The sequence below is a fragment of the Mesorhizobium sp. B1-1-5 genome (assembly GCF_006443065.1).
In the GTDB taxonomy this organism is placed as follows: domain Bacteria; phylum Pseudomonadota; class Alphaproteobacteria; order Rhizobiales; family Rhizobiaceae; genus Mesorhizobium.
On record NZ_VFWS01000037.1, the window covers coordinates 1 to 43,772 of the forward strand.

Consider the following 43,772-nt stretch of genomic DNA (forward strand, 5'->3'; position numbering starts at 1 on the left):
GCGCGTCCGCTACGCTCCCGCTCCGCCCGTGGATGACGAAGTCCTTCGCCACCTGGAGCGCGGCGATAACAGAGCTACGCCTTCTCTCCCGCCTTCGGCCAGTAAGTACCGAAGGACCAGACATTGCCTTCCGGGTCGAGGCAGATGAACTCGCGGCTGCCATAGTCGCGGTCGACCAGTTCCTGGATGATTTTCGCGCCGGCCTTCTTGGCACGCGCATAGGCGGCGTCGGCGTCATCGACGGCGATGTAGATCGACTTGCCGCCGCCACCGCCGGGCGCGCCGACCATCTTGCCGTAATCGTCGTCGCGTGCCGTACCCAGCATGATCATCGAGGACCCGAAAGTGAGCTCGGCATGGTGGACGATGTCGCCCTCGCCATAGCGGGCGCGAAGTTCGAAGCCGAAGGCCTCGCTGAGCCAGTCGATCATCTTGGCGGCGTTCCTGTAGCGCAGGGCCGGATAGAGACGGGGTGCTTCGTTTGCTGTCGGCATGACAATATCCCTCGGTCGGTTGATGAATGCCAGTCTGCGCAAAGGCGGTCTCGGCGTCTTGAAGAAATGTTACCTCGCTCAGGCCTACATCGACGTTGCGAGACCGGTCGGCGTTTCGCCGGCCAACTGACGGAACTCGCGCACCAGATGCGCCTGGTCGGCGTAGCCGCAATCGGCGGCGATGTCGGCCCAGTCATGGTCCTGCCGTTTCGACTGGGACAGCGCGCGGTTGAAGCGCACGATGCGTGACAATGTCTTCGGGCCGATGCCGATCGCGTCGGTGAATCTCGCCGCCAGATGCTTGCGGCTCCAGCCGATCTCGCCGGCGAGCGTCGAAATGCGGGTGCGGCCGCCCGACGCAATGACCGCCCTGTAGGCCCAGGCGATTTCCGGTGAAAGCGCATTCGCCTCGACAAGGCGGCTGGTAATGAATCCCTCGGCAATGTCGAAGCGCGCGTTCCAATGCGATGCCTCGCCAAGCCGGTCGCGCAATGCGATGCCGTCAAAGCCCAGCGCATCGTCCAACCCGACCATGCGATCGCGCAACTCGCTCATCGGCAGGCCGAAGAACTGCCTGGCGCCAAGCGGGGTGAAATTGACCTGGACGCAGCAGGCGCCGCCAAAGGATTCGATCATGACCGGCCCGGCATAGAGGCCGGCGGCGAAGCTGGCGTAGCGGTCATTGTCGCCCGGGCTGTGGCCGAGCCCAATGGCAAAGGCTTCGGCGAAGCTGATCACCAGCGGCACGGTCAGCGAAGCATATTCGACGATGCGGAAATGGCCGGGACAGGTCTCGCGATAGCCGCAGATATCGGTGACGATGCCCGCAAGCGAGGCGGCGGGCTTGCGCCGCACCATCTCGAAATGGAGGGCGGGAGAGCGATTATCCTGGCGATGGCGCTCTGGCTCGTCGGACATGATCCGAACCTAGCAGAACACCCCCTCGAAAATCAAAAGCGCCCGGCAGGGCCGGGCGCTCCGAGTTGCCTGAGAATGCTGTGCTCAGGCGCCGCGCATCAAACAGCCGGCGGCGAGCACGATGTAGGCGATAAGCATGATCCAAACGGACGCAAGCGGAATAAATGCAAGAACGCCAAGCGCGGCAAGAAGGCCGATGACGGCGATAACCAACGAAATAATGAACACGATCTGGGTGGGCGCACTGAGATTCATGTCTGGTCCCTCCAACATGATTCGCAACACCAGAACTCTACCAGCAGGAGGCCTCACACACCAACCAGTTGGCGCAAAGGATTGGCGGGGTCGGCCAAGAGCTTGATCGCGAGCGCCACGCACACGACCACCAGCAGCGGCTTGATCAGTTTCGCGCCGGTGCGGATAGCTAGGCTTGCGCCGACACGGGCGCCGATGAACTGCGCCACGCCCATCATCAAGCCGATCTTCCAGTCGATGACGCCGACGGCGGCGAAAACGACGAAGCCGCCGATGTTGGAAGCGAAATTGAGCAGCTTGGTGTGCGCCGTCGCCTTGAGCACGCCGTAGCCGGCAAGCGTGACGAAGGCGAGCATGTAGAAGGAGCCGGCGCCGGGACCGAAGATCCCGTCGTAGAAGCCGATCAGCGGCGGGACGCTCAGTCCGAACAGGAAGGGCGACAGCCGCTCGGCGCGGTCGACGTCGCCCATGTTCGGCTTCAGCGCGAAATAGAGCGCGATGGCGATCAGCAGCACCGGCAGCAGGGCGCGCATGAAATCGCCGGGCACGACGGTCGCCAAAAGCGCCCCGACCGCGCCGCCGGCAAGCGCCAGCGCGGCGGACGGCAGCTGGCGGCGCAGGTCGACCTGACCCTTGGCGGCGTAATGGATAGTGGCCGAGCCGGACCCGAACATGCCCTGCAATTTGTTAGTGCCAAGTGCTGCCACCGGCGAAAAGCCGGCGAGCAGCAGCGCCGGGATGGTGATCAGCCCGCCGCCGCCGGCGATCGAATCGACAAAGCCTGCCGCGAAAGCGGCGGCGACGAGAATAAGGACAGTCTGCAGGGTAAGGTCGATCATCGGGGAGGGGCGCCTGGAAGGAAGCCGCAGCTTCCATCATGCTCGCCCCGTTTGCGCAAGAGCGATTCCACGCCACAGCGGTTCGCCGTCATGCGCCGAACCGCTCTGTTCTTGTTTTGACCTAAATTCCGGTCGGAAGGCTACGGCGAAGTCGCCGAGCCTAAACGCTCACACTTTTCCTGGAATTGCTCTAACAATCCAATCGGAACAGCAAGGGAGCTTGGTGGCGATGGCGCTGCTCGACCAGATACGTTCGATCTTCGACGGTGACCCGGGTGTGCGCAAGGTGGCGGACGACCCTGTGCTGTCGGCGGAATTGCTGATGCTGTTCCGCATGATCCTGGCCGACGGCTCGGTCTCGGAGAGCGAGATGGTCGTCTTCCGGCATATCTGCAAGGAAGCCTTCGGCATTCCGGAGGCCAGCATCGACAGCGTCATCGAATATCTCAACGATTACGGCTACGAGACCAACGGCTCGCAGGCGATCGCGCTGTTCCGCGACCTCGATGTCGAGCGCCGGAAGCTGCTTGCGCGCCACATGGCCGAGATCGCCAAGGCCGATGCCAGGCTGGCGGAGAGCGAGGTGAAGCTTCTGCGCCGCACGCTCGACCTGCTCGACATCAGCCCAGTCGATTTGGTGAAGCCGGAGGACTGAAGCAATTCCAGGACAAGCGTGAGCGTTTAGGCTCGGCGACTTCGCCATAGCCTTCCGTCGGGAATTGCCTCAAACAAGGAAGCTGGCTCACCCCTGTTCCTGCATGCGCCGCGCGATGGCGCGGTGGAGGTCAGGCGCCGCCGCGACCAGCGCCTGCGCCGCTTCCGAGCGCGGATGGTCGAGCACTTCGGCCGCCCGGCCGCGTTCGACAATCTTGCCTTCATGCATGACCAGCACCTCGTCCGCCATGGCGCGGGCGACCGTCAGGTCATGGGTGATGAAGAGATAGGCGATGCCGAGCTTCTGGTTGAGCTCGGCGAAAAGGTCGAGGATCTGGGCGCGGATCGAGACGTCCAGCGCCGATACCGGCTCGTCGGCCACCACCAGCTTCGGACGGGTGATGATGGCGCGGGCGATCGACAGGCGCTGGCGCTGGCCGCCGGAGAATTCATGAGGGTATTTGTCCATGTCGCGCTGGCCGAGGCCGACTTCCTGCAGTGCATGCGCGACCATCTCGCGGCGCTCGGCCTTCGCCGGCTGCTTTTCCAGAAGATGCAGCGGCTCGGCCACCAGCTTCTCGACCTTCTGGCGCGGGTCGAAGGAACCGTAAGGATCCTGGAACACGACCTGCATGTCGCGCCGGGCCGGCTTCAGCGACGACTCCGGCTTGCCCGTGATGGGCTCGCCGCGAAAGCGGATCGTGCCCGCCGTCGGCTTGTCCAGAGCGAGGATCATGCGGGCAAGCGTGGACTTGCCGCAGCCCGAACGGCCGACGAGCGCCACCGATTGCGCGGGCTCGATGGTGAGCGAGACATCGTCGACGGCGCGGATTGGTTGCGCCGGCCGGAACAGAGATTTGCGCCGTCCCGGATAGTTCCGGCCGACGCCCTCGACTTCGAGCAGGGGTTTTGCCGATCCGGCAAGGTGCGGTTTCGGGCGCGCCGGCACGTGCATGGAGGCCAATGCCAACTCGCGCGTATAGGGATGCTGTTGCTCAGACAGCGTGCGCGCGGTTTCGCCGGCTTCCATCACTTCGCCGTTGCGCAGGATGGTCAGGCGATCGGCCATCTCGGTCACCACGGCGAGGTCGTGCGAGATGAGCAGCAACCCCATGCGGTTCTCGCTGACCAGGTCGCGCAAAAGATCGAGGATCTGCGCCTGCAGCACCACATCGAGCGCCGTCGTCGGCTCGTCGGCGATCAGCAGCTTCGGCTTCAGCGCGCAGGCGATGGCGATGACGACGCGCTGGCGCTGGCCGCCCGATAGTTCGTGCGGATAGCGCGACAGCGGGAATTTGGCCTCGGGCAGGCCGACGCGGTCGAGGATTTTTCGTGCGCGCTCCTCGGCCTCGGCGCGGCCCGCCTTGGTGTGCCAGCGAATGCCCTCGGCGACCTGCTCGCCGATCGTCTTGACCGGGTTCAACGCCGTCATCGGCTCCTGGAAGACCATGCCGATATCGTCGCCGCGCAAGGCGCACATCTGGTCCTCGCTCGCGCCGAGGATGTCGATGCCGTCGAAGGCGACGCGGCCCTCGGCGCGGGCCAGATGCGGCAGCAGCCGCATGATTGTCAGCGCCGTCATCGACTTGCCGGAGCCGGATTCGCCGACCAGGCCGACGACCTCGCCCGGTGCTATCGTCAACTCGACGCCTTTCAGGATCGGCGTATCGCCGATCGTAAGCGACAGGTTTTCGATCTCGAGCAGGTTCATATGCGCCGCCGCGATTTCGGATCGAGGATGTCGGCAATGCCGTCGCCGAGCAGGTTCAGCCCAAGCACGGTGACGATGATCGCCATGCCGGGGAAGATCGCCATCCAGGGTGCGATCACCATGCGCGTCTGCGCGTCGAACAGCATGCGGCCCCAGCTCGGCATCGGCGGCTGGGCGCCGAGGCCGACATAGGAAAGCCCGGCTTCGGCGAGGATGCCCAGCGCGAACTGGATCGTGCCCTGGACCAGCAGCAGCGTCGCGACGTTGGGCAGGACGTGCTCGACGGTGATCTGTGTCATGCCCTTGCCGGCGGCGCGCGCGGCAAGGATGAATTCGCGCGGCCAGATGGCTAAAGCGCCCGCGCGGGCGACACGCGCGAAGACAGGTATGTTGAAGATGCCGATGGCAATAATGGCATTGACGGCGCCCGGACCGAAGATCGCGGTGATCATGATTGCCGAAAGCAGCGCCGGAAAGGCGAAGACCAGATCGTTGAGGCGCATCAGCGCCTCGTCGACTATCCCGCCGCGCGCCGCGGCGACGGCGCCGAGCGGCACACCGATGCCCATGCCGATGCCGACCGCGACCAACGCCACGGCGATCGAGTTGCGGGCGCCGACCATGATCATCGACAGGATGTCGCGGCCGAAATGGTCGGTGCCGAACCAGTGCGCCCAGGAGGGCGCCTGCGTCTTGTCGGCGATCACCAGCCTGGCGACGTCGTAAGGCGTCCAGGCAAAGGAGAGGAGCGCGACGGCCACAACCAGCAGCGTAATGATCAAGCCGATCAGGAAGGAGCGGTTGCCGAAGGCCTTGGCCAGCACGCCGGCAAGCGTTTCTTCGGGCAGGTCGACGCGCAGAGTCATTGCCGGCCTCTCGAGCGGTTCCGCGTTTCGCGGAATCGCTGAACCGCTCTCAGTATTTGTTTTGGCGCAATTCCGGACGGAAAACCGCTACGCATTTTTCCTGGAATTGCTCTAAGCCGCGGGTCGACGATGGCGTAGGAGAAATCGACGATGAGGTTGATCAGGATCACGGCGGCGACCAGCAGCATCACGATGCTCTCGACCACGATCAGGTCGCGCTGGGTGATCGCCTGAAAGATCAGCCGGCCGAGACCAGGCAGGTAAAAGACGTTCTCGATAATGATGGTGCCGGCAAGCAGGAAAGCGAATTGCAGGCCGAGGATGGTGAGCACCGGGATCATGGCGTTGCGCAGCGCGTGGCGCCAGAGCACGGCGCGATAGGGCAGGCCCTTGGCGCGCGCGGTGCGGATATAGTCCTCGTTGAGCACCTCGATCAGCGCCGAGCGGGCGACGCGTCCGAGGATCGCCGCCTGCGGCAGCGCGAGCGCGATGGCGGGCAGGAACAGGGATTTCAGCGCCGTCCAGATGCCGGCGCTCCAGCCGGGGAAACCGCCGGCGGGCACCAGCCGCAGCCATACGGCAAACAGATAGATCAGGATCAGCGCGAACCAGAAATTCGGCACGGCGACGCCGAGCTGGGCGGCGCCCATGGCGAGCGTGTCGCCGGCGCGGCCCTGACGGCTGGCGGAGAACACGCCGACCGGAATGGCGATGATGGTCGAGAGCGCCAGCGCGATCAGCGCCAGCGGCAGGGAGACGACGACGCGTTCGCGCACCAGATCGATGACGGGCACCGAATAGGTGTAGGAGCGGCCGAAATCGAGGCTGAGCAAGCCTCCCGCCCAGTGGAGATAGCGCAGCACCAATGGCGCGTTCAGCCCCATCTGGTTGCGCAGCACCTCGACCTGGTCGGCGCTGGCATTGAGGCCCAGCATCAGGCGCGCCGGGTCGCCGGGCAGGATCTCCATGACCGCGAACACCACGATCGAGGCCAGCACCAGGGTGAGGGTGGCGATGATGATGCGTTTCAGGAGATAGGCGGTCATGGGAGGCGATCGGGCGATCGCGCCGGCCTCAATCCGTCCACTTCACCTTGGTCAGATCGTCAGCCTCGATCGGCCAGTTCGTCCACATGCCCTGCAGCTTGGCATCCCAGACGCCAATCTTGGGCAGCTCGAACAGGTAGACGGCGGGCACATCGTGCGCGAGAATCTTCTGCGCCTCGCCCAGCAGCTCCAGCCTCTTGTCCTTGTCGACCGTGGTGCCGAGCTCCTTGATGACATCGTTGAACTTCGGGTTGTCATACTGGAAATAGTAGCCGGGCCGCGAATAGATATCGATGTCGTTTGGCTCGACATGGGAAACAATCGTGAGGTCATAGTCCTTGTTGGTGAAGACCTGGCTCAGCCACTCCGCCCATTCGACCGGAACGATCTGCAGATTGACCCCGATGTCCTTCAGTTGGGACTGAATCACCTGGCCGCCGTCGCGTGCGTAAGGTACGGGCGGCAGCTTGATCGTGGCCGAGAAGCCGTTCTCCAGCCCCGCTTCCTTCAGATACTCCTTGGCCCTGGCGATGTCGTGCGGATAGACGCCGGTGAGATCGACATAGCCCGTATCGGCTGGCGAGAAATGAGAGCCGATCGGCTTTCCTAGACCGTTCGAGGCCGCGGCGATGATGGCACTGCGATCGATCGCGGAGGCGAGCGCCTGCCGCACCGCGAGCTTGTCGAAGGGCGGCTTCTTGTTGTTGATCGACAGGATCGTCTCGCCCTCGGTCGAGCCGATCACGACGCTGAAGCGCGGATCGGACTGGACCTGCGCGAGCGCGTCTTGTGCGGGCATGTTGGCGAAAGCCTGGATATCGCCCGAGAGCAATGCGGGGACAGCCGCGGCCGCGTCCGGCACGATACGGAATGTCGCCTTGTCGAGCGCTGCGGGCGTACCCCAGTACTCCGGATTCTTGACCAGCGTGATCTCGGAACCCTTGGCCCAATGATCGAGCTTGAATGGACCGGTGCCGATCGGCTTGTCCTTGTTGCCGTCGGCCGACCCCTTCGCCACGATCACCGCTGCAACCTGGCCCATGTCGTTGAGGAAACTACCCTGCGGTCCGTCGAGACTGACCTTGACGGTCGCCGGATCGACCGCGGTGACATCGGTGATGTGCGCAAAGAGCTGCTTTTGCGGATTGAGCGAATCCCTGGCACGCGCTCGGTCCAGCGAGAATTTCACGTCGTCGGCGCTGAAGACCGAGCCATCGTGGAACTTCACGCCCGAATGCAGCTTGAACGTGTAGACCTGGCCGTCGTCGGAGACGGCCCAGCTCTCGGCGAGACCTGGCTGAACCTGGCCGTTGTCGTCAATGCGCGTCAGCCCTTCAAAGACATTGGCATAGGTGACTTCGCCGATGGCCGCGGCCGCGCCGGCGGTCGGATCGAGATGCGGCGGCTCAAGCACGATGCCGAGCGTGAGGTCGGTGCGCGCGGCAAAGGCCGACGTGGCGGCGGCAAGCGACAGCACAGCCGCGGCCAGGATGGTCTTCCACAATTTCATCGCTGAACTCCCATTGCTCAAACGTGCTCAGGCTGGCGGATAGAAGCGTGATTTGGCCTGCGAGTAAATTGCGTTTCGTGCTGCCGGGCGGCGCCAGGCGGAATGTTTTTGCGGATCAGCCGGTTGTACCGCGCAAGAGCACATTGAGGCCGATCGCCATCACCTTGGCCGATTCCACCATGTCGGCGATGCCGACCCATTCGTCCGGCCGGTGGGCGAGGTCGAGAATGCCCGGGCCATAAGCGATGCAGTCATAGAGGTGGCCGATGCGCGCGACATGCTTCTGGTCGTAGGTGCCCGGCGAGATCACATAATCCGGTTCGCGGTCGAACACCGCCATGATGCCCTTCGCGACAGCCTTCACCACCGGCGCGTCGCGCTCGGTCATCAGCGGCAGCACCTCCATCAGATCGCGGATCTCGTAGTCGAATTTCTTGCGCTCGCGTTTCAGCCGTTCGAGGATGCCGGTGACTTCGCCTTTGACGGAGGCGATGTCCTCTTCGAGCAGAAAACGCCGGTCGATGGTGAGCCGGCACCAATCGGGCACGTTGGGCGAGGGAAGCCCCGGCCGGAAATCCTCGGTCTGGCCGCCATGAATGGAATTGATGTTCATGGTCGAGCGCCTGGCGCCTTCCGGCACCACAGGCATGCGCGTCATCTTGCGGTCGAGGGCCGGGAACAGCTCGTCCTCGAAGGCCTGCAGCACGGCGCCCATATGGCGCACCGCATTGTCGCCGAGGAACGGCATCGAGCCATGCGCGATCTCGCCCTTGGTCTCGATCTCGGCCCACCACACGCCGCGATGGCCAAGGCAGATGCGATCCTTGTTCAGCGGCTCGGGGATGATGACGTGGTCGACTTTCGGCTTCGAGAAATAGCCGAGCCTCGCCAGATGGGCGACGCCGCCGAAGCCGCCCGATTCCTCGTCCGCCGTGCCCGATATCTCGATGGCGCCGGGGAAATCGGGATAGACTTCCACGAAGGCTTCGACGGCGATGACGGAGGCAGCCAGGCCGCCCTTCATGTCGCAGGCACCGCGCCCATAGACCTTGCCGTCCTTCACTACGCCGGCGAAGGGATCGACGGTCCAGCCGTCGCCGGCCTCGACCACGTCGATATGCGAGTTGAAATGCACACAGGGACCGGGCGAGCGGCCCTCGAAACGGGCAACGACGTTGACGCGCGGGTAGCGGTCGCTGTCGCCGGGCGTGCCCTCGGCACGAATAAACTCGGTTTCGAAGCCGAGCTTCCTGAGACGCGCACCGAGAAACTCGGCGCATGGCCGATAGGCTTCGCCCGGCGGGTTTACGGTCGGAAAGCGGATCAGGTCCGCGGTCAGTGCAACGAGGTCGTCGGTCCGGTCCTCGACCGCCTTGAGAAGTCGCTCATTCATCCGGCGGATTGAAGAAGGAACGCGGCGCTTTTGCAAGCGACCAGTCGCCCATTGCCACACAACGACCGAAGCATGGACCAACGCCTCGCCTAAACTTCAGAGGGTGCGTGGCGCGGCGGCAACTATACCGCGAAAATCGTTCAAATTCATTGGATTGGATAGGCGGTTTCGTCAACGAGTGTGTGGTACTTAACGCATCTGCCGGCAAAAAGATGGAAGAACCGCGCGAATGGCAGGGGGCAATCAAAGGGGTTTGATCGCATGAAAAAGTTCGTTCTCATGGCAACCGTGCTGGCAACCGCGTTGTTCGGCATGTCCATCGCAAGCCGGGCGGCGACGCTGGTCGCCAATATCGACGTCTCCTCGCAGACCATGACCGTCAGCAAATACGGCCAGGTGGTTTATCGCTGGAGCGTGTCGACCGCGCGCAAGGGCTATTTCACGCCGCGCGGCAGCTACCGGCCGCAATGGACCGCCCGGATGTGGTATTCGCGCAAGTATGACAACTCGCCGATGCCGTATTCGGTGTTCTTCCACGGCGGCTACGCCATTCACGGCACCGGGTCGGTAAGAAATCTCGGGCGCCCGGCGTCGCATGGCTGCGTGCGCCTGCATCCGTCCAACGCCGCGACCTTCTATTCGATGGTCAAGGAAGTCGGTTTCGGCAACACACGGATCGTCGTCACCAACTGACCTAAAGGCCGGCTGCCGCCTTTGCCTGTCCGCGCTTGCGGCGACGGCCGCTGATTTCCCAGCGCTTGTGGAACCACATCCACTGGCCGGGGTCCTCACGCACCCAGCGCTCGACCACATCGGTGAGAAGCTGGGTGGTGGCACTGACATCGACGCTGCCGCCTTCGGTGCGCGGCAAGCTCAGCCTGTCCTCGATTTCCAGGCGGAAGCGGTTGCCCGGCAGCCTGACGCAGCGGGCGGGGTAGACATCGCAGTCGTAGTGGCGGGCCAGCATGCCGAGCATCGGATTGCTCTGGCATGGGCGGCCGAAGAAAGTCGTCTCCACGCCGCCCGAGAATTTCTGATCGACCAGCACGCCAATATTGCCGCCCTTTTCGAGGATGGCGGCAAGGGCGAAGGACGCGCCGGCGGCGGAGGGCAGCAGGGCGCCCATCGAGGAGCGGCGCGTCGAGTGAATGTAGTCGGCGAGATAGGGGTTGTTCGGCGGGCGAAACAGCGCCGTGATGTTCATGCCGAAGGTGGCCGCTGCCACCGGCAGCAACTCGAAATTGCCGAGATGGCCGGTGAACAGGATATGCGGCTTCTTCTCGCCGGCGATCTCGTGGAAATGCTCGACGCCGCCGACCTCGACCCGGCCCGGCTTCGAAGCGTTTGGATCGAAGTCAAACAGCGCGTCGAGGAAGATGTATTCGGCGGCGAGGCGGGCCATGTTGCCCCACATGTCGCGCGCGATGGCTTCGATCTCGGTGTCGCTCTTTTGCGGATAGGCAAGGCGCAGATTGTTGACGGCAACGCGGTGGCGCCCGACCATCGGGCCGATGCGGCGGGCGACGCGGTCGGCGAAGTTGAGCGCCCTGTCCGGCGGCAGAAGGCGCAGCAGCGAGAGCAACACGATGGCGAGCTTGGCGACCAGCCAATGCTCCAGCTGGCGCAACCGCCGGCCGTAGCGGAACATGAAGTCCCGGCGGGCTTTCCTGAACACCTTGCCGACCATCGTGTCTTAGGAAACGCGCAGGATGATCTTGCCGAAGACGTCGCGGCCTTCCATGCGCTTCAGCGCGGCGTCGATGTCGTCGAAGCCGACTTCGGTATCGATGACCGGCGCAACGAGGCCGGCCGCCATCTTCTGCATGGCGTTGGCCATGTTCTCCATGCGGCAGCCGAAGGAGCCGAGCAGCTTCAGCTGCTGCTGGAAGAGCTGCATCAGGTTGACCTGCGTCGACACGCCCGAGGTCGAGCCGCAGGTGACGAGACGGCCGCCGCGCTTCAAGCACAGCATGGAACCGGCGAAGGTGTCGGCGCCGACATGCTCGAACACCACATCGACACCCTTCTTCCTGGTCAGCTTGCGCACGACGCCTTCGAAACGATCCTCGCGGTAGTTGATGACATGGTCGGCGCCAAGCGCCTTGGCCTTGTCGATCTTGTCGTTCGAGCCGACCGTGGTGATGACCGTGCAGCCCATCTTCTTGGCGAGCTGGATAGCAGCGGAGCCGATGCCGGAGCCGCCGGCATGAACGAGGACGGTTTCGCCCGGTTCCAGCCTGGCATTGTCGAACAGCATGTGCTCGACCGTGCCGAAAGTAACCGGAGCGACCGCCGCGCCGATCTCGGTGACGCCGGGAGGCGCGGGCACCAGAAGACGCGCCGGCAGGTTGATCTTTTCCTGGGCAAAGCCGTCGAGGTGGAAGCCATGCACGCCGGAAACATGCTCGCACAGATTATCGCGGCCTTCGCGGCAGGCGCGGCAGAGCCCGCAGGTACGCGCGCCGTAGATCGACACCAATTGTCCCGGCAAGAGGTTGGAGACGCCCGGTCCAACCGCCTCGACCTCGCCGGCGGCTTCGGCGCCGACGACCAGCGGCAGCTTGCGCTTGGCAAACGCCATGCCGCGCCAGCCCCAGACGTCGATATGGTTGAGCGCCACCGCCTTGATGCGGAGCGTCACTTCGCCCAGCGAAGGCGGCGGGGGAGGCGCCAGGTCCACCGTTTCAAGGCGGCGGTCCTCGATAAGTTGCAATGCGCGCATGTGGCCTGTCGGGTCTGTAAGAGCGGAAAAGTCCGCTTAGACCGGTTCCCGCGCCATGACAAGGCAGGTGTTCTGGCCGCCGAAGCCGAAGGAATTCGACAAAACCGTGCCCACTTCGGCGTTGCGCTTCTTGTTCGGCACGACGTCGAGCACGATGGCCGGATCGGGATTGTCGTAATTGATCGTCGGCGGGATGACGCTTTCGCGCATGGTCATCAGCGAGAAGGCAGCCTCCACCGCGCCGGCGGCCGACAGGGTGTGGCCGATCATCGACTTGTTCGACGAGATCGGCATCGAGCCGATGCGCTCGCCGAAGACGGTGGACAGCGACAGGTGCTCCATCTTGTCGTTCTCGGGCGTCGAGGTGCCGTGCGCGTTGACATAGTCGATCTCGTCTTCGCCGAGGCCCGCATCGGCAAGAGCGGCGCGCACCGCCGCGATCGCCGGCGAGCCGTCGGGCTTGGAGCGGGTGCGGTGAAAATCGTCGGCCTTCTCGCCGCAGCCGCGCATGATGCCGAGGATCGTCGCGCCGCGCGCAAGGGCGCCTTCCAGTGATTCCAGCACCAGCGCGCCGGAGCCTTCAGCCAGCACGAAGCCGTCGCGGTCCTTGGAGAAGGGCTTCGAGGCCTTTTCGGGGATATCATTGTGGGTGGAAAGGGCCGAGAGCAGCGAAAAGCGGATCAGCGCTTCGGCGGTGGCCGAGCCGTCGGCGCCGATCGACAGCGCCTTGTCGCACTCGCCGCGCCGGATCGCCTCGACCCCGAGCTGGATGGCGGTGGCGCCCGAGGCGCAGGCCGTCGACAGCGTGATCGGCAGGCCACGCGTGCCGAAGCGGTCGGCCAGGCGATCGGCGATCGAGCCGAACTGCGTGGTCTCGAAGACATCCAGCTCCTTCAATCCGCGCGCCACGCGCAGCAACCTTTCGGCACCGGCGTCCTGCTTGTCGGAATTATAGAGCGAGAAGCGGTCGATCCAGTCGAGCTCGACCGGCGGCGAGGCCAGGAACAGCGGGCCGCCGAAATCGCCGGACTCCAAACCAGCTTCCGAGACGGCCTCCTGGGCCGCCGTCTCGGCCAGTTCGTAGGTGAGGTGGCTGGCGCCCTTCGAGCTCGACGGCAGGAAGTCGACCATGCCGGAAATGCGGGTGTTGAGGTGGTCGACCGGAAAGCGGGTGATCGGATGGATGCCGGATCTGCCCGAGGTCAGCGCCGCCCAGTTGTCGGCCTTGCCGACGCCGAGCGAGGTCACCACGCCGATGCCGGTAACGGCGACGATCGGCCTGCCCATGTGGTCGCGAAGATTGGCCATGCTTTGTCTGCCTCGTTATCGAGCAATTCCAGGAAAAGTGTGTAGCGGTTTTCCGCCCGGGAATTGCGAAAAACCGATCTAAGCGGCTTTAACCAGCCCCAGGCCCTCGAATTGGTGATAGCCGACCGCGGTTGCAAGGACGGAATTGGGGGCGCCTTCGAATGGACGCTCCACCGTGGCATCGAAGGCAGGATAGCCGGCGCCGCGATCGACGGCCATTGCCGCGAGCGCAACCGCAAAGGGGAATTGAGCCTCCTTCATATGGCCGGTCAACGTCGAGAAGGCGCGCACGGCCAAAGCCGGGTTGGCATCGAGAACGGCCTTTTCGGCCGCCGTCGCGGCGTGGGCGCCGGAGGCTGCGGAAATCGTGAGCAGATCGCCGTCGGGAAGGGCGGCCTGCTTCAGCAGCGCAGCAATCTCAGAATTCAACTCGTCTTGCCGGCGCCTGGCGCGGCCGGAGACGACGGGGCCAAGCTCGGCGTAGATCTTGCGGCCCCGGTTCTTTGCGTGCTCGCGCTGCTCGAGCACCAGGAAGGCGCCGCCGGAGCCCGTCACCACGCCGCCGCCTTCGGCGCCCTGGCGTTGCCAGACCGGCTTCCATGGGCCGCGATGCAGGTAGCCGGCAAGCTCGTAGCCGAGCAGCATGTCGGAATGCTCGGTCTGGAATGCGCCGCCGACCAGAACATGGGTCGACTGTCCCGAGCGGATGCGCGCCGCCGCCGTCTCGACGGCCGAGACGCCGGCGCCTTCCTCGCCCATGAAGGTGCGCGACGAACCGGTGACCTTGTGGACGATCGAGATGTTGCCGGCGAGCAGGTTAGAGAGCTGGGCCAGGAACAAAGTCGGCCGCAGTTCCGTGGTCAGCTTCTCGTTGAGCAGCACGTCGCGGTCGTTGCGGCTCTCGGAGGCAGCCAGGATCGCGGCATCGACGGCTTCGTCGCGCTCGCCGCCGCCGGCCGCCACCACCATGTCCATGGTGGCGCAAAGCTCGTCATTGCCCTTGATGCCGGCATCGTCGAGCGCCAGGCCGGCGGTGTAGGTGCCGAGACGCTGCCAGGTTTCCATCTGACGCTGGTCGCCGCGCTTGGCGATCTGCAGGTTCCAGTCGATCTCCGGCAAGGGATGGATGGTGTAGGGCGCAAAGCGCTCTGCCTCGAGCACCGGCTCAAGGCCCGGTCGGGCGAGCTTCTGCCAATGCGCATCAGGGCCCTCTCCAAGCGAAGAGACAAGGCCGATGCCGGTGATGACGACGTCGTGAGAACTCATGGGCGGCTGTTGTGGGTCAGCTGGCGGGGCGCGTCAAGACCGCGCCCGAGCCGGCTCAGGCGGCCTTGGCCGCGACCAGCGCGTCGATCTTGGCGCACAGGTTCTTCATGACGAAGTAGTCGTCGGTCGAGGCCTTGCCGTCATTGACCTCCTGCGTCCACTTCTCGAGCGGTACCTTGATGCCGAATTCCTTGTCGATGGCAAAGACGATGTCGAGGAAATCGAGGCTGTCGATGCCGAGATCGTCGATCGTGTGGCTCTCGGGCGTGATGGTGTCGATATCGATCTCGCTGGTGTCGGCAATGATCTTGGCGACTTTCTCGAACGTGGTGGACAAGGGCTCTTCCTTCGGTTGCGGGCGGAATCTGTCCGCATCTTGTTTGGGCGCTGTCTAATCGGTTTTTCCCGGCAGGAAAAGGCCTGACGCGCCGGGGCAGATGGGATGTCGGCTTTGGGAACGCAAGAAGGGCCGCCGGCCTGCCCGGCGGCCCCTCCCATTTGACGTCGCGTCAGCCTTGTTTCGCATGCCGTCTTCCCAAAGCCGGAACCAGTTTGGGCGACATGCATCAGTCGCGGAGCTTGACCAGGTCGTTGAGCAACCCGCCCGTCCCGTTGTGGACGGTGAGCCGCTCGACCTTGCCGGCGATCGCCTCGAGAGCCTCAAGCTCCTTCAGTCGCAGCATCACCGGGTTCTCGGCCATCACCTTGGCCGTGTTGAGCAGCGAACGGGTGGCGTTCGTCTCCTCGCGGCGGCGGATGACGTTGGCCTCGGCCTGCTTCTCGGCCGAAACCACCTGGTTGAGGATCTCGCGCATGTCGCCCGGCAGGATCACATCCTTGAGAGCGATATCGCTGACCTCGACGCCGATCGCGGCCATGTCGTCGCGCACCTTGGCAGCCGCGTCCTCGTCGACCGTGACCTTCTTGTCGAGGATCTGGTCGAGCGTGAGCGCGCCAAGCGTCTTGCGAAAGGCATACTGCAGGGCGCGGTAGAGGGCTTCGGAGAAGTCCTTCACCGTGCTCACCGCCGTCACCGGATCGACCACCCGGTATTCGGCGGCGATGTTGACACGGATCGTCACGCGATCCTTGGTCAGCACTTCCTGCCCGGCGACATCGAGCGACTGGCGCTTGACGTCGACGACCTTCACCTGGACCATGCGCCCGACATTCCAGAAGGCGTGCACACCCGCGGCAAGCGTGCGGGTGTAGACGCCATCCACGAACAGCAACCCGACCTGGCCGTCAACGACCGGATAGAGGAACACATGTTCCGTCTTCCGGGCCTGGCCGATCCGGCGCATCAAGGCCGGATCGACGGCGAGATCGGCCGCCGTGTCGACGGACGTGACCTTCCACGGGCCGGCATCCGTCCACAGCACGAGCTTGCGATCCGGGTTGAGCACGGCATGCAAGGCGCCGTCGCGCTCGACGACGGTGACGTCGGTACGCCCGGTGCGGACGACGGTGAGGTGACGCGCGGCCACATCAGGGAGCTTGTCGAACAACGCCTTCTCGTATGCCGAAACGAATTCCGGGTTCTTCAGGTCGTGCCTGGAGATTTCCAGGTTGCCGCGCCGGTTGGCGAGCCAATGCTCGCCCGGCATCAGGATCGCCAGGATCTCACCCTTGTAGAGGGCGACGGCACGTTCATTTTCCTTCACGAGGACGCGCTGGCGTCCAAGAAGCTTTTCGAGAATGGTCTTCATTGTCTTACTCCTGTCGGCATGGCCCCATGCGAGGCGTCACGTCATGCGTCGATCGTCCTTTCGTTTCTCGTTTCACGTCGTCGTCTCCCGGGCACGAATGATCCGGAGACCGGTGGCATCGGCGCATGGCGGGCCTTCGGGAGCGGATCGCGGGGCGGCGAAGCGGGCGCCGGAAACCGAAGCTTCCTTTGCCGGCCGCGCCGCGCCTTGATCGTCACCGCGGGCCTGGCCGCGAGCCGATGGCGCAGGACATCGCCGCCCGGCGAGGCCGAAGCCTTGCCGTCCGTGAAGTCCCCGCATTCCGGTCCCCGGACCGTTTTCGGATGGCGTATCAGGCCAATGGAGAAGGATTCGAACCTTCGACAGTCAGATTAAAAGTCTGATGCTCTTCCAGCTGAGCTATCCGTGATGCAGATGACGGGACTCGAACCCACAACCTCCGGATTATGTCCGGCGCTCTCCCAGTTGAGCTACATCCGCGATCCCAATCCCCGAAACGGCGCCGTACACAGCGCGGCAGAGCCGGCTGCGCGGGCGGAGGCGAAAGCTCCAAACCGCTGTGCTCGCTTCGGTTTTCGTGACCGGGAGCGCGCCTATAGACCCTGCGACGGGTTGTCGCAAGCGGCATTGTCGCGGCGGATTTGCGGCTTCTTCCAGGAGTTGTATTTCGGCAACACTAGCCGGCGACGCCTTAGAAGGTGACCCGTCCCAGCACCTTGAGACCATCACCGTCCGGCGCCACCACCACGGCCTCGCCCTCGCGCGGCGCGACGCCGGTGAGCGCCTCGATGTTTTCCACATGCGTGACCAGCACCAGATTGTCGGAGCCGGAATAGCCGCGGATCTCCTTGATGATCGCGGCCATTTGCGCGGCCTTTTCGGCCGGGTCGGTTTTGAGCAGATCGAGCGGCGCGAAAGGCTGCGGCTCGGATTCGAAAGCGATGCGGGCAGTATCGAGGCAGCGGCAGTAGCGGCTGGAGAGCACGTGATCGATCGGCGCCGCGCGCGCCGCGAACAGCGCGCCGATGCGGCTTGCCTGCTGCTTGCCGCGCTCCGACAGGTTGAGCTGGGTGGCGCAATTGCCGATGTCGAAATTGGCCGGGTCGGCAGCTCCGGTGACGAAGGCGTGGCGAAGCAGCACGACGCGGCCGCCGTCGCGCAGCAGCGCCCACCCCGCGTCGGTCGCGTGGGCCAGGGTGGGAACGGCAAGCAGGAAGAGCGCCAGGGCAAGTCGCAGCATTCGGAAGTCCTATGACAGCCCGCAAAGGCAAGGTCGTGATTGGCATATAGGGACCGCAAAGCAGGCTGAAAGACAAGCAGCGAGGCAGCAGAGCAAATGGAGCGCCGGTTCCGTTCGAGGCGATTGCACCGCAGTCAGGGCTCGCCTATCACGGGAAAAATGTCTCCGCCCAAGAAATGACTCCGCTTACCGAAACCGTCCTCTTCGTCTTCAGCCTTGTGGCGCTCGGCTATCTGACCGGGGTCACCGGCTATCTGAAGCCGGCGAGCGGGGAGGGCATTTCCGAATTCGCCATTAGCGTGGCGATGCCGCTGCTGCTCTTCCGGACCATGGTCAAATCGGATTTCCATGGCGTAACGCCCTGGTCGCTGTGGGGCGCCTATTTTGCGGCCGCCGCCATCACCTGGGCCACGGGCCATCTGATGATGACGCGCGTTTTCAAGCGAGATGCACGCGCGGGCATCGTCGGCGGTGTGTCCTCGGCTTATTCCAATGTCGTGCTGCTCGGCGCGCCCTTCGTCCTCGGCATATTCGGCGCCAGCGGGTTCGAGGTGCTGTCGCTGCTGGTCTCGGTCCACCTGCCGATCATGATGATGGCCTCGATCGTGCTGTTCGAGATGTTCGGGCGCGGCAGCGGCGAGACGGTGCATCCGCTGCGCGTCGTCAAAAACTTCCTCAGGCGCCTGTTCCTCAATCCGCTGATCATCGGCATCCTGGTGGGGCTCGGCTGGCGCCTGACCGGCGCGCCGCTGCCGGATCTTGTCGAACGGTTGGTCAATACGCTCGCCGACACGGCCGGTCCGGTGGCGCTGTTCGCCATGGGGCTCAGCCTGCGCCGCTTCGGCATCTCCGGCAATATCAGGCCGGCGCTGGCGCTGTCGGTGCTGAAACTGTTCGTGATGCCGGCGCTGGTGCTGGCCTTCGTCTGGCTGCTCGGCCTGCCGCCGCTGACGGCCAAGGTCGCGGTGGTGGTTGCGGCACTGCCTTCGGGCATCAACTCCTATCTGATCGCCGTCCAGTTCAACACCGGCCAGGCGCTGGCCTCGAACCAGATGACGCTTGCCACCGCCAGCGCGGTGGTGACCACCTCGTTCTGGCTGACGGTGGTGATCCACGTCTTCGGATAGAGCCGCTGAACGCGGCTCGCTTTTGCTGGCCTAACCCCTATATGCCATCTTGCGATTGCTTGCCCGCCTTTCCCTAGGTAAGAGCAATGCGCCGGCGTGCGGCTCTTGAAGCACGCTTCAACGGATATTCAGAAAAACGGCCGATCAGCGCGCCGAACGGAGGCCAGACCATGCTTCAGAAAACCAGCCATTTCATGCGCCAGGCCAATCTCATCAATGGTGAATGGGTGCAGGCCGACAGCGGCCAGACCATCGACGTCAACAATCCGGCGACCGGCCTCAAGATCGGCACCGTGCCTAAGGCCGGCAAGGCCGAGACCCGCCGGGCCATCGAGGCAGCGGAGGAAGCTTTCAAGAGCTGGCGCAAGACCACCGCGCTCGAGCGTTCGAAGCTCCTGCGCAAGCTGCATGACGCGATGATGGACAATCAGGATGTGCTGGCCGAGCTCTTGACCATCGAGCAGGGCAAGTCGCTTAGCGAATCCAAGGGCGAGATCGGCTCGGCCGCCAGCTACATCCTGTGGTTCGCCGAGGAAGGCCGCCGCGTCTATGGCGACATCGTGCCGTCGCCATGGGGCGACCGCCGTATCCTGGTGACTAAGGAGCCGGTGGGCGTCATTGCAGCCATCACGCCGTGGAATTTCCCGTCCTCGATGCTTGCCCGCAAGATCGGCCCAGCTTTGGCCGCCGGCTGCACCGCGGTGGTCAAGCCCGCCTCGCAGACGCCCTATTCGGGCCTCGCCTGGGGCGCGCTCGTCGAGGAAGTCGGTTTCCCGAAAGGCGTCGTCAATGTCATCACCGGTTCGGCCGGCGAGATCGGCGACGAGATCTGTGCCAACCCGCTGGTCAAGAAGATCACCTTCACCGGCTCGACCGAGGTCGGCAAGATCCTGATCCAGAAGTCGGCCGCGACGGTCAAGAAAGTGTCGATGGAGCTCGGCGGCAACGCACCGTTCCTGGTCTTCGACGACGCCGATGTCGATCGCGCGGTTGCCGGCGCCATCACGGCCAAATACCGCAATTCCGGCCAGACCTGCGTGTGCACCAACCGCTTCCTGGTGCAGGCCCGCATCTACGACAAATTCGTTGAGAAGCTGGCTGCCGCCAGCAACAACCTCAAGGTCGGCTCGGGCCTCGAGGAAGGCGTGCAGCAGGGGCCGCTGATCGACGAGAAAGCGGTCGAGAAGGTCGAAGAATTCATCGCCGATGCGACGTCGAAGGGCGGCAAGGTCGTCGCCGGCGGCAAGCGCCATGCGCTCGGCGGCTCGTTCTTCCAGCCGACGGTGATCTCCGGCGCCACGCCGAACATGCGCTTCATGAAGGAAGAGATTTTTGGGCCGATCGCGCCCGTGTTCAAGTTCGAGACCGAGGAAGAGGCGGTGGCCTTGGCCAACGACACCGAATTCGGCCTTGCCGCCTATTTCTACACCGGCGATCTCGGCCGCGCCTTCCGCGTCATGGAAGGCCTGAAATACGGTATGGTCGGCGTCAATGAAGGCCTGATCACCACGCCCGAGGCGCCGTTCGGCGGCGTCAAGGAATCCGGTCTCGGCCGAGAAGGCGGGCATCAGGGCATCGAGGACTATCTCGACACCAAATATGCCTGCTTCGGCGGCCTCGGGCTCTGATATCGATCCCCGGAACAGGGCAGGCGACCGGAGCAGTCTACCGTTTCAGAAAAACAGTGGACTACTCTTTCGCTTTGTTTTGGCGCAAAACCGCTGCGCACTTTTCCTGGAATTGCTTTAGCCTACCCTTGCCGGATGATGCGCAGCCGGCCTAAATCCACGGATCGGAAACGACATTTCGGGCATGGCGATGAAAGACGGCGAGGTCTTCGGCACGACACAGGCGGGCGAGGCCGTGCGCCGCTTCACAATTCGCGGCGGCGGCATCACGGCCAACATCATCGGGCTCGGCGCCATCATCCAGGACCTCAGGCTGAGCGGGCATGACGCGCCGCTGGTGCTGGGCTACGACCGCTTCGAGCCCTACGAGACCGACCGCGCCTTCTTCGGCGCCGTCGTCGGCCGCTTCGCCAACCGCATCGGCGGCGGCCGCTTCACCATCGCCGGCAACCGCTTCCAGACCGAGCAGAATTTTCTCGGCAAGCACACGCTGCATGGCGGCTCGGAAGGCTATTTCCGCCGGCCGTGGACGGTCTCGCTGCATGGCCGCGATTTCGTGACGCTGACGCTGCACGATCCGGACGGCGCGATGGGCTTTCCCGGCGCGCTCGACGTCACCTGCACCTACCGGCTGAAGATCCCAGGCACGCTCAGCATGGAGCTGACCGCGACCTGCGAGGAGCCGACGCTCTGCAACCTCGCGCAGCATTCCTATTTTAATCTCGACGACGGCGGCGCCGGCGACATCCTCGATCACCGGCTGATGCTCAACGCCGGCGCCTACACGCCGGTCGATGACGAGATTATCCCCACAGGTGTCGTGAAGCCGGTCGACGGCACGCCCTACGATTTCCGGCAGGCGCGGCCGCTGCGCATGGAAATGGAAGGCGAGCAACTTCGCTACGACCTGAATTACTGCCTGGCCTCCAGCCGCGGGCCGCTGCACCAGGCTGCCTGGGTGCAAGGCGCCAATTCCGGCGTCGAGATGGAAGTCTGGACCACCGAACCGGGACTGCAGCTCTATAGCGGTCAGTTCGTCGCGCCGACATCGCCGGGGCTCGACGGCCGCCGCTACAAGGCGTTTTCAGGCCTTTGCCTCGAAGCGCAGATCTGGCCGGACGCGCCGAACCGGCCTTATTTCCCGCAGGCGACGCTATGGCCGGGGCAGATCTATCATCAGGTGACGGAATATCGGTTCCGCTTGCCCTAAAGTTTATCGATTTTGAAGTAATTCTCGCCCAAGCTTCGATAGCGCTTAACTGTCGAAGGCCATCCGCAAGGTCTCAAATGGCGCTAGCGCGCCGCGAACCTGCACCACCGCGGCGGCGACTTTGTGGGCGCGGCGCGCCGCGTCGGCAGGCGCGTGGCCGGCAAGCCGGGCGGCGAGATAGCCGCCGTTAAAGGAATCGCCGGCGCCGGTGGTGTCGACGGGGACAGCCACATGCACCGCGTCGACAGTTTGTGAAGCGCCGTTCAGCGCAATCAGGGCCGGCTGCTCGCCGTTCTTGACCACGACCTCGCCGGTCAGCTTGCCCAGGCGCTTGGCTGTGACCTCCGGGGTCTCATCGCCGAACAACATCTGCTCGTCCGGAAAGGTCGGCAGCGCGATGTCGGTCACGTCTAGCGCTTCGAGGATCGCGGCCTGCGCCGCCGCGCGGCTCGGCCACAGACGCGGCCGGTAGTTCGGGTCGAAGGCGACGAGGGAGCCGGCCTTGCGGGCAGTCGCCACGGCCAAGAGGAGGGTTTGGCGCGCCGCCGCGTCCAGAATTGCCAGGGTGATTCCGGAAAAATAGACAAGCGCCTGGCTTTCAAGGCTTTTTGCCAGTGCTGCCGGATCCGAGGCGAGCTGGCGCGCGGCCGCGTCGCTTCGCCAGTAGGTGAAGGCGCGCTCGGCTCCGGTAAGCGTTATGGCGTAAAGGCCGGGGCGCGCGCCGGCAATGACCGGGCTGTTGCCCACGCCTATGCCATTCTCGGCAAAGAAGGCGATCTGGTCGTGCGAGAAGGGATCGTCGCCGAAGGCCGTCACATAGGTCGCGGGCCGATCCGGGCTCAAGGCGTGCAATGCCCAGAGCGTGTTGAAGGTATCGCCGGCAAAACCCATGCGCCAGTTCGGGCCAGCCTGGCCCGACAGTTCCAGCATGCATTCGCCGATCGATGCGATACCATTGGCCATGCGGGCTTATCCCTTCCTAACATCTTGTTGCTGTAGCTTTTTGCGGCCGGCAGCGCCATGCTTGGCTACCGGCGATTTTTGCGCCAGAAGCGATTTCCCACAGGCAGGGCGGGACGCGACAAGCGGCCCGCGACGTTAGCAGCCGAAGAGGAACGGGCTTGGCATCGATATGGCGTTACATTCTTGCGGGTCTCGGTTTGGCCGCGCTGCTGGTCGGCATCGTGGCCGCCATCTATCTGACGCTGCCGCAATCGGCGCCCGGACCGGACCTGTCGCGCTCGAAAAAGACGGCGAACGGCCTGTTCGTCGCAAGCTTCGAGCCGGAGCGCGGCATCGTCCGGCAGGGCGAGCTGCAGTCCTGGCTGCTGACGCTGAAGACGGCCGCCGGCGCGCCGGTGGAGGGCGCTGCCATCACCGTTTCCGGCGGGATGCCGCAGCACGATCACGGCTTGCCGACCAGTCCGCAGGCGACCGACTATTTGGGCCAGGGGCGCTATCGCATCGACGGCGTGAAGTTCACGATGAGCGGCTGGTGGCAGCTGCACTTCGGTATCTCGGCGGCGGCGGGCTCCGATTCCGTCGTCTTCAACATCGTGTTGTGAGCGGGCCATGAGGCGTATTGCCAGCATCGCAAGCCTGCTGGCTTTAGCCGCTTTTGCCCTGTTGGGCGGATGCGGCAAGCCGCAATTCGGCGACGCCGAGAAGAAGACCATCGCGTCGCTGGCGCTGAACACTCTGCCTTCGCTCAAAGTCGACACCACCAACCAGTATGCGGACCTACCGGCGGCCGCGGCGCTTGGCTCGACGCTGTTCTTCGATGCCGGCATGAGCCGCGACGGCACGGTGTCCTGCTCGACCTGCCACAAGATCGACCGCCAGTTCCAGGACGACCTGCCGCAGGCGGTCGGCGTCGGCCACACCAACCGGCGCACGATGCCGTTGGCGGGCGTGGCGCGCAATCCCTGGTTCTTCTGGGACGGAAGGCGCGACAGCCTGTGGGCGCAGGCGCTGACGCCGCTTGAAAACCCGCTCGAGCAGGCCGGTAACCGGGCCGCCTTCGCGCATTACATCAAGAAGCGGTTCGGCGAGCGCTATGAGCGGATCTTCGGACCGCTGCCGGACCTGTCCAGCGTGCCGGCCAATGCCAGCCCGGTCGGCAGCGACGCCGAGAAGGCGGCGTGGAACGCCATGCCCACCGGCCGGCAAGACGACGTCAACCGCGTCTTCGCCAATATCGGCAAGGCGATCGCCGCCTTCGAGCGATCGATCGAGCCTCAGCAGACGCGCTTCGATCGCTTCGCCATCGATCTGGCGACCGGCGCCAAGCCGGAAGGGGACACGGCATTCTCGCCGGAGGAAGTTCTTGGGCTGAAACTGTTCATCGGCAAGGCCAATTGCGTGACCTGCCACAATGGCCCGCGCTTCACCGACAACTCCTTCCACAACACCGGCGTCCCGCCGGTCGACGGCCTGCCGCCTGACCGCGGGCGCGTCGATGCCGTGGCGCAGGTCGGGGCCGATCCTTTCAACTGTCTCGGCAAGTTCCGCGATGGCGACGAGAGCGCCTGCCGCGAGCTGCGCTTCATGGTGAAGGACGGTCCGCAAATCACGCGCGCCTACAAGACGCCCTCGCTCAGGGGCGCGGCTTACCGGCCGCCTTACATGCATGCCGGGCAGTTCGCGACGCTCGACGAGGTGGTGGCGCATTATTCGAAGGCGCCGCCCAGCGTGGAAGGCGTCTCGGAAGTGCACCCGCTCGACCTGTCCGAGCGCGAGCGGGCCGCGCTGGTGGCGTTCCTGAAGACGCTGTCGGAGTGAAGGGATAAAAGGTGATCCCATGAACCGAAAAACAATTCCCGTCGAAGATGCTGCCAAGGACTGGTTTAAGGACCCGGAATTTGTTGCTGAATTCAATGCGTTGGACGCGGAATTCGCGATGGTCGAGGCAGTGATAAAGACCAGCAAGCAGATCGATCAGATGAGGAAGCCTCGCACTAGTGGCACTGCACAGGGATTTTGACCGGTCGGCTCTGTTTGCGTTGGCAGGTGGCACGCGTTAGAGATTGGCCCAGCGCGATCGTCATTCCAGGGCGGAGCAGGAGCGAAGCTCCGTCGCGAAGACCCTGGAATCCATGCCGTTACCTTCGCCAAGGCGTGCAACGGAGCAGAATTCTGCACCGTGGCGGCGCTTCCAAGTCTCGGAATGGATTCTATGGTCTGCGCCGCGTCGCTTCGCTCCTTGCTCCGCCATAGAATGACGAGGTTGAGGCGGCTTCAGCCAATCCCCGGCGTTTGCGCTGACTTTCACGGACATAAACGGAAAATCTCACACCAAGACAAACGGCAACCTTTCAGAATCCCTGTGTCGGGAACTACCGGTCCTTCACCGTCTCCATCGCTACGAAGGTCGACGTCTGGGCGACGTGGGGCAGGGCGGAGATGCGCTCGCCGAGCACCCGGCGATAGGCGGCGATGTCGGTGGTGCGGACCTTCAGCAGATAATCGAAGCTCGATGCCATCATGTGGCATTGCTCGATCTCCGGCACGCCCTGAACAGCGCGGTTGAAAGCGTCGAGCGCTGCCGAGCGCGTGTCCGATAGCTTCACCTGGACGAAGGCGACATGGCCTTCGCCCATGCGCTCGCGGTCGATGACCGCGCGGTAGCCGCGTATGTACCCGTCCTTCTCCAGCCGCTTCACGCGCGCTTGCACCGGCGTCTTCGACAAGCCGACTTTCAAAGCCAGTTCGGACATTGAAAGCCTGCCGTCGCGCCCGAGCGCGGACAGGATGTTGCGGTCGATGCGGTCCAATTGGTCTTCGGTCATCAAAATTGCAGTCGAAATGATGGGACTAGTCCCTATATGATAGATCGATCAGTCTACCATGTCGATTTCTTTGGACCGACTGGAATCCGCAGCTGTGCTAGCTTGCGCCATTCGGTCCGGCGACCGCCAGACCGTTCGCTCACGCTCGCTTTCATGGACCCGCCATGCCGCTCGACGCCATCCGCCAGCAGATCCGCGCCAATTATTTGCCCGACGAAGACGAGGCGGTGAAGCGCCTGTCGGCGGCGGCCGGGCTTTCGGCGCAGGAGCGCAAGGCGATCTCGGCGCGCGCGGCCGATCTGGTGCGCGCGGTGCGCGGCTCGACCGATCCCAGGCTGATGGAGGTCTTCCTCTCGGCCTACGGCCTGTCGACCAAGGAAGGCGTGGCGCTGATGTGTCTGGCCGAAGCGCTGCTGCGCGTGCCCGATGCCGAGACGATGGACGACCTCATCGCCGACAAGATCGCGCCGCATGACTGGTCGGCGCATTCGGGCGGCTCGAGCTCGATCTTCGTCAACGCATCGACCTGGGCGCTGATGCTGACGGGGCGCGTGCTGGACGAGGGCGAGGGCGGCATCGAGGGCACGCTGCGCGCCATGGTGCGCAGGCTGGGGGAGCCCGTGATCCGCAAGGCGGTCGCCGCGGCGATGCGCGAGATGGGCGAGCAGTTCGTGCTTGGCCGCACCATCGCCGAGGCCGTCAAGCGCGGCCGGCCGATGACGCAGAAGGGTTATCTCTATTCCTTCGACATGCTGGGCGAAGCGGCCCGCACCGAAGCCGACGCGCTGCGCTACCACCGCGCCTATGCGGATGCGATCTCCTCCCTCGATGCCGGGTCGAACGGTCCCGACATCCGTTACAATCACGGCATTTCGGTCAAGCTCTCGGCGCTGCATCCGCGCTATGAGGTGGCGCAGCGCGAGACGATGCTGCCGGTGATGGCCGAGCGGCTGCTGTCCTTGGCGCTTGCCGCCCGGCATTCGCGCATGGGCCTCAACATCGATGCCGAGGAGGCCGACCGGCTCGACCTGTCGCTCGACGTCATCGAACGCGTGCTGGCCGACCCGGAACTTGCCGGCTGGGACGGTTTCGGCGTCGTCATCCAGGCCTATGGCCCGCGCGCGGCATTCGCCATCGATTGGCTCTATGCGCTCGCTAGGAGATACGATCGCAAAATCATGGTGCGGCTGGTGAAGGGCGCCTATTGGGACACCGAGATCAAGCGGGCGCAGACGCTCGGCCTGTCCGGCTATCCCGTGTTCACCCGCAAGGCCAACACCGACGTTTCGTATCTGGCCTGCGCGAAAAAGCTGCTGTCGATGACCGACCGCGTCTATCCGCAATTCGCCACGCATAACGCGCACACGGTTGCCGCCATCCTGTCGATGTCGACGAACCGCGACAGCTTCGAGTTCCAGCGCCTGCACGGCATGGGCGAGGCGCTGCATGAGACGGTGCGGCAGGCCGAGGGCACGCGCTGTCGCATCTATGCGCCGGTCGGCGCGCATTCGGACCTGCTTGCCTATCTGGTGCGGCGCCTGCTGGAGAACGGCGCCAACTCCTCCTTCGTGCACCAGTTGACCGACGAGGAGGTCGAGCCCGAGGAGATCGCGCGCGATCCACTTGCGGTTATCGAGACGCAGGGGCCGGCCGCCAATCCGGCGATCGCTCGTCCCGCCGCGATCTTCGGCGCCGGACGCCGCAATTCCAAGGGCTTCGACATCACCGATCCGGTGACGCTCGCGGCCGTCGACAAGGCGAGGGCGGCGTTCGCCGGCGCAGATCGCTGGCACGCCAAGCCGGTCACGCGCGCCGCCGGCTACGGCCAGCCGCGCCAGATCGTCAATCCGGCCAAGCCCGACGAGATCGTCGGCACGGTGCATGAGGCGGCGGCCAAGCAGGTGGCGACCGCCGTGCGCATCGCCGTCGACGCGCAACCCGCTTGGGCGAAGCGTCCGGTTGCCGAGCGCGCCGCGATCCTCAACCGCGCCGCCGACCTCTACGAGGCCAATGCGGTCGAGTTCTTCGCTCTCGCCACCCGCGAGGCCGGCAAATCGCTGGCCGACGGCGTCGCCGAAGTGCGCGAGGCGGTCGACTTCCTGCGCTACTACGCCGCCGAGGCGGCCAATGCCGAAGCCGGCACGCAAGCGCGCGGCGCGATCGCCTGCATCTCGCCGTGGAATTTTCCGCTGGCGATCTTCACGGGCCAGATCGCGGCGGCTTTGGTCACCGGCAATTCGGTGATCGCGAAACCGGCGGAGCAGACGCCGCTGATCGCCTTCCGCGCCGTGGAAATGCTGCGCGAGGCCGGCGTGCCTGAGGATGTCATTCAGCTTTTGCCGGGCGATGGCGCCTCGGTCGGTGCGCCGCTGACGGCCGACCCGCGCATTGCCGGCGTCTGCTTCACCGGCTCGACCGAGGTCGCCAAGCTGATCGAGAAGCAATTGGCCGAGACCGCGGCGCCCGATGCGATGCTGATCGCCGAGACCGGCGGCCTGAATGCGATGATCGTCGATTCCACCGCGCTGCCGGAACAGGCGGTGCGCGACATCCTCGCCTCCGCCTTCCAGAGTGCCGGCCAGCGCTGCTCGGCATTGCGCGTTCTCTATGTGCAGAAGGACGTCGAGAAGAAGATGCTGGAAATGCTGAAGGGCGCGATGGAAGCGCTTACTGTCGGCAACCCTTGGGCGATTTCGACTGATGTCGGTCCTGTCATCGACGACGAGGCGCAAGCGTCGATCAGCGACTATTGCAAGAAGAAGGGGCTGGAAGGCAGGCTGATCGCGAAGTTGGAAGCGCCGGCAACCGGCCGTTTCGTCGCGCCGCATGTCTTCCGCGTCAAAGGTATCGAGGACATGGAGCGCGAGGTGTTCGGCCCGGTGCTGCATGTCGCGACCTTCGACGCCGACGAGATCGACGCGGTGATCGCCGCCATCAACCGCAAGGGCTATGGGCTGACCTTCGGCCTGCACACGCGCATCGAGGGCCGCGTTCAGCATTTCGTCGACGGCATCCATGCCGGCAACATCTATGTGAACCGCAACCAGATCGGCGCCGTCGTCGGCTCGCAGCCCTTCGGCGGCGAGGGGCTTTCGGGCACCGGCCCCAAGGCCGGCGGACCGCATTACCTGCGCCGCTTCCGCAAGGGGCCTGAGGCCGGCACCGAGGTGGCCGAAGGCCACAAGGTGACCGCGACCGAGCTTGCCGACAATCTGCCGGATCCGGCGCTGGGCGGCTGGTCGACGCGGCCGGACCGCGTGGCGATCCTGAGGAAGCATCTGCGCGGCAAGGGCGCGGCGGCGATCGCTGCCGCTGCCAGCCTCGATTTCGGCCAGGTCGACCTGCCGGGACCGACCGGCGAGGCAAACACGCTGTCGCTGGCGCCGCGCGGCCGGGTGCTGTGCCTAGGCCCGGATGCAGAGACGCTACTTTCCCAGACGATCCAGGCGCTCGCGGCCGGCAATGCGGTGCTTGCGGTGGCGCCGGGCGCTCCGGCGGCGCTATCGGCGCTGACCGGCAAGGGTCTGCCGCTGGCGGCGATCGACGGCCGGCCCGATCCGGTCGAGGCGCGCTCGCTGCGGGTCGATGTCGTCGCCTTCTCCGGCACGCCGGAAGCGGCGCGCATCGTGCGCAAGGTGATTGCCGAGCGCGCCGGGCCGATCGTGCCGCTGGTCAGCGAGGTGCTGAACCCGGCGGCCTACGCGCATGAGCGCGCGGTCTGCGTCGACACCACGGCGGCGGGTGGCAACGCCAGCCTGCTGGCGGCAGCATAGTTCCCCAGCACGGCGATTTTGGCCAGTCGGCTATGTCTGCGTAGGCAGTTACATGCCTTGGCGATTGACCGGAACGCTCATCGCGATCGTCATCCACGGGTCTCCGCGACGCCGCTTCGCGGCTGCTTCGCCCGTGGATGACGAGGTTGAGAAGGCTTCAGCCAATCCCCAGCGTTTGCGCTGATTTCACTGACCCGCCGGCAAGTTTGAGGATCCCTGTGTCGAGGAACTAGCTGGCGCTGCACGGGGATTTTGAAAGGTTGCCGTTTGTCTTGGTGCAAGATTTTCCGTTCATTTCCGTGAAATCAGCGCAAACGCCGGGGATTGGTTGAAGCCGCCCCAACCTCGTCATTCTATGGCGGAGCAAGGAGCGAAGCGACGCGCGCAGACCCGAGGATCCATTCCGTGACATGCGAGCGTCGCAACGGTGCAGAGTTCTGCTCCGCTGCGCCGGCTTCTTCCGAGCCGTTCTGGACCTTGAAGCGGTTCATGGCGATGTACATTGGCTTCCTTTCGAAAGGGACGAATTATTGGGATGGCGAGGGTTCTAAAAAGGGCCGATCCGCGCCTTGAACACCCAACTCAATTTTCCGGTCTCGGGTGGAATGGGAGGGAACGGTGCCTGCTTGCGCACCAGCGTCAACGCGAACTGATCGAGCTCGGCGGACCCTGAACTTTCGGCGAGCTGCAGGTCGCTGACGCTGCCGTCGGCCGCGACGACGAAAACCACCCTGGCATTGTTGCGAGCCTTGGCCTGGATCGATTTCGAAACGCGACGGTTGGCGCGGGCAAGCTTCTTCTGGATTTCACCGCTGTAGCGGGATTCCAGCGCATTGCCGGCGGCCTGTTTCTTGCCCTTGCTGGCGACGACAGGCGCGTCGCGCGTATCGCCATCCGCCGTGCCTCGCGGTTCAACGGTTTCGCCTGGCCCCGCCGATGCGGCTGGTGCGCTCGATGCCGCGCTCGGGACCGGCGATTGCTCGGGCTCGGCAGGGGGCGCTTGTGTGCTTTGCGGCTCGATCGCGGGCGTCGGCTTGCTGTCCGTAGGGACGCTCTGATTATCCTGGCGCGGTGTGGCGGCTGCCAGGATATTCGGGGCCTGCTCCTTGACGGCTTCCGGCGGAGGCTGGCGCACCACTTGCTCACTTGCCGGCTGCGGCGCCTCGGCCGGCGGAGCGGGTTTTGCGGCCTGGCGTTTCACCGGCTGCGGATCCGGCACCAGGGTAACATCCACCGCGCCGGACGCCTGGTCATCCAAGGCGCTGCCGATGACGTTGGCGCCAGACTGGTCGGCGCCCTCGGCCCTGATCGCGTCCGCAGGATCGAATGTTCCCGCGGGTGCGATCAGAAACGCCGCCGCGGCGGCGCCATGGAGCAGGCCGGAGGCGACGATTGCCACTGCCCATCCGCGGTCTCCCGCGGATTGCCGCGTCTGCATGAGCGGCGCGTGCGGCTTGATCGCCGGTTCACTGCTTGCATCCGAAGGGTGATTGATGTCCTGCATGGCTCGCGTCGAGACCTGCCGCACGTGACGAGGAATTGTCAAATCAAGATCGGTTGCCGCCCATGGCGGACCGGAGGCGGGCCGGACCTGAGGCAGGGGCCGGCGCGGACTGGGCCCACGCCGGTGTCAGGCCGAGCGACATCGCCAGCGCCCGAGGTCAGCAGGCGAGGCGATGCCATCAAGCTTTTATTCCTCAGCCCCCAAAGCGCATGGTTGCCGCCAGCTTCAGGGTGACGCCGGGTTCGTAGAGGACGGCGGTCGTGCCTCCGTTGAGCGGGTTGGTGTATTTGACGTCGAACAGATTGTCGGCGCGGAAGTCGAGCTTGAGATTGTCCGTCGCCTGGTAGCTGGCGAAGGCGTTGACCAGCGTATAATCCTTGGCCGCCGGATTGCCCTTCGGCTTGCCGTTATACTGCACCTCGCCGCCGACGGTCAGCTTGTCCTCGAGGAAGCGCAGGCCCAGCTGAGCCGTCACCTGCGAGGAGGGGATGGTGGCCGGGTCGGCACGCTCGCCTTCATAGGAGATGGTGTGGCCGTTGATGATGGAAGCCGACAGGCCGGCATAGCCCCAGCCGGCGTCGTAGAGGCTTTCCAGCTCGAAGCCGTCGATCTTGGCCTTGGCGAAGTTCTGATACTGGAAGCAGATCGGAATGCCCGGGCCAAACGGGCAACCGCTGGTCGGATCGAAGGGCGAGAGCGTCACGCCGTCGATGTAATCGTCGACATTGTTGTGGAAGTAGGCTGCCTTGAGCCGCAGCGCGTCGCCGCCCTCGATGATGTCGTTCTGCTTGTAGTTGACGCCGAACTCGACGGTCTTGCCGGTCTCGGGCTTGAGGTTCGGATTGGGCAGGAACGGAAAGCTGACGCCGGCCGGATGGTTGCCGCTGATCAGCGTCTCGGTCAGCGAGGGCGAGCGATAACCCTCGGCATAGGTGCCGTAGAACTGCAGGCCGGCGAGACCTGCGCTTTCGAAGGGCGAGACGCCGATCGTGATGCGCGGCGAAACCCTGTCGCCGGACGCCTCGTTCGTGTCGTCCTCCAGGCTGTAATGGTCGTAGCGCAGGCCGCCAATGACCTCGAGCCATTCCCAGGTCAGCTTGTCCTGGATGTAGGCGCCGGAGACGTTGCGCTTGCCCGATGGCGTGTAGAAGGAGTCGCCGCCGGCCGTGCCGCCGGTATCGACATCGTCGCCGACCCAGTCACCGCCATAGGTCAGTTCGTGGGCGACGCTCGCCGTCTCGAAGCGGGACGTGTTCCAAATGTCGATGCCGGTCGTGCCGACATCGAAGGTCGACAGCGAGCCGATCGGCAGCACCACGGGCAGGCCGGTGACCGGATCGAAGCGGTTCTGCGCGGTGAGCGTGGTCAGGTCGAGAAGGGTCTTGTTGTAGGAGGCGTTGATGTGGAGGTCGAGCCAGCTCCTGGCGTCATCGGTGATGTTGTAGCGAGCCGTGAAAGTGTTCGACTTGAGGTCGACGTCGTTCGCCGGCACGCCGCCGCTGGTCTCGGTCCAGCCGTCCTTCGAGCCGACCCAGCCGAGCTTCAATTCGCTGTTTTCGCTCGGGCGTATGGTGGTCTTGAGCAGGCCGCTCAGCACATCGAAACCGGTGCCGGCAACGGTGTCGCCGCCGCCGTTCTTGTAGTCGCCGTAGTCGCGGTAGACGATGTTGCCGAGAACATCCCAGTTGTCGTTGATCCGGTAAGCGCCGGTCGCGCTGGTGGTCCAGCCCTTGCCGTTGCTTTCATAGCGCCCGGTCAGCGAGCCGGCCCAAGTCTCCTCCGGCTTGAGGAAATCCGCCGCGTCCTTGGTGTCGAAGAAGACGACGCCGCCGATGGCGCCGGAGCCATAGGTGTTGGCGGTCGGGCCGCGGATGACGTCGACGGATTTGATCAGCTCGGGATCGACATAGAAGGTCGATTGCGTGCCGTGGTCCGAACGCTGGAAGTCCTGCCTTGCGCCGTCGACGATGACCGCGACGCGGCCGAAATCCTGCAGGCCGCGGATGTTGATGCTCGAAGAGACACGCCGCGCGTCGGCCTGCACGGTGACACCCGGCACGCCGAGCAGCATCTCGTTCGGGGTCGTCGCCATGCGGCGGTCGAGCTGCTCCTGGTCGACATGGCTGGCGGAAGCCAGCGACTGGATCGCGGTTTCGCCCGTGCGGCTGATGACGAGGATCTTGTCGAGCAGGGTCCCTTCGGCCGCGGCCTTCTCGTCAGCCTGCCTTTTCTGATCGGACTGCTGCTGGTTGACCGCCGTCTGCGCGGCCTGCTGGGCCTGCGCGGCGGGCGCACTGAGCGCAATCGCCGCCGCTCCGGCCATCAATGCGGCGATTGTCTTTGCAATCGATCGGAAGCCCGGCCCCACGCTATCGCCAGCCAGGCCCGTCCGTCCCCAAGTCACCAACTCCATGCCCCAACTCCAGATTTTCAGGCTCGTAGCTGGCTGGCCGGTGGCTCGCTCGCATTTTTGATCACATCCGGCGTCTTAAATGTTGACTAATTTACTCCGGTAATGCACTGACTAGTAAACATGATTATTCGAGTCAAGAATTGAATCGGCATTTTGAGAGGCTGCGGCCAAGGTGGCCGTCAGAGGAAAGGACCGACCCGATGAACACGCACAATCCCAACGATTTCCGCTATCGCGTCCGCCGCCCGGAAGACACGCAGATGCATTACGAAAGGCTGCCGCTGGCGGTGAGGACGCTCTCCAGCAACACGCTGTTCCAGGGCGAGCACGAGATCGGCATCGAGCATCACGGCGCGCTTTACCGCCTGAAGATCACCCGCCAGGGCAAGCTGATCCTCAACAAGTGATCGGAACCGGCGGGGTTAGGCCAGCCCATATCAGTCAGCACGGGTGGAAGACATTGCAGGTGGACGAAATGGACCAGCGCGTTAAACCGTTGCCGGAGGAAATCCGGCGGGCGCGAGAAGAAAATTCGAAAATGCGGGAGCGCGATCTCTCGGCGCAACTGGGCATTTCGGAAGCGGAACTGGTCGCGGCGCACTGCGGCTTCGGCACTGTCCGCGTCGAGCCGCGTGTCAACGATCTGCTGACCGGGCTCGAGGCGGTCGGCGAGGTGATGGCGCTGACGCGCAACGAAAGCGCCGTGCACGAGAAGATCGGCGTCTACGACAAGGTCGTCACCGGCAACCATAACGCCATGGTGCTTGGCGAGAACATCGACCTGCGCATCTTCCCGAAGGCCTGGATGCATGGCTTTGCCGTCGAAAAGCGCGACGGCGGCGAGATCCGCCGCAGCCTGCAGTTCTTCGACGCGGCGGGCGAGGCGGTGCACAAGGTGCATCTAAAGCCCGCATCCAATCTCTATGCCTACCAGAAATTGGTGGCGAGCCTCGAATCGTCGAACCAGGAACCGACCGTCGCGATCCTCCCAAGCGCCGCGGAAGGAGAAGATGAAGGGCAGGGCTCGGCTGCCTCGATCGGCGATCTGCGCGACCGCTGGAGCCGGCTTACCGACGTGCATCAGTTCTTCGGCATGCTGAAGACGCTGAAGCTCAGCCGCCGCGAGGCCGTGCGCATGGTGGGCCAGGACTATGCCTGGCTGCTCGATAATGACGCGGTCAGCGCCATGTTCCACCACGCTGCGGCAGGCGAGATGCCGATCATGTGCTTCGTCGGCAATCGCGGCTGCATCCAGATCCATTCCGGCCCGATCAAGTCGGTCAAGCCGATGGGTCCGTGGCTCAACGTGCTCGACGAGACTTTCCATCTGCATCTGAGGACCGACCACATCCACGAGGTCTGGGCGGTGCGCAAGCCGACCAAGGACGGCCATGTAACCTCGCTGGAGGCCTATGACGCCGATGGCGGCATGATCATCCAGTTCTTCGGCAAGCGCCATGAAGGCGAAGGCGAGCGGGAAGACTGGCGTTTTCTGGCCGAGAACCTGCCCCGCATTCCCAATCCGACCGCTGCATGAGGTAGCACCCAATGCGCTTTGCTCTCAGTTTCCGCGCGGCGCTTGCGCCGATGCTCGGCGTCCTGCTTGCCGTCGCCATGCAGCCGGCCACGGCGGATGAAGGCACGACTGTCTTTGCGGACAACTCGCGGATCGCTTCCATAGGCGGCTCGATCACCGAGATCGTCTATGTGCTCGGCGAGGAAGGCCGCCTCGTCGCCCGCGATTCGACCAGCAACTATCCCGAGGCGGCGGCGAAGCTGCCGGATGTCGGCTATATGCGCGCGCTGTCGCCCGAGGGTGTCCTGTCGGTCAATCCGACCGGGATCCTGGCGCTGCAGGGCAGCGGCCCGAAAGAAGCGGTCGACGTGCTGAAGAAGTCGAGCGTGGCTTTCATCGAGGTGCCGGACCGCTACGATCATGAGGGCACCCTCGAAAAGATCCGCGTCGTCGGCAAGGCGCTGGGCGTCGAGGCCAAGGCGGAGAAGCTCGTTGCCGAAACGGACGCGAAGCTGGCGTCGGCCGAAAAGCAGACGGCTGCGATCAAGGATCGCAAGCGCGTGCTGTTCGTGCTGTCGACGCAGGGCGGCAAGATCCTTGCCGCGGGCAGCGACACGGCGGCCGACGGCATCATCAGGCTGGCCGGCGCAGTCAATGCGGTCCAGGGCTTTTCCGGCTACAAGTCGATGACGGACGAGGCGATCGTCAGCGCCAGGCCGGATGTGATCCTGACGATGACGGGCGGCGGACCGACGATCTCGGAAGCGGAGTTGTTCGCCAACCCTGCCGTCGCTTCGACGCCGGCGGGCGTCGACCGCAAGATGATCAGCATGTCGGGCGGCTACCTGCTCGGCTTCGGGCCGCGCACGGCGGATGCCATCCGCGATCTTGCCGTTTCGCTCTACGGCAACCAGGTCCAGGACTGAGCGGCGATGGCCGAACAATCCATTGCCGGCGCGGACTGGGCGATGGCAGCCGATGGCGACCGCTCGGCCCGGGCAAGGTTCGTCATCGCGCTTTTGTGCCTGGCGCTGGCCCTTTCCGTATTCCTGTCGCTGACATCGGGCGCCTCCGACGCCTCCGCAGTCCGCGTCATCCGCGATTGGTTTACGAGCACCGTGCCTGCCGACGCGGCGCTTGCGGCGCGCGACCAGTTGATCGTCTATGACATCCGTATGCCGCGCGTGCTGTTCGGCGTGCTGATCGGCGCGGCGCTCGCCGTTTGCGGCGCAGTGATGCAGGGCCTGTTCCGCAATCCGCTTGCCGATCCCGGGCTGATCGGCGTCTCCGCCGGCTCCAGTCTCGGTGCGGTGGCGATCATCGTGGTCGGCACGACCTGGCTTGCGCCCGTCACGCTTGCGCTGGGCACGCTCGCTTTGCCGCTCGCGGCATTCTTCGGCGGGCTCGCGGTGACATTGCTGCTTTACGCGATCGCTACGCGCCAGGGGCGGACGTCGGTCGCCACCATGCTGCTTGCCGGAATCGCCATCAGCGCTCTTGCCATGGCGCTCACGGGTGTCCTCATCTTCATGGCCGACGACCGGCAGCTGCGCGACCTGACGTTCTGGCAGCTCGGCTCGCTGGCTGGCGCGACATGGCCGAAGATCGGCACCGTGGGGCCGGTGATCGTGCTGGCGCTGTCGGCGATGCCGTTCCTGTCGCGCGGCCTCAACACGCTGGCGCTGGGCGAAGCGACCGCGGGCCATCTCGGCATTGCGGTGCAGCGGCTGAAATACACGGCTGTCGTCGCGGTGTCGGCGGCGGTCGGCGCTTCGGTCGCGGTCAGCGGCGGCATCGGTTTCATCGGCATTGTCGTGCCGCATGTCCTGCGGCTGGCGATCGGTCCGGACAACCGCTATTTGCTGCCGGCCTCGGCCCTGCTCGGCGCATCGCTGCTTCTCATCGCCGACGCGGTCGCCCGCACCATCGTCGCGCCGGCCGAACTGCCGATCGGCATCGTCACCGCGGTCGCCGGCGCGCCGTTCTTCCTGTGGATCCTGCTGCGCAAGCGCGGCGTCGTTGATCTGTGAGTTCGCCATGATCGAAGCGCGCGATATTTCGGTGGCGATCGGCGGCAAGCGCATCGTGTCCCATGTCCACTTCGCGGCGCGGCCCGGCGAGGTGACGGCCATCGTCGGACCGAACGGATCCGGCAAGACGACTTTGCTCAAGGCGCTGACCGGCGAGCTCGCCTATACCGGCACCGTCACCCTCAACGGCCGCGACCTGTCCGTGATGAAGCCGGTCGAGGCGGCCACGCTGCGCGCGGTGCTGCCGCAATCGACGGCGCTGTCCTTCCCGTTCACCGTGCGCGAGATCGTTCGCCTCGGCCTGATCGGCGGGCGCTCCGGCGTGCTGCCCGGCGAGAATGCGCGTTTGCCCGAGCGGGCGCTGGCGCGTGTCGACCTCGGCGGTTTTGCCGGCCGCTTCTACCAGGAGCTTTCCGGCGGCGAGCAGCAGCGCGTGCAGCTTGCCCGCGTGCTGTGCCAGGTCTGGACGCCGGTGCTCGAAGGGCGGCCGCGCTATCTCTTCCTCGACGAGCCGGTCTCCAGCCTCGACATCAAGCACCAGCTCATCATCATGAACATCGCGCGCGATTTCGCCCGGCGCGGCGGCGGCGTGCTGGCGATCCTGCACGACCTCAATTTGACGGCCATGTATGCCGACCGGATTTTCGTGCTGCATGGCGGCCAACTGGCGGCCGCGGGGTCGCCAACGGACGTGCTCAATGACGAGCTGATAGAGAGGGTGTTCGACTGCCGGCTGAAGGTCGGTGCTCTGCCTGCCGCGAACATGCCGTTCGTGTTGCCGCAATCGGCGGCGTAGACTTGGCTGCGAGGACGGTTTTCCGCCTTCGTCATCCACGGGCGGAGCGGGAGCGAAGCGGACGCGCAGACCCGAGGATCCATTCCGTTACATCAACCGAAGAATGCAGCGATCCAGAAAGGAGCGCTGGCGCCAACGCCAGTTCTGCATCGCTGTAGGGCTGAAACGTCACGGATTCTAGGGTCTGCGCTGCGTCGCTGCGCTCCTTGCTCCGCCCTAGAATGACGAAGCCATGGGTGGCGCGCCCCACCCGCGAGGCCATGGGTGGCGCCCATCCGGAGAGTCACGGATGGCGTTGCACCCGGAAAGGTGTGAGGTGGCTCCCCTCGAGAACCAAGCCGCAAGGGCTCAATCACGCTGCCGGGGCGCGTTGCTCCAGGAGGTCGATGCCGAGCAGGCTGCGCACATTCGGGCGCGCGGCGACGAGGTCGGCGATCGTGTAGCGTGAAAGCACGGCGAAGAAGGCGTTGAGCGCCTCGCGCAGCGCCGAATTCAGGGCGCAGCTGTCGACCAGCGGGCATTCGGCTGCGTCGTTCTCGAAGCATTCGGCCATGGCGAAACTCTCTTCGGTGACGCGCACGACATCGAACAGGTTGATCTGTTCCGCCGCTCGGCCGAGCCGCACCCCGCCGTTGCGGCCGCGCACGGTCTCGACCAGGCCGGCCTCGACCAGCGGCTGCAGGATCTTGAACAGGAACAGCTCGGACACCGAATAGGCGGCGGCGATCTCGGGGATGCGGCTCAGCCTTTCAGTGTTAGCGGCGCAGTACATCAGAATGCGCATCGCATAATTGGTCTGGCGCGTGAGCCGCATGGTATCCTCGCGAAACATTAGCTTAAAGCCGAATATGGCCCATAGTTTGGAACAATTCCAGACTGGACCGGTACATAGCTGAATAATCGTGTCAACTTTTTGTGCATGCCGGCGCATATGGTGCTCCCGCGCTTCGAACGAGCGTTTTGCCGGCGCAGCCACTAGATAGAAGCGGGTGCAAACAGGAAACGCCTTTCCATGTCACGGACAGCTTCGGCCCTCGCGCCGGTTCGATTCGACGCCGATGCCAAGGCGAAGCTCTCGGCGTTGCGGCGGACCAAGTTCGTCGCCGCCGCGGCGCTCGCGCTGTGCATCCTCGTCTTTGCGCTCGCCAAGTCCTTCGAGGGCGGCCATCCCTGGCTCGGCTTCGTCGCGGCTTTCGCCGAGGCGGCGACCATTGGCGGCCTCGCCGACTGGTATGCCGTGGTGGCGCTGTTCCGGCGGCCGCTCGGGCTGCCGATCCCGCACACGGCCATCATTCCGGAGAACCAGCACCGGATCGCCGACAATCTCGGCCGCTTCATCGAGGCCAATTTCCTGGCGCCGGAGCCGGTGCGCGAGAAGCTCGCCGAAGTCGATTTCGCCGCTTTGGTCGCCGACTGGCTGGCCGACGCCGAACGCGCCTCCGATCTGTCGCGATTCGTCGTACGGCTGGTGCCGCAGACATTGACGGCGGTGGAACAATCAGGCCTCCGTGACTTCGTCACCAGCCGCATGCTGGAGCAGATCGAGAAGGTGCCGCTGGCGCCGCTCGCGGCCGATCTTTTGTCAGCGCTGACCGACGATCGCCGCCACCAAAAGCTGTTCGACGAATTCATCCGGGTCGTCGGGCGTTTCCTCAACGACGAGCAGGCGCTGGCGACGATGCGCGAAAAGATCCGCGAGGAACTGCCGTCGCTGTTCAACCTGTTTCGCGCCGATGCCTATCTCTTGAAGAAGATCGTCGCGTCGGCGGGTTCGCTGCTCGATGAGGTGCGGGCCGATCCAGATCATCCCATGCGCGCCGAATTCGACCGCTTTGCGCTCGCCTTCATCGAGCGGCTCAGGACCTCGAAGCAATATGCAAGGCGCGCCGAGAAGCTGAAGCGCGATTTCCTCGGACGTCCGGAGGTGCGGGCGCTGGCCGGCGATGCATGGACAAGCCTGCGCCTGTTCATCGAGCAGGACGTCAATGCGCCGAATTCGACGATCCGCGAGCACCTCGCCAACATGTTCGTCGAGGTCGGCAGGCATCTGGCCGACGACGCCCAGATCAGGGCCGATATGAACCAGGGTTTTGTCGTGGCGCTGGCTTCGTTCGTCGAGAGCCAGAAGAGCGGGGTGTCGACATTCATCGCCGATCAGGTCAAGCGCTGGGACCTGGCGCAACTGACGCGGCTGATCGAGCTGAACATCGGCAGGGACCTGCAATATATCCGCTTCAACGGCATGATCGTCGGCGGGCTTGCCGGGCTGGCGCTCCATACGGCGGAGCAGCTGTTCCTCGTCAATTGACGCCGGCCCAAGGAGCACTATTCTCCTTCAAGGGCGCCGCATCGCGGCCGGCAGGGAGGCAGGGCATGGCAAGACAACCGGAATCGGACTCGTTCCTCGACATGTTCAGCAGGTTCGGCCGCGACCTCAAGCTGCCGAATGTCGACGTCCAGGCGATCCTCGACCATCACCGCAAGAACCTCGAAGCCCTGGAAAAATCGGCGAGGGCAAGCGCGGCCGGCGCATCCTCGGTGCTGGCGAGGCAGCATGAGATGGTCCAGAATGCCATGCATGAGATCACGCGGATGGCGCAGAACTATCAGACGCCCGGCAACCCGCAGGACCTGATGAGCAAGCAGGCGGAGTTTGCCCGCAGGTCATTCGAGACGACGCTGAAGAATGCCAGCGAATTGGCCGACCTTGTGCGCAAATCCAGCACCGAATCGGTCGAGATCCTGCGCGACCGGATCCGGGATGCGATGGCGGAAATCCGCGCCGGTTACGAAAAGAAATAGGCTACCTGGCGATTTCGGACCCATCACCGACGATACTCGATGCAACCGGCGCAGGCGTCCGAGCGTTCTCGGCCTGCCCAAAGCATCAACTCTACCGGCGAAAATCGCGGGGCGGCGAATTGACAGAGGCCGCCGCTTCATGGTCGGGAGACAGGCAAGAGTGATGGGAAAGCCGGAATGACGGAAACACGGCCGAGAACGCCGCCGACCTTCGAACAGTTGCGCACGATGTCCGGGCAGGAGCTCGGCGTGTCGGACTGGACGACGGTCGACCAGCAGCGCATCGACCAGTTCGCCGAATGCACGGGCGACCACCAGTGGATCCATGTCGATCCGGAAAGGGCGAAACGGCAGAGCCCGTTCCGCACCACTATCGCGCATGGCTATCTGACCTTGTCGATCATCGGCGCGCTGGCGCTGGAGATGGGCATCGTGCCGGAAAACACCCAGGCCGCCTTCAACTACGGCTTCGACAAGGTGCGCTTCCTGGCGCCGGTCAAGGCCGGCGCGCGCATCAGGCTGCGCACCACGCTGCTTTCGATGGAGGACCGCGGTCCCGGCCAGTATCTGATGAAGGCGGCCAACACCGTCGAGATCGAAGGCGAGCAGAAGCCGGCGCTGACCGCCGAGACGCTGGTGATGATGTATGAGCGCCGCAAGCGGGCAGGGGCCTAGGGCCTGCTGAGACCCAGCGTAGACTATGCGGCCGTGTGACGAGACGCGGCTATCGTCTTTTCGAGCACCCTGAAGATACGCTCGTCGGCGCACTGGGCGACGTTGAAGCGCATGAAGCGGCCGGCGGTGTGCGACAGGCTGAAGGCGTTGCCCGGCGCCAGCACGACATTGTCCGAAAGCGCATGACGGGCAACGTCGGCGGCGTCGATGCCGTCGGGCAGGCGGCACCAGAGGAACATGCCGGCCGGCTGGTCGATCCAGGGCACGATGCCCATCGCCTTCAGCCTGCCGGCGGTCTCGGCCATGGCGCGCGACAGGCGCGTGCGCAATTGCTCGACATGTTTGCGGTAGCTGCCGTCCTTCAGCAGGGTCAGCACCAGCTCGGCGGACAGCCGCGCACTGCCGAAAGTCGTGGCGATCTTGAGATCGGTGAGCCCCTCCATCCAGTCGGCAGGTGCCGCGATGAAACCGCAGCGCACCGAGGCCGACAGCGTCTTGGAGAATGAACCGATCTGGACGACGCGCTGCAGCCCGTCGAAGGCCGCGAGCCTTGGGGCGCGGCTGTGTTCGAAGTCGGCGAAGATATCGTCCTCGACAATGGTGAGGTCCGCCTGGTCGGCGAGCTTCAGGAGCCGATGCGCGGTGACCGGCGACAGGATCGCGCCGGTCGGGTTGTGGATGCCGGAATTGGTGATGTAGAGGCGCGGCCGGTGCTCGGCGAGCGCCGCGGCGAATAGCTCGATGTCCGGTCCCGACGGCGTATAGGGCACGCCAACAACCTTGGCTTGATGGGCGCGCAGCAGGGCGTGGAAGTTGAAATAGCAGGGATCGTCGACCAGGACCGCGTCGCCCGGCTCGATCAGGAAGCGGCACAGAAGGTCAATCGCCTGAGTGCCGCAGTCGGTCAGCATGATCTGGTCAGGCGAGACTTCGACGCCATGCTCGGCCATGCGCCTTGCCAGCAATTGGCGCAGCGGCGGCAGGCCGAGCGGCGTGCCGTAATCGGCAAGCGTTACGTCGTCGGCGCGGGCGGCGGTGCGCAGCGCCCGGCGCAAGGCGGCCTGCGGCATCCAGGACGCCGGCAGCCAGCCGCAGCCGGGTTTCAGCATCTCCTCGCCCGCCTCCAGCGATTGCCGCGAGACCCAGAGCGGATCGACGGCGCGGTCAAGCCGAGGGCCGATCTCGCCTAGTGACAATGGCGCGAGCTGGCCGGCGGCGTAGAAGCCGGAGCCAGGCCGCGAACGGATCGTGCCTTCCGCCGCGAGGCGCTCATAGGCTTCGACCACGGTCGATTTCGAAACCTGCATGGATCTGGCCATGGCCCGTATCGACGGCAGGCGGGCTCCGGGCGTCAGCATGCGCGCCGCGATCCGCTGGCGGATTGCCGTCATGACGGTTTCGACGAGGGTGGCGCCACTGGCATTTGGGTCGGACGCGTCCATCTGTACTTCCCTGCGGACCATTACAGTTTTGTCGAATTGTACCTCATTGTCTCTGGTGATGCCATGGCTTGTCCCGGTACGGGAGCACAAACGGAGCGGATGATGGAAAAGAGTTTTGACGGCTGGCTCAGCGGCTTCATCGGTGTGCTGATCTTCAGCGGGTCGCTGCCGGCGACGCGGGTGGCGGTGATGGATTTCGACCCGACCTTCCTGACGGCGGCCCGGGCGGCGATTGCCGGTCTGCTCGGGATTGCGATGCTGCTGCTGTTTCGCGAGAAGCGTCCGGAGCGCAGCGACCTGATCTCGCTCGTCGTCGTCGCGCTGGGCGTCGTGGTCGGCTTCCCGTTGCTGACGGCGCTGGCGCTGAAACATGTCACCTCGGCGCATTCCATCATCTTTGTCGGCCTGCTGCCGCTGGCGACTGCTATCTTCGGCGTGCTGCGCGGCGGCGACCGTCCGCGCCCGGCCTTCTGGCTGTTCTCGTGCCTGGGCAGCGCTTTGGTCGCAGGCTTTGCCCTGGCGCAAGGCGTCACCGCGTCGCCGGTCGGCGACGGCCTGATGCTGGGCGCCATCATCGTCTGCGGGCTGGGCTACGCTGAGGGGGCCAAGCTGTCGCGCAAGCTCGGCGGCTGGCAGGTGATCTGCTGGGCCTTGGCGCTGTCGCTGCCGGTTATGCTGGCGTTGAGCTTCGCGACGCTGCCGCCATCCTTCGCCGCCATCGGTTCGGGCGCGTGGATCGGCCTCGCCTATGTCTCGCTTTTCAGCATGCTGATCGGCTTCATCTTCTGGTATCGCGGCCTGGCGCAAGGCGGCATCGCCGTCGTGGGGCAGCTGCAGCTGCTGCAGCCCTTCTTCGGCCTGGCGCTGGCGGCGAGCCTGCTGCACGAAAAGGTCAGCCCGATGATGATGGTCGTGACGCTGGGTGTCGTGGCCTGCGTGTTCGGGGCGAAGAAGTTCGCGCGGTAGGGGTGGCTTCCCGTAATCGCGCTCGGTTTTGCCGGGTGCGCATAGGCGCGCTGCACAGGGATTTTGACCGATCGGCTCTGTTTGCGTTGGCAGGTGGCATGCGTTGGAGATTGGCCGAAACGCCCATCGCGATCGTCATTCCAGGGCGGAGCAGGAGCGAAGCTCCGTCGC

General features: G+C 64.8%; 40 protein-coding genes and 2 tRNA genes. 18 read left to right on the top strand and 24 right to left on the bottom strand.

The features are described from left to right. Positions 1–74 precede the first annotated feature (74 nt). From FJ980_RS14150 to FJ980_RS14165, 4 genes are all read right to left on the bottom strand, one after another. The gene (locus FJ980_RS14150) at positions 75–494 is read right to left on the bottom strand and encodes a VOC family protein (RefSeq protein WP_140543625.1); all 420 of its coding nucleotides are present in this window, start codon (positions 492–494) and stop codon (positions 75–77) included. Between the two features lie 84 nt (positions 495–578). Beyond that, positions 579–1,412, bottom strand: a complete 834-nt coding sequence (locus FJ980_RS14155; RefSeq protein ID WP_140543627.1) for an AraC family transcriptional regulator — start codon at positions 1,410–1,412, stop codon at positions 579–581. Positions 1,413–1,496: 84 nt separating this feature from the next. Continuing rightward, positions 1,497–1,667, bottom strand: a complete 171-nt coding sequence (locus FJ980_RS14160) for a hypothetical protein (RefSeq protein ID WP_108702979.1) — start codon at positions 1,665–1,667, stop codon at positions 1,497–1,499. A 53-nt stretch (positions 1,668–1,720) separates the two neighbouring features. Next, on the bottom strand, positions 1,721–2,506 hold the full coding sequence (locus FJ980_RS14165) for a TSUP family transporter (protein ID WP_140543629.1): 786 nt from the start codon (positions 2,504–2,506) through the stop codon (positions 1,721–1,723). Between the two features lie 223 nt (positions 2,507–2,729). On the opposite strand from FJ980_RS14165, the gene FJ980_RS14170 reads away from it, so the two are divergent. Then, positions 2,730–3,161, top strand: a complete 432-nt coding sequence (locus tag FJ980_RS14170; protein WP_140543631.1) for a TerB family tellurite resistance protein — start codon at positions 2,730–2,732, stop codon at positions 3,159–3,161. Positions 3,162–3,248: 87 nt separating this feature from the next. Here FJ980_RS14170 and FJ980_RS14175 read toward each other — a convergent pair whose 3' ends face one another. The 5 genes from FJ980_RS14175 to FJ980_RS14195 form a co-directional block, all read right to left on the bottom strand. Then, on the bottom strand, positions 3,249–4,871 hold the full coding sequence (locus FJ980_RS14175; protein WP_140543633.1) for a dipeptide ABC transporter ATP-binding protein: 1,623 nt from the start codon (positions 4,869–4,871) through the stop codon (positions 3,249–3,251). Continuing rightward, on the bottom strand, positions 4,868–5,737 hold the full coding sequence (locus tag FJ980_RS14180; protein WP_140543635.1) for an ABC transporter permease: 870 nt from the start codon (positions 5,735–5,737) through the stop codon (positions 4,868–4,870). Before FJ980_RS14180 ends, FJ980_RS14175 begins: the two co-directional genes overlap by 4 nt. Continuing rightward, entirely contained in the window at positions 5,734–6,783 is a 1,050-nt protein-coding gene (locus FJ980_RS14185) for an ABC transporter permease (RefSeq protein ID WP_246676415.1), read from the bottom strand. Before FJ980_RS14185 ends, FJ980_RS14180 begins: the two co-directional genes overlap by 4 nt. 28 nt (positions 6,784–6,811) lie before the next feature. After that, positions 6,812–8,293 (bottom strand): ABC transporter substrate-binding protein, encoded by a 1,482-nt coding sequence (locus FJ980_RS14190; RefSeq protein ID WP_140543637.1) that lies wholly within the window; start codon positions 8,291–8,293, stop codon positions 6,812–6,814. 115 nt (positions 8,294–8,408) lie between these two features. After that, entirely contained in the window at positions 8,409–9,686 is a 1,278-nt protein-coding gene (locus FJ980_RS14195; RefSeq protein WP_140543639.1) for an acetylornithine deacetylase/succinyl-diaminopimelate desuccinylase family protein, read from the bottom strand. Between the two features lie 261 nt (positions 9,687–9,947). Here FJ980_RS14195 and FJ980_RS14200 point away from each other — a divergent pair, with 261 nt between their 5' ends. Then, positions 9,948–10,379 (top strand): L,D-transpeptidase, encoded by a 432-nt coding sequence (locus FJ980_RS14200; protein WP_140543641.1) that lies wholly within the window; start codon positions 9,948–9,950, stop codon positions 10,377–10,379. Between the two features lies 1 nt (position 10,380). Here the strand turns inward: FJ980_RS14200 and FJ980_RS14205 are convergent, their stop codons facing one another. From FJ980_RS14205 to FJ980_RS14245, 9 genes are all read right to left on the bottom strand, one after another. Continuing rightward, on the bottom strand, positions 10,381–11,373 hold the full coding sequence (locus tag FJ980_RS14205) for a lipid A biosynthesis lauroyl acyltransferase (RefSeq protein WP_140543643.1): 993 nt from the start codon (positions 11,371–11,373) through the stop codon (positions 10,381–10,383). A 6-nt stretch (positions 11,374–11,379) separates the two neighbouring features. Further along, positions 11,380–12,408, bottom strand: coding sequence for a zinc-binding dehydrogenase (locus tag FJ980_RS14210; RefSeq protein WP_140543645.1), 1,029 nt, complete (start codon positions 12,406–12,408; stop codon positions 11,380–11,382). Between the two features lie 36 nt (positions 12,409–12,444). Next, positions 12,445–13,716: a beta-ketoacyl-ACP synthase gene (locus tag FJ980_RS14215; RefSeq protein ID WP_095764965.1), complete on the bottom strand. Its 1,272-nt coding sequence runs from the start codon at positions 13,714–13,716 to the stop codon at positions 12,445–12,447. 78 nt (positions 13,717–13,794) lie between these two features. Further along, a complete protein-coding gene (locus FJ980_RS14220; protein WP_140543647.1) occupies positions 13,795–14,982 on the bottom strand; it encodes a beta-ketoacyl-ACP synthase in 1,188 nt (395 codons plus the stop codon). Between the two features lie 55 nt (positions 14,983–15,037). Beyond that, positions 15,038–15,319, bottom strand: coding sequence for an acyl carrier protein (locus FJ980_RS14225; protein WP_027167184.1), 282 nt, complete (start codon positions 15,317–15,319; stop codon positions 15,038–15,040). 229 nt (positions 15,320–15,548) lie between these two features. After that, on the bottom strand, positions 15,549–16,691 hold the full coding sequence (locus tag FJ980_RS14230; RefSeq protein ID WP_140543649.1) for a slipin family protein: 1,143 nt from the start codon (positions 16,689–16,691) through the stop codon (positions 15,549–15,551). 336 nt (positions 16,692–17,027) lie between these two features. Beyond that, a tRNA-Lys gene (locus FJ980_RS14235) sits at positions 17,028–17,095 on the bottom strand. Between the two features lie 5 nt (positions 17,096–17,100). Continuing rightward, a tRNA-Tyr gene (locus tag FJ980_RS14240) sits at positions 17,101–17,171 on the bottom strand. Positions 17,172–17,382: 211 nt separating this feature from the next. Further along, on the bottom strand, positions 17,383–17,931 hold the full coding sequence (locus FJ980_RS14245) for a histidine phosphatase family protein (RefSeq protein ID WP_140543651.1): 549 nt from the start codon (positions 17,929–17,931) through the stop codon (positions 17,383–17,385). 176 nt (positions 17,932–18,107) lie between these two features. On the opposite strand from FJ980_RS14245, the gene FJ980_RS14250 reads away from it, so the two are divergent. The 3 genes from FJ980_RS14250 (at position 18,108) to FJ980_RS14260 (ending at position 21,896) form a co-directional block, all read left to right on the top strand. Continuing rightward, positions 18,108–19,058, top strand: coding sequence for an AEC family transporter (locus tag FJ980_RS14250; protein WP_140543653.1), 951 nt, complete (start codon positions 18,108–18,110; stop codon positions 19,056–19,058). A 170-nt stretch (positions 19,059–19,228) separates the two neighbouring features. Next, complete coding sequence (locus FJ980_RS14255) at positions 19,229–20,686, top strand: NAD-dependent succinate-semialdehyde dehydrogenase (RefSeq protein WP_140543654.1); 1,458 nt, start codon at positions 19,229–19,231, stop codon at positions 20,684–20,686. Positions 20,687–20,870: 184 nt separating this feature from the next. Then, positions 20,871–21,896: an aldose epimerase family protein gene (locus tag FJ980_RS14260; protein WP_140543656.1), complete on the top strand. Its 1,026-nt coding sequence runs from the start codon at positions 20,871–20,873 to the stop codon at positions 21,894–21,896. A gap of 45 nt (positions 21,897–21,941) precedes the next feature. Here the strand turns inward: FJ980_RS14260 and FJ980_RS14265 are convergent, their stop codons facing one another. Beyond that, positions 21,942–22,859 (bottom strand): sugar kinase, encoded by a 918-nt coding sequence (locus FJ980_RS14265; protein ID WP_140543658.1) that lies wholly within the window; start codon positions 22,857–22,859, stop codon positions 21,942–21,944. 158 nt (positions 22,860–23,017) lie between these two features. Between FJ980_RS14265 and FJ980_RS14270 the strand changes: the two genes are divergently transcribed. From FJ980_RS14270 to FJ980_RS14280, 3 genes are read left to right on the top strand one after another with little or no spacing between them, the layout of a single operon-like run. Continuing rightward, positions 23,018–23,461, top strand: a complete 444-nt coding sequence (locus FJ980_RS14270) for a FixH family protein (RefSeq protein ID WP_140543660.1) — start codon at positions 23,018–23,020, stop codon at positions 23,459–23,461. Between the two features lie 7 nt (positions 23,462–23,468). Then, positions 23,469–24,677, top strand: a complete 1,209-nt coding sequence (locus FJ980_RS14275; protein WP_140543662.1) for a cytochrome c peroxidase — start codon at positions 23,469–23,471, stop codon at positions 24,675–24,677. 19 nt (positions 24,678–24,696) lie between these two features. Continuing rightward, positions 24,697–24,879, top strand: a complete 183-nt coding sequence (locus FJ980_RS14280; RefSeq protein WP_181176104.1) for a hypothetical protein — start codon at positions 24,697–24,699, stop codon at positions 24,877–24,879. Between the two features lie 352 nt (positions 24,880–25,231). Here FJ980_RS14280 and FJ980_RS14285 read toward each other — a convergent pair whose 3' ends face one another. Next, positions 25,232–25,684, bottom strand: coding sequence for an Lrp/AsnC ligand binding domain-containing protein (locus FJ980_RS14285; RefSeq protein WP_040981793.1), 453 nt, complete (start codon positions 25,682–25,684; stop codon positions 25,232–25,234). Between the two features lie 164 nt (positions 25,685–25,848). Between FJ980_RS14285 and putA the strand changes: the two genes are divergently transcribed. Continuing rightward, the gene (putA, locus tag FJ980_RS14290) at positions 25,849–29,457 is read left to right on the top strand and encodes a bifunctional proline dehydrogenase/L-glutamate gamma-semialdehyde dehydrogenase PutA (protein ID WP_140543664.1); all 3,609 of its coding nucleotides are present in this window, start codon (positions 25,849–25,851) and stop codon (positions 29,455–29,457) included. Positions 29,458–30,004: 547 nt separating this feature from the next. On the opposite strand, the gene FJ980_RS14295 is transcribed toward putA, so the two are convergent. Both FJ980_RS14295 and FJ980_RS14300 read right to left on the bottom strand, forming a co-directional pair. After that, complete coding sequence (locus FJ980_RS14295) at positions 30,005–30,961, bottom strand: TonB family protein (protein WP_140543666.1); 957 nt, start codon at positions 30,959–30,961, stop codon at positions 30,005–30,007. 193 nt (positions 30,962–31,154) lie between these two features. Continuing rightward, entirely contained in the window at positions 31,155–33,374 is a 2,220-nt protein-coding gene (locus tag FJ980_RS14300; protein ID WP_181181200.1) for a TonB-dependent hemoglobin/transferrin/lactoferrin family receptor, read from the bottom strand. A gap of 200 nt (positions 33,375–33,574) precedes the next feature. Between FJ980_RS14300 and hemP the strand changes: the two genes are divergently transcribed. The 5 genes from hemP to FJ980_RS14325 all read left to right on the top strand — a co-directional run bounded on the left by hemP (position 33,575) and on the right by FJ980_RS14325 (position 37,716). Then, on the top strand, positions 33,575–33,781 hold the full coding sequence (hemP, locus tag FJ980_RS14305) for a hemin uptake protein HemP (RefSeq protein ID WP_140543668.1): 207 nt from the start codon (positions 33,575–33,577) through the stop codon (positions 33,779–33,781). A 68-nt stretch (positions 33,782–33,849) separates the two neighbouring features. After that, positions 33,850–34,911: a hemin-degrading factor gene (locus FJ980_RS14310; protein WP_140543670.1), complete on the top strand. Its 1,062-nt coding sequence runs from the start codon at positions 33,850–33,852 to the stop codon at positions 34,909–34,911. Between the two features lie 11 nt (positions 34,912–34,922). After that, positions 34,923–35,816 (top strand): hemin ABC transporter substrate-binding protein, encoded by an 894-nt coding sequence (locus tag FJ980_RS14315; RefSeq protein WP_140543672.1) that lies wholly within the window; start codon positions 34,923–34,925, stop codon positions 35,814–35,816. A 6-nt stretch (positions 35,817–35,822) separates the two neighbouring features. Further along, complete coding sequence (locus FJ980_RS14320) at positions 35,823–36,920, top strand: iron ABC transporter permease (RefSeq protein WP_140543674.1); 1,098 nt, start codon at positions 35,823–35,825, stop codon at positions 36,918–36,920. Positions 36,921–36,927: 7 nt separating this feature from the next. Next, entirely contained in the window at positions 36,928–37,716 is a 789-nt protein-coding gene (locus FJ980_RS14325) for a heme ABC transporter ATP-binding protein (RefSeq protein ID WP_140543675.1), read from the top strand. A 352-nt stretch (positions 37,717–38,068) separates the two neighbouring features. Here the strand turns inward: FJ980_RS14325 and rirA are convergent, their stop codons facing one another. Continuing rightward, positions 38,069–38,530 (bottom strand): iron-responsive transcriptional regulator RirA, encoded by a 462-nt coding sequence (gene rirA / locus FJ980_RS14335; RefSeq protein WP_140543679.1) that lies wholly within the window; start codon positions 38,528–38,530, stop codon positions 38,069–38,071. 198 nt (positions 38,531–38,728) lie between these two features. Here rirA and FJ980_RS14340 point away from each other — a divergent pair, with 198 nt between their 5' ends. From FJ980_RS14340 to FJ980_RS14350, 3 genes are all read left to right on the top strand, one after another. Continuing rightward, on the top strand, positions 38,729–40,024 hold the full coding sequence (locus FJ980_RS14340) for a DUF445 domain-containing protein (protein WP_140543681.1): 1,296 nt from the start codon (positions 38,729–38,731) through the stop codon (positions 40,022–40,024). 65 nt (positions 40,025–40,089) lie between these two features. Then, complete coding sequence (gene phaP / locus FJ980_RS14345; protein WP_140543683.1) at positions 40,090–40,518, top strand: TIGR01841 family phasin; 429 nt, start codon at positions 40,090–40,092, stop codon at positions 40,516–40,518. A gap of 177 nt (positions 40,519–40,695) precedes the next feature. Next, on the top strand, positions 40,696–41,193 hold the full coding sequence (locus FJ980_RS14350; RefSeq protein WP_095764985.1) for a MaoC family dehydratase: 498 nt from the start codon (positions 40,696–40,698) through the stop codon (positions 41,191–41,193). Between the two features lie 23 nt (positions 41,194–41,216). Here the strand turns inward: FJ980_RS14350 and FJ980_RS14355 are convergent, their stop codons facing one another. Beyond that, a complete protein-coding gene (locus FJ980_RS14355; protein ID WP_140543685.1) occupies positions 41,217–42,635 on the bottom strand; it encodes a PLP-dependent aminotransferase family protein in 1,419 nt (472 codons plus the stop codon). Positions 42,636–42,737: 102 nt separating this feature from the next. Here FJ980_RS14355 and FJ980_RS14360 point away from each other — a divergent pair, with 102 nt between their 5' ends. Then, entirely contained in the window at positions 42,738–43,601 is an 864-nt protein-coding gene (locus FJ980_RS14360) for a DMT family transporter (protein ID WP_140543689.1), read from the top strand. The last annotated feature ends 171 nt before the right edge of the window (positions 43,602–43,772 follow it).

What these genes read in the sequence shown, in the direction of transcription:
- FJ980_RS14150 (WP_140543625.1), bottom strand. Translation starts at nt 494, where the DNA reads ATGCCGACAGCAAACGAAGCACCCCGTCTCTATCCGGCCCTGCGCTAC.
- FJ980_RS14155 (WP_140543627.1), bottom strand. Translation starts at nt 1,412, where the DNA reads ATGTCCGACGAGCCAGAGCGCCATCGCCAGGATAATCGCTCTCCCGCC.
- FJ980_RS14160 (WP_108702979.1), bottom strand. Translation starts at nt 1,667, where the DNA reads ATGAATCTCAGTGCGCCCACCCAGATCGTGTTCATTATTTCGTTGGTT.
- FJ980_RS14165 (WP_140543629.1), bottom strand. Translation starts at nt 2,506, where the DNA reads ATGATCGACCTTACCCTGCAGACTGTCCTTATTCTCGTCGCCGCCGCT.
- FJ980_RS14175 (WP_140543633.1), bottom strand. Translation starts at nt 4,871, where the DNA reads ATGAACCTGCTCGAGATCGAAAACCTGTCGCTTACGATCGGCGATACG.
- FJ980_RS14180 (WP_140543635.1), bottom strand. Translation starts at nt 5,737, where the DNA reads ATGACTCTGCGCGTCGACCTGCCCGAAGAAACGCTTGCCGGCGTGCTG.
- FJ980_RS14185 (WP_246676415.1), bottom strand. Translation starts at nt 6,783, where the DNA reads ATGACCGCCTATCTCCTGAAACGCATCATCATCGCCACCCTCACCCTG.
- FJ980_RS14190 (WP_140543637.1), bottom strand. Translation starts at nt 8,293, where the DNA reads ATGAAATTGTGGAAGACCATCCTGGCCGCGGCTGTGCTGTCGCTTGCC.
- FJ980_RS14195 (WP_140543639.1), bottom strand. Translation starts at nt 9,686, where the DNA reads ATGAATGAGCGACTTCTCAAGGCGGTCGAGGACCGGACCGACGACCTC.
- FJ980_RS14200 (WP_140543641.1), top strand. Translation starts at nt 9,948, where the DNA reads ATGAAAAAGTTCGTTCTCATGGCAACCGTGCTGGCAACCGCGTTGTTC.
- FJ980_RS14205 (WP_140543643.1), bottom strand. Translation starts at nt 11,373, where the DNA reads ATGGTCGGCAAGGTGTTCAGGAAAGCCCGCCGGGACTTCATGTTCCGC.
- FJ980_RS14210 (WP_140543645.1), bottom strand. Translation starts at nt 12,408, where the DNA reads ATGCGCGCATTGCAACTTATCGAGGACCGCCGCCTTGAAACGGTGGAC.
- FJ980_RS14215 (WP_095764965.1), bottom strand. Translation starts at nt 13,716, where the DNA reads ATGGCCAATCTTCGCGACCACATGGGCAGGCCGATCGTCGCCGTTACC.
- FJ980_RS14220 (WP_140543647.1), bottom strand. Translation starts at nt 14,982, where the DNA reads ATGAGTTCTCACGACGTCGTCATCACCGGCATCGGCCTTGTCTCTTCG.
- FJ980_RS14230 (WP_140543649.1), bottom strand. Translation starts at nt 16,691, where the DNA reads ATGAAGACCATTCTCGAAAAGCTTCTTGGACGCCAGCGCGTCCTCGTG.
- FJ980_RS14245 (WP_140543651.1), bottom strand. Translation starts at nt 17,931, where the DNA reads ATGCTGCGACTTGCCCTGGCGCTCTTCCTGCTTGCCGTTCCCACCCTG.
- FJ980_RS14250 (WP_140543653.1), top strand. Translation starts at nt 18,108, where the DNA reads ATGACTCCGCTTACCGAAACCGTCCTCTTCGTCTTCAGCCTTGTGGCG.
- FJ980_RS14255 (WP_140543654.1), top strand. Translation starts at nt 19,229, where the DNA reads ATGCTTCAGAAAACCAGCCATTTCATGCGCCAGGCCAATCTCATCAAT.
- FJ980_RS14260 (WP_140543656.1), top strand. Translation starts at nt 20,871, where the DNA reads ATGGCGATGAAAGACGGCGAGGTCTTCGGCACGACACAGGCGGGCGAG.
- FJ980_RS14265 (WP_140543658.1), bottom strand. Translation starts at nt 22,859, where the DNA reads ATGGCCAATGGTATCGCATCGATCGGCGAATGCATGCTGGAACTGTCG.
- FJ980_RS14275 (WP_140543662.1), top strand. Translation starts at nt 23,469, where the DNA reads ATGAGGCGTATTGCCAGCATCGCAAGCCTGCTGGCTTTAGCCGCTTTT.
- FJ980_RS14280 (WP_181176104.1), top strand. Translation starts at nt 24,697, where the DNA reads ATGAACCGAAAAACAATTCCCGTCGAAGATGCTGCCAAGGACTGGTTT.
- FJ980_RS14285 (WP_040981793.1), bottom strand. Translation starts at nt 25,684, where the DNA reads ATGACCGAAGACCAATTGGACCGCATCGACCGCAACATCCTGTCCGCG.
- putA (WP_140543664.1), top strand. Translation starts at nt 25,849, where the DNA reads ATGCCGCTCGACGCCATCCGCCAGCAGATCCGCGCCAATTATTTGCCC.
- FJ980_RS14295 (WP_140543666.1), bottom strand. Translation starts at nt 30,961, where the DNA reads ATGCAGGACATCAATCACCCTTCGGATGCAAGCAGTGAACCGGCGATC.
- FJ980_RS14300 (WP_181181200.1), bottom strand. Translation starts at nt 33,374, where the DNA reads ATGGAGTTGGTGACTTGGGGACGGACGGGCCTGGCTGGCGATAGCGTG.
- hemP (WP_140543668.1), top strand. Translation starts at nt 33,575, where the DNA reads ATGAACACGCACAATCCCAACGATTTCCGCTATCGCGTCCGCCGCCCG.
- FJ980_RS14310 (WP_140543670.1), top strand. Translation starts at nt 33,850, where the DNA reads ATGGACCAGCGCGTTAAACCGTTGCCGGAGGAAATCCGGCGGGCGCGA.
- FJ980_RS14315 (WP_140543672.1), top strand. Translation starts at nt 34,923, where the DNA reads ATGCGCTTTGCTCTCAGTTTCCGCGCGGCGCTTGCGCCGATGCTCGGC.
- FJ980_RS14320 (WP_140543674.1), top strand. Translation starts at nt 35,823, where the DNA reads ATGGCCGAACAATCCATTGCCGGCGCGGACTGGGCGATGGCAGCCGAT.
- FJ980_RS14325 (WP_140543675.1), top strand. Translation starts at nt 36,928, where the DNA reads ATGATCGAAGCGCGCGATATTTCGGTGGCGATCGGCGGCAAGCGCATC.
- rirA (WP_140543679.1), bottom strand. Translation starts at nt 38,530, where the DNA reads ATGCGGCTCACGCGCCAGACCAATTATGCGATGCGCATTCTGATGTAC.
- FJ980_RS14340 (WP_140543681.1), top strand. Translation starts at nt 38,729, where the DNA reads ATGTCACGGACAGCTTCGGCCCTCGCGCCGGTTCGATTCGACGCCGAT.
- phaP (WP_140543683.1), top strand. Translation starts at nt 40,090, where the DNA reads ATGGCAAGACAACCGGAATCGGACTCGTTCCTCGACATGTTCAGCAGG.
- FJ980_RS14350 (WP_095764985.1), top strand. Translation starts at nt 40,696, where the DNA reads ATGACGGAAACACGGCCGAGAACGCCGCCGACCTTCGAACAGTTGCGC.
- FJ980_RS14355 (WP_140543685.1), bottom strand. Translation starts at nt 42,635, where the DNA reads ATGGACGCGTCCGACCCAAATGCCAGTGGCGCCACCCTCGTCGAAACC.
- FJ980_RS14360 (WP_140543689.1), top strand. Translation starts at nt 42,738, where the DNA reads ATGGAAAAGAGTTTTGACGGCTGGCTCAGCGGCTTCATCGGTGTGCTG.